Below are 48,078 nucleotides of genomic sequence, written 5' to 3'. Positions count from 1 at the left end.
TGTTTCCGAGGAGGGGAAGCAGGCGACGTCCGACGTGCCGCCAGTTACCTCGGCAATCGAGTTCGTTCACGGAGCGCGTGACCTGTGGCCCGCTCGTTCCAACGCACCCGCTCGCTCCCGTAGACACACTCGTGCTCTCCAGAGTGACCAAGGATCAGGCCACATCTCCACCTATCGAAGGTGCTCGGGCAGATCGTCGACATCGTGCAGCAGCATAGACACCACCACCGGCGCCCTCGTCTCACTGAACGATCGGCTATCGGCACAAGGGTCAGCGCTAGTTTCGTGGTGTGAGTTTCAGTGCTGCACAAGCGTCGTCGTTCTTTCGTGAGATCGGCAGCAACGGCCCGGTGTGGACGGTCGAAGACGACAGCGGTGTGCCGGCACCGAAGGCAGCCGATGGTCGCCGGGCAATGCCGTTCTGGTCTCAACGGTCGCGAGCGCAGCACGTCATCGCACAGGTTCCGGCGTACAGGGGATTTCGACCCCTGGAGATCTCGCGCGCTGATTTCGAGAGCAGATGGCTTCCTGGAATCGAGCGCGACGGACTGATCGCAGGTCTGAACTGGTCGGGACCTCGTGCGACGGGCTACGACTTGACGCCAGAAGAGCTCCGAGCCCGAATGACCGCCTAGCGATCTTCTACCGGGCGACTGTCAACCTGATCGCTGCCCATGCAGCTCGACCGAGTGCGCGATCGGCATGCTCGGACCCACCACGCTGCATCGATTGCCCTCCGGTAAGGACCGTTTCACCAGGCAGGATCGTTCGGTGTCCCGCATCCGCCCTGGTGACGACGGTGGTCTCGAGGCCCGCACGCCGCCGCCGAGCACTGATGCGGTGCGCACTTTCGCTGCTCGGCCAGACCTGATCGTCCCCGCCGGCCACCAGGACGAGTTGTTGGATCTGCTCCACAGGGATGCCAGCTGCTTCGACCCGCGCTGGTGACTGCGCGTAGGACTGCTCGTAGAGCGGCCGGAACCTGGGCGGCGTCTCACGCACGTAGCCACCCCACGCAAGCGGCACGAATGGCACCGGGCTGCCCGCCAGCGTCCAGTGGGAGCGCTCCGTCCTCGCATCGTCGGTCCACGACCAGACAACATCTGAAGGCGCGAACGCGATCACCCCAGCCACCGACGGAAGGTGCGCAGCGATCAGCAGCGCCGCCTCGGCTCCCAGCGAGGTACCAACCACCCACACCCGGTCGCTCACAGACTCCAGCGCGGCGATCCGGTCGAAGAAGCACTCCAACGGGACCTCCCACGGGCCCGCATGCTGACCAGGACCGCCGAACCACCGAATGGACTCCGCGATGAAGCCGTGCTCAGCAAACACCCGCGCACGATCGACATCGACCCGGCCACTAGAACCCGCGATCACCAGCACCGCGTCGCCCGACGCATCGTCCGGGACGAACCGCACGCCCTCAGGCGCCGTGATCGGGATCTGCTGCACCGTTCCATATTGGCCGAGACCTTGGTTCACTAGCCTCGAGACGTGCCCCTGTTCATTCGGTATCAAAGCGCAGCCCCGAACCCACGTGGCACGTTCCCCGGAGTGTTTGCGCTTGCCAACGGCCTCCGGCGCAACGGCATGCTCGACCCTGCTGACGCTCATTTGCTGCTGCATGCGAACGAGCAGGCCACAGCTCAGTATCGGGATCCATGGGACTGCTGCAGGTTGGGTTGACTCGTTGGTTTAGGCCGCGAGTGCTGCCTGTGGGTTGATGATTGCTTCGTACTCGATGGGCGTCAACTTCCCGAGACCGCGCTGTCGGCGCTTTCGGTGGTAGGTGCCCTCGATCCAGTGCACGATCGCGAGCCGCAGTTGCTCACGAGAAGTCCATCGGTGCCGGTTGAGGACGTTCTTCTGCAGCAGCGCGAAGAACGACTCCATTGCCGCGTTGTCCGCGCACGCCCCGACCCTGCCCATCGACCCCAGCAGTCCGGCATCCGACAGCGCTCGAACGAACTTCTTGGACCGGAACTGGCTGCCGCGATCCGAATGAACCACGGTGTGGAGCGGGTCGCGGCGAGAGATTGCCATCTGCAGTGCCGCGACGGCGAGCGAGGATCGCATCCGAGAGTCGATGGAGTAGCCCACGATCCGGCGGGAGCACGCGTCCTTCACGGCGCAGAGGTAGAGCTTGCCCTCGCCCGTGTTGTGCTCGGTGATGTCGGTCAACCACAGCTTGTCCAGATCCGGAGCGGTGAACGCCCTCCACACCCGATCGTCATGCACTGGTGGTCCGGCCTTCCGGGTCAGGCCCCGTTTCTTCGCGTACAGTGACCAGAGCCGCTGCTGCGAGCACAACCGCCAGACACGCCGCTCCGAGACGAGCAGGCCGGCTGCGTGGAGGTCATCGGCGATGAACCGGTACCCGAACGTCGGGTCGTCGCGGTGCGCGTCGACGGCGGCATTGGTCAGGTGCGCGTTCTCCCAATCGCGGCGGCTCACCGGGTTCCTCCGCCATGCATAGAACGCCTGCTTCGTGAAGCCCAACACCCGGCAGGTCACCGCGACCGGGATCCGGTCGGCGGCGAGTTCAAGGACCAGCGGGTACATCATTTTGGGAGATGGGCTTGGGAGAGATACGCGGCAGCACGGCGGAGGATCTCGTTCTCCTGCTCGAGTAGCCGGTTCCGTTTCCGCAGTTCTCGCAGCTCCACGTTCTCCACAGTCGTGACGCCCGGCTTGACGCCATCGTCGACGTCGGCGCGGCGGAGCCAGTTCGTCACCGTTCCCTCAGATATCCCGAAGTCCTTCGCCACTTGATGCAGCGGGATCTCGCCCCGGCGGGCAACCGCGACCACATCGCGTCGGAACTCCTCCGGATAGGGCTTGGCCATGATCGACATCCTTCCACCGAGGACCAAGTCCTCAGAGGTCAGGAGTCAACCCAACCTGCAGCAGTCCCGTGTTCGCCGGCGTGGGCGTGATCGTCGCGTGGGCGACGGGGTTCATCACCCTCTAGTCGCTCGCTGAGCGATCGGCTGTAGGCGATCGAGACGACACGGTGGTCTGTGCCTCTGGTCTCCGGGCACGACCTAGGGTGAATGGATGTCTTGGGTCTCTGAGGATTCCGGTTCCCTGGCGGTGACTGAGTCCGGCGGGACGCCCGGGCGTCGGACGTTGCTGTCCGTCTTGCCGTTGACGACGGCGTGGGTGGGAGCCGCAGCTGTTGTTGCCGTCCCGATCGCAGGCGTTGTCGTCGGTTCCGTTGTCGAGCGTTCGCCCAGTGGGTTGTCCTTCATCCTGATCATGGTCCCGGTGCTCGTAGGAGCGGCGGCGGCGACATTCGTGTTCGGGCTCGCTGCTGGAGCGTTGGCGGGTCTACCGGATTGGTTCCTGCGTCGACGTCCACTCGGCACGGTCGGCGTCGTCGCGGCCGTTGTAATCCTGACTGTGCTCGTGGCGGGCGCATCGGGCGCCGCGTTTCTGGTGGCGCCGTACTTGGTCCCATGGCCGGTACTGACGCAGGTTTGCGTTGTGGCAGCCGCGACAGCGATCGCGACGCTGGTGGTTGTCGCATTGCACCGCCGACGCGAACGTCGACGACACCAGTAGACGAGCGGCCTCGCTGCTGCCCCTGGTGGGCGGAACGGCGTCCGGAGGCGGATCGGCTACCGGATTTCTCCTTCCGCCCCTGAATTGAAAGTTTGCCCTATCCACTTCTGCGGGCGGGGGCAAGACCTTGCCCCGGGTGGATCCGCGAGTGCCCGGCGCTCCGCAGTTCATGCGGTGCGTGCTGCCCCGGCGGTCGAGCGTCAGCGGAACCGGTTCACGAGCGCGGCGACGATCGGGACACGTGTCAGCAACACGATGATCGCGTAGCCGATGACTCCACCGAGGGTGTTCCAGATGAAGTCGTTGACGTCAGCGACGTGACCACCGGAGAACAGCTTCTGCGCGGCGAGTTGCAGGAGCTCGATCGTCAGGCTGACGGCCGCGGAGGTGAGCAGCGCCTTCCACCACCGCGGACGCCGCATGAGGAGCTGCAGGAGGACGCCCAGAGGCACGAACACCGCCACGTTGGTGAGCGCGTCCGCGAGCTCGTAGTCGTGGAACGGGATCAGCGCCAGCGCCGGTGCCCACGGCTCGTCGCTCGAGGTCGGGTAAAGGAAGATTGGGAAGACCGTGTTCGCGAGGATCCCCGCGGCATAGACGGCGATCGCGGCGGCGACGGCAACACGCGGCCACGTGAAGCGCCGTCCCCTGAGCAGGAGCGCCAGCTGGACGACGAACACGACGACACCGAAGGGAACGGCAACCGGCAGGACGGGGACTTCGCCGAACGGGTTGGAAGACATCCGGAGAAGCCTAGTGACGCTGAGCTGCTGCGGAGGACCAACGAGCGTCGACCGCCGCAGGTGCTCGCGTTCCGCGATCCGTCAGGACGCACGCGACCGCACGGCGGACGCGTGATCGGGGCTCTGCAGCGCAACCCCTGACGGACGGGAGGCCCGGTGCCAGCTGGCACCGTCCCTCCCGGCACGGCCGTCACCCCGCTGGCGCGGTGCGCCGGTACCGGCGGGTGGGGCCCACCTCCCGGCACGGCCGTCACCCCGTTGGCGCGGTGCGCCGGTACCGGCGGGTGGGGCCCACCTCCCGGCACGGCCGTCACCCCGCTGGCGCGGTGCGCCGGTACCGGCGGGTGGGGCCCACCTCCCTCCCTTTCGCTTCTGGTTCCGTCAAGTACTGCACTCGATGAGTTGTTCATGTTGCAGGTGGAATCGACGTCCGCATCGCTGTGCGACGCGCTCACTGTGGGTGACGATCACGAACTTGGTTCCCGCTTGCTGCAGCCGGTCGAAGAGGGCGAGCACGTCGTCTTCGGTCGTCTCGTCCAGTGCGCCGGTGGGCTCGTCGGCGAGGACGACGGCTGGGCGCTTTGCGATGGCTCGAGCGATCGCGACGCGCTGCGCTTCTCCTCCCGAGAGTCGCCGTTGGCGCTTGACGGCAAGGTGACTGATGCCGACCGCCTCGAGGGCGTCATGTGCTCGGGCGGCCGAGCCGGCACGAGCAGGAACGCCGAGCCGGACGTTGTCGAGCACGCTGCGGTCGCCGAGCAGGTTGTGATCCTGGGTGACGATGCCGATGTGTCGGAGTCGGTGCGCCGCCATCCTGCGTGCGGTCCGCTCGAGCACGTGCCCGTCGTGCTCGTAGGTCCCGCCGAAGTCGGTGTCGAGGCCGGCGAGGATCCGGAGCAGCGTGCTCTTGCCGGATCCGCTCCGCCCGGTGATGGCTACTGACCGATCGTCGTCGCGAAGGTCGAAATCGAGTCGGTCGAACAGTGTTCGGGTCGATCCGTCGGGCTCGGTGATCGTCTTCGAGACGTCGCGCAGCGCGATCATCGTGGGGTACCTCTTCGGCGTTGGGTGGTCAGTTCGATGCGGACGGCTCCTCGGCTGACCGCGCCGTCCACCACGCACCAGAGCAGGAGGATGGTGCCGGCGCCGAATCGAGCCGTCGCGCTGTCGTTGGGGAGCACCGCGCTGGTCGCGAGGAACAGCCCGAACGCGGCGGCGTACTCGGTGAGGCGGCTTGCGCGGAACAGTCGGTTCGTGTGGTTCGGACTGTTTCCGAGGAGATGGTGCACCCGCGCGACTGGCGCTCGACGGTGATGGAGAAGTCGGTTGAGGAACGCCGTGATGATGCCCACTCCCGCGGTGAGCGAGACGAGCAGCGCGGTGACGAGCACCAGGTTGTCCTGGATGAGCTGGCGGACGAGAGAGAGCTGCACGAGGTAGGTCGGTACTCCGAGCAACGTGTACGACCTGAAGCCGGTGTCGTTTCCGATCTCGTCGAGTCGTGCGACCACTCCACCGAAATCGAGGCCGCGATCGACGGCGAGGTCGGCGTTGAGTACCTGGAACACCAGGCGTCCGAACAGCTCGGGATCCAACCGGTCGAGTGCCGCTCGGTCGAGTCCGGCGAGTGCCGGAGGGTAGGGGACGATGACCGTGTCATCGAGGTAGTGGTTGGCCTCACCGCGGAAGTACATGACGCTGTCCGGTTCGAGGAAACCGACGACTTCGAGTTCCTGCTCCTGCAGGATGACCGCTCCGGTGAGGTGTTGTCCGAGTTCGTACACGCCGCGGTACTCGTTGCCGAGTAGGACCGGGATCCGGCCGGAACCCCAATCGACGGTGGCCCACTCGATCGGCTCGCCGTCCTGCACGGAGAGTCCCGCGAACTCGTACGCGGTCTCGTTGAGCTGGATGGACTTGATGTCCTGCACGCTCCGTCCGGACTCGTCCTGGTACTTCCCGTTGAGCGTGTACTCGGTGCCGTAACCAACGTCGAAGCGGTCGTCGCCGCGGAAGTCCTGGACGGTGACGGGTTGGTCGTACGAGGAGATGAAGTCGAACCCGGGCTCGTCGTCGATGCGGTCGACGAACGAGGCGACTCCATCGAGCGCGTGCTGGTCTCGTCGGATCGCTTCGAACGCGTCCGGGTCGAGATCGTCGATCACCGTGTAGAGGTCGACGTCGGCATCAGCGGACAAGCCCTGGGCCACGGCCTGCGACGTGGACTGGGTGAACGACGCCACGTTGTACCAGCAGAGTGCGAGCAGCACGAGCAGGACGATCTTGGCGATGAGGATCGTCCAGTTGGACCGGAGGTCGTTCAGCAGTTCCATCGCCGGCTTCCCTGCCAGAAGGAGACGACGGAGACGGCGAGCGTGAGCGTTCCGACCGCGACGACGGCGACGGCGACGTCGAGGTCGAGGAAGGTCGTGTGCCGCGCGGCTGCCGCGCCCACGAATGCGGTTGCACAGGCGGCGGCGCTGACAACGCTGATTCTGGTGGTCGCGCTGCACAGGGTCGTCAGCGGTCGGATCCCAGTGGTGAAGTGGACGGCGGCGGTGCGGAGTTCCCATCGTCCAGCCTGCAGGCCAGCGACCACGGCGATGAGGGTGACGACGAGCGCGCCGAGCGTGACCAGAACCGGCGACACGGCGTTGACGTTCGTCCTGCGGTTCGTGCCGTCGTCGATGATCTCGACGCTTCGGCCAGGGAACTGTGCGATGTAGCGGCGGACACTGTTCGGGCCGTCCAGGAGCAGCCGCTGTGGTGATGCCGAGAACTGCGACGGATCGGCGAGGACCACGTCATCGGACAGCAGACTGTCTGCCCGGACGCCGAGGCGTCCCACCACGGTGTACGTCGTGCCGTCGACGACGAGGTTGTCGCCGCAGACGGCGACGGAAGCGCCGACGAGAGCTTCGCCGCGACGCCCGGTCAGCGCGTGCCCGTCGTGCAGCGGAACGTCTGTCCACCGTCCCGACAGGATCGCAACGGCGCGGACGTCATCCTCGAGATCCACGAACACCTTCGTTCCCGGTTCGAACGTGCCCCGGGCGCGCCTGAGTTCGTCGAGTGTCGCGGTCACCCACGCGCTCTGGCCGGTGCGGAGATCGTTGCCCTCCGCGGCGATGACACGTCGACGAGCGTCGAACACTCCGATCAGCACTGTCAGGAGCATGGCCAGCAGGAGCAGGCCGGCTGTCGCCGTGAGCTGTCGCTTCGTCACGTCTTCTCCTCACGCCGCAGTGGGTGCGAGCGACTTGCTCGCACCCACTGCGATGTGTCACTTGCCGTAGTAGGTCTTCGCGGAGCCGACACCGCTGCCGGGCTGGTTCGGCCGGTACGGCTTCCACGCGGTCACTGCTTCAGTGCCGGACTTGCCCCACTTCCGGCCAGAGTCAGCGATGATGCGGCTGCCGTGCTCGAGCGGGATACGCAGGGATCGCGCCGAGGAACACCGTCCCGCCGACGGCCACTGCGGCGAAGCCGGCAGCAATCCGCCGAGCCTGCTGACCGATTCTGTTCATCACATGCTCCTATCCTGAACCCCGAAATCCATACGTTCAGTGGTTAACATGCCAGGAGCAGAACGTTTTGTCCACGGGTGCCGCCTCGGTCGAGGGGGTATCCCTCCGTGCCTAGCCCGCGCCGAGCAACCAACCGTTGTCCGCCGCGATCCGCAGCGCCTCGGTCGCGTTGCGCGCCGCGGTCTTCCCGATGGCGGACGACAGGTGGTTCCGCACGGTGCCCTCGGACAGGTGCAGTGTGCCGGCGACCCCGGCCACGGTCGGCGACGTCCGGAAGGCGATGAGCACGTCGGTCTCCCGCGGGCTGAGCGGGGACGGCCCCGCGGCGAGGGACTCGGCGGCGAGCACGGGGTCGACGACGCGGAAGCCCCCGGCCACCCGGCGGACGGCGTCGGCGAGCTGTTCAGCCGGGGTGTCCTTCACGACGAACCCGGCGGCCCCGGCCTCGAGCGCTCGCCGGAGGTACCCGGGGCGCCCGAACGTCGTGACGATGAGGGACCGGCACGCCGGCAGCTCACGGGCCAGCGTCGCCGCCGCCGTCAGGCCGTCCGCGCCCGGCATCTCGACGTCGAGCAGGGCCACCGTGGCGCCGGACGCCCGTGCGGCGTCGAGCACCTCGTCGCCGCGAGCGACCTGGGCGACGACCTCGATGTCCCGTTCGAGCGAGAGCAGCGAGGCGAGTGCGCCACGGACGAGCGCCTGGTCGTCGGCGACGAGCACCCGGATCGGATCGGTCATCGTGGACTCCTCTCGACTCGGAGCAGGAACCCACCGAGGTCGCTCGTGCCGGTGGTGAGGGCCGCCCCGACGGCGTCCGCGCGTTCCCGGAGACCGCGGAGTCCGTTCCCACCGAGCACGGCCGCGGTCGACGGGGGAGCGAGCACCCCGGTGCCGTCGTCCTCGACGGTCAGCGCCGTCCGGGTCAGCGTCACCCGGACCCGGCTCGCGGCAGCGTGCCGGAGGACGTTCGTGACACCCTCGCGCAGGACCCAGGCGAACAGGCTGCGAACGTCGTCCCCGGCAGCCTCACCGTCCTCGGGGAGCGCTGCCGTGATCGAGGCAGCGGCCAGCGCGGCGCGGGCGGAGACCAGTTCGGCGTCGAGGTCGGCCTCGCGGTAGCCGCTGACCGCGCGTCGGAGTCCCTGCAGCGCTTCGCGGGAGAGTCGTTCGACGTCCTGCATCTCGGTCTTCGCGCGTGCCGGGTCGACGTCCACCAGCCGGACGGCGAGCTCGGACTTCATCGCGACGACGGTCAGGGAGTGGCCGAGCACGTCGTGCAGGTCGCGGGAGAACCGCGCGCGTTCCTCGACGACCGCGAGGCGGGTGATCTCGTCCTGCGCGACCCCGAGCCGTTGCTCCGCCTCGCGTTGCCGGCCGAAGAACAGCATCGACGCCCCGACGGACACGGTGATGACCGGTGCGAACAGGATGCCGCTGTTCACCGCGGTGTCCCACCCCGTGCTCGCCGCGACGAGGAACTGTGCGCCGACGATGCCGAGCACCACCACCGCGGCCACCCAGAACCGCTCGGCGACGAATCCGGAGAGCGCAGCGACGAGCAGCCAGGTCCAGACCGCGAGGGGTCCGACCACGAAGAGCAGGAGCCCGGCGAGCAGTGCGACTCCGGCGAGCACGAGCACCCGGCCGCGCAGGCTCCGCCGCCACATCAGCTCCGGCGCGAACAGGTACGCCGCGTAGACGACGGCGAGGGCGATGGAGGAGACGACGTGTGCGCGCAGGCTCCGGCCGTCGGTCCACACGGCGATGATCTCGAGCACCTGCCAGAGGAGCGCGAAGACCGCGCCGGCGTACCAGCGGCGGCGTCCGACGCGGATGTCGTCGTCGCTCGCGCCCGGTGGGACGGCCCACGGGAACGAACGGGGTGACGGCCTGGAGGCGTGTGGTGCGTTCTCCGCGCCACGCGCCTCGGCCGTTCTGGTCGCCTCGGACATCGGTGCCAGCGTAGGTCCGTCGGTCACTGTCGTGCGGCGTCGCGTCGGTACCGCCACACGATCACTGCGGCCAGGACGATCGCCCAGCCCGCCAGGACGATGGCCGGCTCGGTCATGCCCGCGGACCCGGTCGCGCCGGCACCCATCTGTCCGATCCGGTTGAGCCAGTAGGAGGGCAGCAGATGTGCGACGGTGCCCATCCAGTCGGGCATCACGCTCAGCGGGACCCACAGCCCGCCGAGGATCGCCAGGCCCATGAACACCACCATGAAGAGCGGCTGCGCGAAGGACGGCTTCGCGAACTGCCCGATCAGGATCGCGATGAGCGCGAACGGGATCACTCCGCACCAGATGCCGAACCCGGCGGCGAACCAGTGCAGCGGGTCGAGCGAGGCGTGCAGGCCGACGGTCGCGACGAGCACCGTGATGACGATGGACACCGCGGCGAAGGCCATCGCGGCGATCGCCTTCGACACCATGAACCCCCACCCGGACAACGGCGTCACGCGGAGCTGCCGGTTCCAGCCGATCGACCGCTCGTTGACGATGGCGAACGCCTGGCTGAGCGCGGCCGTCATCGCGCCGTACGAGGCCATCTGCAGCGTCGTGACGACGAGGTACGGCAGACGCGTCGTCGGGTCGGTCTGGGATCCGAAGGCCGAACCGAACACGAGCAGCATGATCACCGGGACGGCGAAGGTGAACACCATCGCGCGGACGTTGCGGAGCTGCCGCTTCGTCTCGACGTACAGGTAGCGGATCGGCAGCCGGCCGGACGCGGTCACGGTGGTCATGTGAGGACTCCTTCGGGAGCGGTGTCGGTGGGGGCGGAGGCGGGGTCGGCGGTGAGCGCGAGGAAGGCGTCGTCCATGGTCGAGGCGACCACCTGGATGTCGTGCGCCTGCGGGAACGCGGTGAGGAGTGCCCTGAGGGTGTCGTCGCTGCGGTCGGAACGGAGCGTGACGGAGTCGCGCCGAGCCTCCAGGGAGACCACTCCCGGCAGACCGCGCAGCGCGACGTGCGCGTCGGCACCCAACCCGGAGAACCGGACCGCACGCGTGGCCGTGATCGCCTTGATCTCGGCAGGTGTGCCGTCGGCCACGACCCGGCCGGCGCGCATGATGACGATGCGGTCGGCGAAGGCGTCGGCCTCGTCGAGGTAGTGGGTCGCGAAGACGACCGTGCGCCCCGCGTCGGTGAACTCGCGCATCGACGACCAGAACGTGTGCCGGGCCTCGACGTCCATCGCCGCGGTCGGTTCGTCGAGGACCAGCAGGTCCGGGTCCGAGACCACGGCGACCGCGAACCGGGCCCGCTGCAGCTGCCCGCCGGACAGCTTGTTCACCCGGCGTCCGGCGATCTCGGTGCAGCGCGCACGGCGGAGGGCCTCGTCGACCGGCATCGGCCGGCGGTGCGCGGCGGCGACGAGGGCGACCGCCTCCCGGACCGTCATGTCCGGCAGGAGTGCGCCGCCCTGCAGCATCGCGCCGACACGGCCGGCGACCACCGCGGCGCGGGGCTCCTCGCCGAAGAGCAGGGCCTCGCCGGTCGTCGGCGTGGACAGCCCGAGCGCGAGGTCGACCGTCGTGGTCTTGCCCGCGCCGTTCGGGCCGAGGAGGGCGACGACCTCGCCCGGACGGATCGTCAGGTCGACGCCGTCGACCGCGGCCACGGCGCCGAAGCGCTTGCGGAGGTCGCGGAGCTGGATGACCGGTGTGTCGTTCATACAGCCCACCCTCGTGCACCTCGGCGTGGCACGCCTCGGCCGGACGTCACGATCCCGGCATGACATCTGTCACCCCGCGCACCGCGCACCGCGCTCACACGGCGCGGAGTGCCCGCACGGTCGACTCGAGGTGGCGCCGGCGACCTTCGGGAGCGCGCTCGTCCAGCCGCTCGGCCAGGCGGAGTGCGGCGGAGACCACGATCGGCTGGTCGGCACCGTACGTCCTGACGCCGTCGAACACCGAGTCGACGAGTGTCTCCGCGGTGGGCCAGTGCGGGATGACCCGGACCCGACCGTCGTCGTCGAGGTACCCGGTGATCGCCGACCGACCGCGCCACACGGGGACGAGTGGCGTCGCGGCGAGGTCGAGTGCGCTGACCGCGGTGTAGGGGTCGTTGGAGCCGCTGGCGAGTCCGCGGACGGCGATCTCGACCAGCTGCTGCAGTGCGAAGCCGACGTCCTGGTACGGGGTCCGTGAGGAACCGAGGGTCACGAGCGTCAGGAGTCGGCGCCCAGCGCTGTCGAGATCGATCTCCGCGTCCATCGCGACGCCGACCCGGAGCAGGACGTCGCCCTCGATGACGTGGTCACCCGGCATCGCGACGGCCTCGATCACGCAGTCGTGTCCCGTTGCCCAGCCCACCAGCCGCTCCCACTGCACGGACTGCACGTAGCCGTCACCGGCTGCGGTGACGTCTGCCCAGCGAGCCGCACCCGCGTGCACCGGACCGACGGTGATCCCGTCGCCGTCCCCGTTGCGGAAGACCTGGCCCACCGCTGCGGCGAGGTCGGTCTGCACCTGCTTCTGCAGCGCGGTGATCTGCACGCTCGACGCGATGTGGTGGATGAAGAAGACCAGGACGGCGACGTCGAGGATGCCGAGGAGCACCGCGACGTGGACGGCGATGACCGGCACGAACGCGGTGCCGTCGTCGACGTCTGTGTGCACGGAGCGGAGCACGACGATCGAGTAGAGGAACGTCGACGTGAACGCGGCGAGGACGAACTGGTTGGCGCGGTCCGCCATGAAGTTGCGGACCAGACGGGGGCCGTACGTCGACGAGGTGGTGGCGAGGACGGAGATCGTGATGGAGAACGACGTGCCCGCCACCGTCAACATCGACGTGCCGATCGTGGTCAGGATGGATCGCCCGCCGCTCGCACTGAGGGCGTCGAGGAACCCGATCCGGGTGGCGCTGTGCACCAGGGCGTGGTCCAGCGTGACCAGGAGCTCCGCAACGACCATCGCGGCGATCCCGAGGAGGGCGGGAAGGAACCAGAACGACTCTCGGACACGGAGGGCGAGGGTGTGCATGATCCATCATCTCCCGCACAGAGCGGTGCCGGACGGTGGCTCAGCGGTCCGGTGTCGGGGAGCCGAGTGTGATCCGTCCGGCGGTGACGGCCAGCGCGACTTCGGCGAGGGGGAGGCCGTTGGCCCGTGCGTGGTCCCGGAGCAAGGCGAACGCGGCGTCGGCGTCGACTCGGTTCCGGCTCGCGATCCAGCCCTTGGCCTGCTCGACGGCCACACGGCTGTCGAGTGCGGCCTGGAGCTGCGCCTGCGTGGTGGCGGCATCGTCGAGCGTGCGCTGCCGGGTGATGGTGATCGTCGCGATGTCGGCCAACGCCCGTGCCGCTGCCACGTCGTCGAGGTCGAACGGGCCGGCGGCGCACCGGAACAGGTTGAGGGACCCGATGACGGACCGTTGTACCCGCAGCGGGATCGAGTGGACCGCGGAGTACCCGACGTCCACGGCGGCCCGAGCGAAGTGTGGCCATCTGGCCTCTGACAGCTCGATGTCGGGGACCGAGACGGCCGTGCCCGTGCGTGCTGCTTCGATGCAAGGGCCCTCGCCGGTCTCGAGTTGCAGGAGTTCGAGGAGGCCGCTGTGGTGACCAGCCGAGGCCGCGATCCGCAAGCGCGACGACGGATCGAACACCAACAGTCCGGCCGCATCGGCATCGAACAACGCCACCGACTCGTCAACGAGCACCTGCACGCCGGCCTCGTGATCCGGCGCGGTGGTGACGTTGCCGACGAGCGTGACGATGGCACGCAACAATCGACCTTCACGGTTCACGGCCATGTGGCGCACTCCTGAATCGATGATCCGAAGTGGCCAGTCGTGCCCTGCTCCAGCAGTCGACGACCGCTTGGCCCTCACTGTACGCGCTTGATCCGACCGGGCGTGGAGAGCCTTCCGCTCCGGTGCAGCCGGCGTCGAGAACGCTCCGGTAGCGTGCCACCACATGCACTCCGCGCAAGCCCCACTCCCGCGCCTGATCGTCGCGCTCGTGGCACTGGTCGCACTGTTGTTCGCAGTCGTCGCCGCTGCTGTGATCGCCCTCCAGACCTACGTCGGCCACACCGGACGGCTCGGCGACTGCATGCGCATCGGACTCTGCACGGGGACACCCTTGGCGACCGTCGAGAGCAGGACCGGCGTCACTCTGCCGGAGGGATCGACCCTGATCGAGTCCAAGGCTTCCCGCGACCGCGACTTCATGTCGGCACTGGTGCGCCTTCCCGACGGCACCGAGCCGCCGACCCTTCGGGAGAGCGACCCCGCTGAGCTCACCCAGCGTGCGTCCGCGGCGCTCACGAGCCAGGGGGCCGACACCCCCGGCGGGCAGATCAGCGGCAACGTCGCGCTGTTCACCGGAACCTCGAGCGGTCACACGATCGTCTACCTCAGGTACGACGCGCACGACTGAGCTGCGCCGTGCTCGGATGCACTACTGTCGTCCGCAGAGGGAAAAAATCCCGCGCTGCTCCGGCAGACGGGACCGCACACGCGTCTCACAGGAGTCGTCACTTCTTCATCGAAGGAGTGTGCCCGTGTCCGACACCATCGTCCGCCCGCCGTTCGACCCCGAACTCGCGACCTTTCTGACGGCGCTCGAGGCCCGCGGTCCGTTCACCCTCACCGCGGAGAGGCTGCCCCGTATGCGGCAGCTCGACGTGCCCGAGGACGTCCTCGACGAACGCCTGCGTTCCCGCGGATACCAACGGCGGAACGTCACCGTGCCGGGGCACCTCGGTGACCCCATCGACCTCGCGATCATCGACCGTGTCGAGCGCACCGGTGCGACCGGTGCGACTGCGGCCGTCTACTCGATCCACGGCGGGGGCATGATGTTCGGCCACCACCTCGGGAACCTCGACTCGTTCGACGACTGGCTGCTCGACCACGACGTGGTCCTGGTCAGCGTCGACTACCGCCTCGCACCCGAGTACCCCGATCCGTACCCGGTGGAGGACTGCTACGCCGGTCTCGTCTGGGTGGCGGCGCACGCGGACGAGCTCGGCATCGACCCGGCACGGATCGTCATCGCGGGGCAGAGCGCCGGCGGCGGACTCGCCGTGGGGACCGCCCTGCTCGCCCGTGACCGGCAGGGTCCCGACCTGATGGCAGAGATCCTCGTCTCACCCATGCTCGACGACCGTGACGACACCGTCTCGACCCGGCAGATCGACGGCGTCGGGGTCGCCGACCGCCAGATGAACCGCTTCGCGTGGGATGCGTACCTCGGATCACGCCGCGCCACCCCTGACGTCTCGGAGTACGCCGCTCCGGCTCGTGCTGCAGACCTGTCGGCGCTGCCGCGCACCTACATCGACTGCGGCAGTGCTGAGGTGTTCCGCGACGAGGACGTCGCCTTCGCGAGCCGCCTCTGGGCAGCGGGGGTCGACGCGGAGCTCCACGTCTGGCCGGGCGCCTTCCACGGGTTCACGAGCATGGTGCCCGACGCCGCCATCTCGAGGACCGCGACCGCGGCCCTCGCGGACTGGACCCGACGACTGCTCGGCGATCCTTCCCGGGACGACGGAGGCCGACACCCCCGGATGGGCCTCGATGGTGTCAGCGGCTGACGGTGACGCGTTCGACGGAGGTTCCGCCACCACCGTCGGCCTCGATGGACGCGGCATCGCGGAGCGGGAGGCCGTCGTCGGTGATGATCGTCGACAACTCGTCGAGTCCGAGGACCCGGTACCGGCCGAACGTGCCGTACTTCGAGCTCGTCGCGACGAGCATGGTGGAACCGGCCGCGCGGGCCGCTGCCTTCTTCGGCTCGACTTTGGACTCGGACGGGATGGTGATCCCGCGACGGAGGTCCCACGAGCTGGTGCTCAGGAACGCGATGTCGATCGAGAGCTCTGCGAGCACGATCGAGGGAAGCCGTCCGACGGTGGACTGGTTCTGCTTGTCGAGGCGTCCGCCGACGACGATGACCTCGATCGTGGGGTGGTCGAGGTATGACGACGCGATGACGAGGTCGTTCGTCACGATGGTCAGGTCGTGCAGGTGGTCGAGGTAGGGCCGCATCGCCTGGATGGTCGTCCCGGCGTCGAGGTAGACCGTCATGGACTCGTGGACGAGCTGCGCGGCCCTGGCAGCGATCGCGTCCTTCTCGCGGACCTCGGTCGTGGACTTCTCGATCCGTGGCGGCTCGCTCGCGACCCGTGCGACGCTCTTCGCGCCGCCCTGGGTCGCGATGACCCGGCCCTGTTCCTCGAGTTCGGCGATGTCCCGCCGGATGGTCATGTGGCTGACCCCGAGGAGACCGGCGAGCTGGCGGTAGCTCAGGACGGAGTCCTGCCGCAGGTGGCGCACGATCAGGTCGCGCCGCTGCTCGGGGATGAGCGGCGGTTCGGACGTCTGCGGCTCGCTCACACGGTCACTGTAGCGATCGTCGGGTCCACGGCGTGCCGTACCGGTCGGCGAGCTCGATCGCGTCGTCCTCGGACAACAGTCGTCGGTCGTGTCCCGCGGTCAGGACACTGATGCGGCAAGCCTCTTCGAGCTCGATGGCTGCTTCGAGGGCGTCGGCCGTGTCCGTCCCGCTGACGACCTGGCCGTGGTTGGCGAGCAGGACGGCCCTGGAGGGTGTCGGCTCGTCGCGGATGAGCGCGCCGATCTCCGGGTGGCCGGGAGCCCGGTAGGGGATGAGTGGCGTCTGCCCCACACGCATGACGAAGTACGGGGTGATCGGTGGGATCGCGCTCGTCGCGGACCACGGCGCGAGGCAGGACGCGGCGACGGAGAACGGCGAGTGCACGTGGACGCACGCGCCGTGCGCGGGGTTCCGGGCGTACATGGCGAGGTGCATGGCGACCTCCTTCGACGGCCGCGGCCCGCGCACATGGGTGCCGTCGAGGGTGAGCTCGGCGATGTCGTCGGGGCGGAGGTCGCTCAGGTCGGTGCCCGTACCGGTCATCGCGACCCGTCCGTCGCGGAGGACGCTGATGTTGCCGGTGCTGCCGGGGCTCAGGCCGGCCGCGGCGAGGCGCTTACCGGTGTCGGCCAGGGCAACGGTGACGTCAGCGAGCCAGGGGTCGGTGGTGTTCACGCGAGGGCCTCCCATCCGGTGGTGAACATGTCCGGCGACCCGAAGTTCCCGGACTTCAGTGCGATGGCGATGCGGCGTCCCGATGCGGTGACCCCTTCTGCCCAGCACACACCGGGGGCGATCGGTGCACCGATCACGAGCCGCTGGATCCCGAGCCGCGAGACCACCGCGCCGGACGTCTCCCCGCCGGCGACGATGCACTGTGCGAAGCCGTCGGCGATCGCACGGTCGACGATCTCGGAGAGTGCGTGCTCGATCCGGGTCGAGCTGTCGGCGTCCGCGGAGACGTCGGACGGAACGCCGACGCTGTAGACGACGGGTGCGCTGTCCGCGGGTTGCGCTCGGAGCCAGGCCCCGGCCTCCTGGATGACCGCTGGTGCATCGACGGCGAGCCGGGCGACGTCGAGCTGGTGCGTGGGGGAGTCGGCCGCGACGGCGGAAGCGATCTGCTCGCGGGTGCGCGCCGACGCGCTGCCGCAGACGACGAGGCGGCGGCCGACGGGCGCCGCGAAGGCGGCGGTGGCGTCCGCGCTGCCCGGTGCGGCGCCGAGGGCGAGCCCGGAGCCGCCGGACCGGAGGACGTCTCCCTCGGTCGCCGCGGCGATCGTGACGAGGTCGTCGTCGTCGACCGCGTCGACGACGACGTACGGATCTGCTGACGCGTCGAGTGCTGTCCGGACTGCCTCCGGCCCGGCCTGCACCGTCGCGAGACGGACCTCGCCGACGGTGTGCCGGGTCTGTGGGCGGAGGATGTCGGCCACGCGTGACTTCGTCATCGGGGTGAGCGGGTGGTGCCGCATCGAGGAGTGCTCGAGCAGGTCGGACCAGACGAAGAGGTGTCCCTGGAAGGTGGTGCGGCCGTTGTCGGGGAACGCGGGGACGACGACGCAGTGTGCAGCACCGGTCCGTTCGACGAGTGCGTCGAGGATCGGTCCGATGTTGCCGCGGTCGGTCGAGTCGAACGTGGAACAGTACTTGAGGAAGAACTTCGTGTGGCCGGCTGCCGCGAGACGGTCGTGCGCGGCGAGCGATTCGGCGACGGCGACGTCGATCGGCGCCGTCCGGGTCTTCAGCGCCACGACGGAGACGTCCGTTCCGGGGTCTGCTCGCGCGTCGGGTGCGGTGAGGACCTCGGTCCGGTAGCCCCGGGCGGCGTACGCGGTCGCGATGTCGGTCGCTCCGGTGAAGTCGTCGGCGATGACGCCCATCGTGGCCATGTCGTTCCCTCCTGACGATGCCCGCCGCTCTCCGGCGCGCGTCCTCCAATGAGAATACACGTGAATCCGTGTGAAAGAAGTTGAACAACTGTGACAAGCGGTGTTACGGTGGCGATCGCCCGGTGGTCACCTGACCCGGTCATCGGGCACCTGATCAACGAGGAGACGAGGAACGATGGCGATCCAGCAGCCCAGTGGCACGCAGATCCGAGTCGCGCTGACCGGCGCGCGCGGGGGCTACGGACGGACCCTCCTGGCGCAGCTGCGGAACGTGGCGGACATGACGCCGACGGTCCTCGTCGACCCGGACGGGGCAGGGGTCGAGTCGATGCTCGCCGACCTCGGCATCAGCGACGCCACCGTCGTGCCGGACCTGGCGGGGATCGACTGGAGCGCGATCGACGTGCTCGTCGAGGCCACCGGCCGTGTCGCAGCCGGCGTCACCTACGCCGAAGCCGCCATCGCGCACGGCGTGCACGTCGTCATGGTGAGCAAGGAAGTCGAGACCGTCGCCGGCGTCACGCTCGCCGCCACGGCCGCCGCGGCCGGCGTCCGCTACCTGCCCGGCGACGGGGACCAGCCGGCCAACCTCATCCGCCTCGTCACCTGGATCGAACGGGTCGGGCTCGACATCGTCGCGCTCGGCAAGTCGGGGGAGTACGACCTCGTGTTCGACCCGGCCGCCGGCACCGTGACCCAGGTCGATGAGACCATCCCCGCGCCGGGCATGGCCGACCTGCTCGCCCTCGGGGACGACCTGCACGCCACACTCGCCGCGCGCGCCGACCTGGTCGCTCCGCTCAAGCGCCGTGCTGCGGCCGACCACTGCGAGATGACGGTCGTCGCTCAGTACACCGGGTACACCGCCGACCGCGAGGACCTGCACTACCCCGTCGTCCGCACCGCCGAGCTCGCCGACGTGTACGCGGCCCGTGCCGACGGCGGGATCATCGACCGTCCGGGCAGCCTCGACGTCTTCTCGATGCTCCGCCTGCCCGACGAGGCGAGCTTCGGCGGAGGTGTCTTCGTCGTCGTCCGCACCGGCGACCCGGAGACCTGGAGCCTGCTCGCCGGCAAGGGGCACGTCGTGAGCCGGGACGGCCGCTACGCCTGCGTGTTCTGGCCGTACCACCTGATGGGCGTCGAGACGCCGCTCACCATCGCAGCCGCAGCCTCGGGCACCGCGACCATCCCGGTGCCGCGCCAGAGTTCCGTGCTGGCCGGGCGGACCGCCGAGCCACTGACGGCCGGCGCGGCCTTCCAGGTGGCTGGGCACCACCACGAGGTCGCGGGCATCGACCCCGTCCTGCTGTCCGATGACGACGCGCCTGCGGGGACCGCGCCGTTCTACCTGCTCGGCGGTGCGCGGCTCGTCCGCGACGTGCCCGCCGGTCACCTGCTGACGTTCGACGACCTCACCGGGGTCGACGAGATCGGGCAGCGCATGTTCGAGGTAGCCCGTACGGCAGGTTCGCGAGCTGCGCTGTGAGCGCACCGGAACTCCACCTCGTCTTCGCTGCCGTCGCGATCGTCCTGCTCGTCATCGGCATCGCGAAGTTCAAGCTCAACCCGTTCCTCGCGCTCCTCATCGGTGCGCTGCTGCTCGGGTTCGCGAGCGGACTCGGCGTCGAGAATACCGTCGGCACGTTCGAGCAGGGATTCGGCGACACGCTCTCCGACACCGCTCCGGTGATCGGACTCGGGTCGCTCCTCGGCGCGATCCTCACCAGCACGGGTGGGGCGAACCGGATCGCGGACGCCTTCATCGGCAACCGCAAGGTCGCGCTCATCCCGATCTCGATCGCCGTCGCTGCGCTCGTCATCGGCCTGCCGAACATCTTCGACGTCAGCTTCGTCATGCTCGTGCCGCTTGCCTACGCCCTCGCGCGCCGTTCCGGCACACACCTGTTGTTCGTGGGAATGCCCCTCGCCGCCGGCCTGTACACCGCACACGGCCTGCTCCCACCGCACCCCTCGCCGACCGCCGCGGTCGCCGCCTACGACGCGAGCTTCGGACTGACCCTGGCGCTCGGCCTGGTCGTCGCGATCCCGACGGTCATCCTCTGCGGGCCGGTGCTCACCCGGGTCGCCTCGCGCTGGTTCGGACCGGCACCCGACCTCGATGCCGGTCCCGCTGCCGGGGCGCGTGAACTGACGGAACTGCGCCCGCCGCTGTGGCTCGCCCTCGGCGTCGTGCTCCTCCCGCCGCTGCTGCTCGTGATCGGCGCGTTCGGCGTCGACGCCACGGCCGACGGCACCGTCCTGCACACCGTGTTGACGTACTGCGACGACCCGGTCGTCGCGCTGCTCCTGGCCGTGGTCGTCGCGATGATCGGCCTCGGCCGGACTTCCGGATCGTCGATCGCGACGATGGGGAGCGTCGCCGGTTCGGGACTCAAGACAGTCGGACCGGTGCTGCTCATCATCGGAGCCGGCGGTGGACTCGCAGCGATGCTCGCCGAGACGGGCGTGAGCAAGGTCATCGTCGAGTACGCGCAGGGATGGCACGTGCCGGCACTCATCCTGGCCTGGGTGATCGCTGCCCTGCTGCGCATCGCGCTCGGGTCGGCGACCGTGGCCACCGTGACGGCAGCCGGGATCATCGCTCCGCTCGCTGCGGCCGACCCGTCGATCTCGCCTGAGCTGCTCGTGCTCGCCACGGCGTCGGGCTCGGTGATGCTCTCGCATGTCAACGACTCCGGGTTCTGGCTGTTCAAGGAGTACTTCCAGCTGTCCGTCAAGCAGACGTTCCGCACGTGGACGCTCATGCTCTCCCTCCAGTCGGTGATCGGCCTGGTCGGCGTGCTGCTGCTCTCCCTCGTCGTCTGACCCGACGCAGCCTGCGCTGCACCCGCTGCACCCGCTGCGGCGCTCGCCGCACCCACCCCGTGCAAAGGAGCATCATGACCGCGTCCACCCGCCTCGAGCCGGACAGCGACCCCAGTGTCGCCCGCCCGACCAGGATCCGCTGGGCGATCGTCATCCTGCTGTTCGTCTTCTACACGATCAACAGCGTCGACCGCAGCGCGCTCAGCGTGGCCCTGCCCTTCATCGGGGACGACTTCCACATCTCCGGCACCGTGCAGGGGATCATCCTCAGCGCGTTCTTCTGGTCGTACTGCCTGCTCCAGATCCCCGGCGGTCTGACGGTCGACAAGTTCGGGCCGCGCACCGTCATCGGCATCGCGTCCGTCATCTGGGGCTCGTTCATGGCCCTCGCCGGATTTGCCGCGAACGCCGTGATGCTCGTGCTCTCCCGCATCGGCCTCGGCGCGTTCGAGGCGCCGTTCATGCCGGCGGCGTCGTCGCTCGTGTCGAAGTGGATGCCGCCGCGCAAGCGAGCAAGCGGCGTCACGTTGATCGATTCCGGTGCTCCGCTCGGCGCCGCGGTCGGCGGGTTGGTCGTGGCATGGCTGATCGGTACGACCGGTTCGTGGCGCGTCTCGTTCGTCATCATCGGCGTGTGCACGGTGCTGTTCGGCCTCGGCGCGTGGTTGTACCTGCGGAACCGCCCCTCCGAGCACCGATCGGTGAACGCCGCCGAGGTCGCCCTCATCGAACAGGCCGAGGACGAGCAGTCCGACCGCCCCGGGGTCAGCCGCGCGAACGTCATCGCGATGGTGGTCGGACGTCTGGCGTGGGCGATGGTGTTCTGGGGCCTGGTCACGTGGGGGCCGAGCTACCTCTCCGCCGCCCGTGGACTCGACCTCTCCGCGCTCGGGTTCGCGACGTTCCTGATCTTCTCCTGCGGCGCGGTGGGCGAGATCCTGAGCGGCTTCCTCGCTGACCGTCTCCAGCGCCGGTTCCGCCGGAACGTGGCGTTCAAGATGCTGTTCGGCGGGTCGGGCGCACTCAGCCTGGTGGCGCTCGTCGCCCTGCCGTTCGTCACCGACACCGCCGTCGCGGTCGCGCTGCTGTGCATCGGGGTGTTCTTCAACCTGTTCGGCGGGCTCTACTGGACCATCCCGTCGATGCTCGCGAAGCCGAGCAACGTCGGCATCGTCGGCGGCGTGATGAACTTCGCCGGCACCGCCGCCGGCATCGTCGTCCCGATCGCGGCCGGGGTGCTCCTCGACCTCACCGGCGGGTACACGGCGGTCCTCGTGTTCCTCGCGATCGCGGCAGCCGTGTACCTGGTCGGTTCGCTCTCGATCAACTTCGCCGGCACCACACGGACGGAGCCCGCTCGTGCCTGAGGCCGGCTACCGCGGGCCGGTCATCGACGCGCACCACCACCTGTGGCAGCTCGCCGACGACCGGTACCCATGGCTGCGGCCCGGCGTCCTCGTCCCGCACCGCTACGGCGACTACTCGGCGATCAAGCACGACTACACCGCCGCTGACCTGCTCCGCGACACCGCTGGTCAGGGGGTCGTCGCGACCGTCTCGATGGAGGCCGAGTGGGACCCGGCCGACCCCGTCGGTGAGACCCGGTCCCTGGCGCGGGTCGCCGCGACCACCGGCGTGCCCGGCGCGATGGCCGCGCAGGCGCGGCTGGACGCCGACGACGTCGCCGAGGTGCTCGCCGCACAGGCATCGCACCCGTCCGTCCGCAGCATCCGGCACAAGCCTGGAGGCCCGGCTCGGCTCGAGCAGGTCGGGTCCGGTCGGACGCGCATCAGCGACCAGACCTGGCGCGACGGCTACGCGCTGCTCGCCGACCACGGACTCCACTTCGAACTGCAGACCCCGTGGTGGAACCTCCACGAAGCGGCTGAGCTGGCCGTCGACCACCCCGAGACGCTGATCGTCGTGAACCACGCCGGCGTGCTCCTCGACCACGGCGCACGGACCATGCGCGGGTGGCGTGCAGCACTCGCCGAGCTCGCGGACCTGCCGAACGTCGTCGTGAAGGCATCCGGGCTGTGCACCGAGGCCGACGGCTGGGACCAGTTCGTGAACCGCGAAGTCGTCCTGACACTCGTCGGCCTCTACGGCGCCGACCGGGTGATGTTCGGCAGCAACTTCCCCGTGGACGGCATGTTCACCACCTACGCGGCGATGCTCGACGGCTTCCGGGACATCCTCGCCGACCTCCCGGCGGCCGAGCAGCGCGCCGTGTTCCACGACACCGCTGCCCGTGTCTACCGACCTGCCCGCATCCACCAGCCCGCCAGCGCTTCGTAGGGAGCACCGACCATGACCATCGCGAACGGCCACCGTCCGAGGATCCTCGACGCCCACCACCACTTCTGGGACCTGCAGAGCGAGGGGCACTGGCCCTGAATCCAGACGGATGTCAACCCCGACTTCTTCCTCGGCGACTACGCCGCGATGCGCCACACCTTCATGCCCGAGGACTACCTCCACGCGACCGCGGGATGGGACGTCATCGGCACGGTGCACTGCGAGGCCGAACGCTCCCGCACCGAGCAGGTCGAGGAATCGGCATGGCTCACCGCGCTCCACGACACGGACCCGCGGTTCCCGATGGCGGCCGTCGGACACGTGTTCTTCACCCAGCCCGACCTCGACGACGTGCTCGCCGGGCACGCGGAACACGCCATCGTCCGCGGCGTCCGGTCGAAGCCCGTGACCTCCGCGCACCCGGGGCCGACCGTGCGCGGGGTCTCCGGGTCCATGCAGGACCCGGCCTGGATCGCCGGTCTGCACCGACTGGCGGCGTACGACTTCAGCTGGGACCTCCGCGTGCCGTACCACCACCTCGCGGAAGCGGCCGACGTCGTCCAGGACATCCCGGACACCACCGTCGTGATCAACCACTGCGGCCTGCCCCTGGACCGCAGCGACGACGGACTCGCGATCTGGCGCCACGGCATGGAACGACTCGCCGCCCTGCCGAACACGGTCGTCAAGGTCTCCGAGCTCGGCTTGCCCGGGAACCGCTGGGACCGTCCGAGCAACGAAGCGGTGGTCCGCGAGACCCTCGCGGTCTTCGGTCACGACCGGTCGATGTTCGCCTCGAACCTGCCCGTCGCGACGCTCACGGCACCCGATTTCGACGAGGTGATGGACACGATCCTCTCCGGTGCAGCCGGGTCCACCCACGACCAGCTCGACGCCCTGTTCCACGGCACCGCCGCTCGCGTCTACCGCATCCCGCTCGCCGACACCGTCGGCTGACCCGACACCGAACGAAGGAACCCGATGACCACCGTCAACGACGACGCACTCTTCCGGAAGGTGTCGACCCGCGTGCTCCCGCTCGCGATGATCGGCTTCTTCCTGTCCTACCTCGACCGCGTGAACATCGGTTTCGCGCAGGAACAACTGAGCACCGACCTCGGCTTCTCCTACGCCGTCTACGGACTCGGCGCCGGCCTGTTCTTCGTCGGGTACTTCATCTTCGAGATCCCGTCCAACCTGATCCTCGCCAAGGTCGGTGCGCGGAAGTGGATCGCCCGGATCATGATCACGTGGGGCCTCATCTCCGGGTGCATGTTCCTCGTCGACTCCGAGACCACGTTCTACGTGCTGCGGTTCCTGCTCGGTGTCGCCGAGGCCGGCTTCATCCCCGGCGTGCTCTTCTACATGTCCCAGTGGTTCCCCGCCAGCCGTCGCGGCCGAGCATGGGGCATCTTCTACATCGCCCTCGCCGCCTCGGGGGTCGTGGGCGGGCCGGTGTCCGGCTTCATCCTCGAGGGCATGCGCGACGTCGCGGGGCTCGACGGATGGCAGTGGCTCTTCATCATCGAGGCGATCCCGACGGTCGTGTTGGGCTTCGTGATCCTCCGGTACCTGCAGGAGGACCACCGCACCGTGCGCTGGTTGACCGAATCCGAACGCAGCCGGCTGGGCGCGCTCCTCGACGCCGAAGCCCCACCCGCCGGACACACGAAGCTCCGGGAGGTCTTCCGGAGCCCGATGATCTGGATGCTCACCGGCATCTACTTCTCGTACAACTTCGCGCTCTACGGGATCAGCTTCTGGCTGCCGAACCTCATCCGTGACCTCGGGGTCGACGGCGACGTCACGGTCGGCCTCGTGTCGGCACTCCCGAGCCTCGCCGCGATCGTGTCCATGGTGATCTTCGGCCGCAGCTCCGACCGGCACGGCGAACGGAAGAAGCACATCGCAGCGGCCTTCGCGCTCAGCGCCGTCGGGTTCGTCATCTGCATCCTCGCCGGCGACCAGGCGGTGCTCGGGATCATCGGACTGATGCTCGCCAACGCCGGTGCCCTCTCGATCCCCGCCGTGTTCTGGAGCTTCCAGACGTCGATGCTCAGCGGCACCGCGCTCGCCGGTGGCATCGCGCTCATCAACTCCACGGGGAACCTGGCGGGGTTCGCGGCGCCGTACGCCATCGGCGCGGCGAAGGACGCCACGGACTCGGCGACGATCGCGCTGTGGATCACCGCGGGGTTCATGGTGCTCGGCGGTGTCCTGACGCTGACGGTGCGGACCGCGCGTGCGCATGCCGCAGCGCCTGGCCGGGTCGAGGCCCCCGACCTCGCCTCGTAGCGAGCTGCGTCACGGCGCGAGGAGCCACTGGCTCAGCGGGTGGACGAGGTACCGCAGCGAGGCTGCCTCCCACGCGGCGCCGATCACGAGGAGGGCGAGGGCGGGGACTGCGAGGGTGCCGAGCTGCTGGAGTCCACGTCGGTACCCGTCCCGATGACGCTCCGCCCCGGCAGCCCCGGGGCGGAGCCAGTACTTGCCGAGCAGGAACGAGCCCAGCAGCAGCAGGACGTACGCCTGCAGCTCGATGAGGAGCGTGACGGAGTGCGGGATCAGCGCCACCCAGCCTTCCCCGGTCGATGGCACGAGGGTGATCCCGGTCTGCACCGCCCAAGCGCCGAAGATCGCGAGCCCCGCGAACGGGACGACCAGTGACGGCAGGACGATCGTGAGCAGGCTGAGCCGGAGGACGTTGACGGCGAGGATCGTCAGCGCGAAGAGCGCCGGCGAGCTCACGAGTCGGGTGACGAGTCCGGCGGTGCCGTCGGCTTCCATCGCGGACATCCGGGCGTCGGTGAGTCCGGGGAACACGAGGCCGATCGCGAAGCCGAGCACGACCAGCCCGTACGCCGAGACGTTCAGGACGAGGTACGCGCGGGACTCCCGTCGGATGATCTGGCCCGAGCGTCGCACCGCGCTGCGGCCGACTGGCGGCGTCACGAGGCTGCTCCGCCGTCGAGCAGCCAGTGGTAGCGCAGCCGCGTCGCGCGCTCGACCGCTCCCAGGGCTGCCGCGAAGCCGAGCGCGACGTTGGCCCACGGGGTCAGGTGCACAGGCGACTCGAACGTGCCGACCGTGTCCGCGATCGGCGGGATCTCCGAGATCGGCTCGAGCACCTGCAGGACGTTGAGACCGACACCGACGAGCAGCACGACGACGGACACGGCTCCGATGATCCTGCTCGCCGCAGGGTGGTGCTGCGCGAACCGCAGACGGCGCCCTTCGGCCGAGCGAGGGTCGGGAGCGAGTTGCCGCTGGGTCCCGTCCTCGGCGACGAAGTGGCAGCGGCGCAGCCCCGACTCGCTGACACGGACCTCGATGTGCCCGCCGGCGACCGGGAATCGTGCAGGGACCCGCGAGACGAGGGTGAGAGCGCCGTCGACGTAGAGGCGAGCACGTACGACACCGTCGGCCGCATCTCCGCCGTGGCGGATGTCGATCGTGTGGTGGGCCGGTACGCCGTTGCGCGTCAGGGTGATCGACATCAGTGACCGCCGTGTCATCTGCCACCAGTGGAAGGGCTTCAGGCTCGTTCCGTCGCCGGGTTTCGCCCGGCTGGTCCACCGTCGCGCTCTCCGGTTCGCATCCATCGACTCGTCCTCTCTAGTACAGTGTGACAACACATCGAGAAGCTAGCACACCGTGCTAGTCCTGTGGAGAGGATGGTGCAGCGTGGTCGACTCAACCGCTCCGGACACCCGGTCGAAGATCCTGATCGCTGCGGCGACGATGATCGGAGAGGACCCGACGGCTCGCCTGAGCGTGCGTGGGGTGGCTGCCCGCGCCGGCGTCAGCACGGGGTCGCTCCGGCACTTCTTCCCGACGCAGCGGGAGCTCATCGACACGGTCGTCGAAGGTCTCCAGACCCTCGACCTCCCGGAAGACCCGATCGCGGACCACTCCAAGGAGCCCGCCGAGCGACTCGAGGGGTGCCTGCACCTGCTCCTCGCGAGCATCGGGAGCGGTGCGTCCGCTCGGCAGAACTGGGCGGCGCTGCACGATGCCTACGTCGCCGTGCCGGTCGCCGGTGATGCCGAGCACACGTTCCTCGCGATGGAACGGCTCGCCGTCGATCGGGTCGAGCGGTGGCTGTCGGTGCTGCGGCAGGAGGGGGTCCTGCAGGACGGCGACGCTGAGGAACACGCGCGGTTCCTGCTCACGGTCGTGAACGGCCTCGCACTCGAGCGCGCCCTTCCCGGTGCGCCTGCTCGGGCCGCCTTCGAGCGGGCGTCCATGCGGTTGGCGGTCGCTGCCGTACTGCGCTGAGGGCCAGCCGCTCCTGCCCACCGACCGGGCTCCCGGGCGTCGAGTCGGGGCCACGACAACGGGCTCGTCCTCGGCGATCAGGATCGCGAATGTCGGATCATCATGGCGCCGGCCTCATTCGGCGCTGCGCAGGTCCTGCACGTCGCCGTCCGAGCACTTCGAGACACCGGTGATGCTGTACCGCAGCGGGTACGCGTTGAAGCCGATGGAGGTGACGGGCCCGTCCGCGCCCCGGATGCCGGTGAGCGGGTCCGAGCCGCCGCTCTCGAACCGCTCCGTCGTGATCCCCTTGGACTTCCAGAGCTCCTCGACCGTCCGGATGTCGGCAGCCGGATCGGTGCCGTTGGTGCCGCTCCGCTCCAGGATGTACACGAAACGGGCACCATCGCCGCCGCCCGACCGGGTGCAGACCTCGGCGGCCGGGCCGCGGTACACGGTCCACTCGCCGCCGACCGCGTCGGTGGATTCCTTGACGGCGTCGACGATCGACTTCTTCGCTTCGGACGGATCCACTGTCATGCCTCCGGGGGTGTTGCTGCAGCCGGCCACGGTCAGTGCCGCCGTCAGGATGAGGGTGACGCCGACGCTGGTGCGGGCGGCGCCACGGATTCGTTGGTTCACGTTCACAGTGTCCACTGCGGGTTCTCCAGGAGCGACTTCTGGAAGTCGGTCATCCCCTTCGGCTGGGGATCGGGCATGGGCTTGGGGTGCCCGGCGCCCCACGTCGAATCGAGCGACCTACGCGCAGCGCGCACCACGGAACCCAGCCGCCCCTGTTCACCAACCGGACTCCCACGCATGGCAGGGTGGTCCGGGGCACCGTCGCCCGCAGCCCACCCAGCCGCGAGCGGAGCACGATGCCACCACAGGACCTGATGGTCGTCACGGACCTCGACGGGACGTTCCTCGACCACCACGACTACTCGTTCGACGCTGCCCTTCCGATGCTCGAGCGCCTACGCGCCGACGGCGTGCCGGTGGTGTTCTGCAGCAGCAAGACCCCGGCCGAGATCACCGCCCTGCAGCGGCGGACCGGTCTCGATGGCCAGGCGTTCGTCGCGGAGAACGGCGCGATCGTCGTCGGACCGGACGGCAACGTGACCACCGGCGCCGGGGCCGGCCCCGCGGATGCCGACCTCGCGCGTCTCCGCACGGCCCTCGACCACACCCGATCGGACCTGGACCTCCACTTCGCGACCTTCGGCGGCGAGACCGACGAGGTCGTCGCCGCCTGGACCGGACTCGACCTCGAAGCAGCCGGTGATGCCCGACAACGCGAAGCCTCCGAGGTCCTGCTCTGGCACGCCGAGGACGACGACCGCGCCGACGCGTTCCGCGCGGCGCTCGCCGCGGCCGGCCTCGACCTCGTGCGCGGCGGCCGCTTCTGGCACGTCCTGCCCGCCGGGCGCGACAAGGGCACCGCGGTCCGCCTGCTCGTCGCCGACCACGAGCGCCGCACCGGCACCGTCCCGCGCACCATCGGGCTCGGCGACGGCCCGAACGACACCGCGCTGCTCGACGCCGTCGACCTGGCGGTCGTCGTCCGCGGCCACGGCCCGGCGCCGGGCCCGTTCGCCGACGACCGACCCGAGCGCGTCCACCGCACAACCGCCCCCGGCCCGCAGGGCTGGGCCGAGGGCGTCTCCCGATTCACCACCCCGTCCCTCAGGAGCCACCGATGAGCGACTTCCACCAGAACGGCGTCATCACGACGTTCCACGACCTCGGCCGCCGCAGCACCGCGAGCATCGAGGACGACCTGCGGGGCTTCGCCGAGAAGCGGCCGATGAGCCTGATCCTGCCGGCGCTGTACTCGGAGCTCGAACGCCCGGCGCTCTCACGGATCGTCGACGAGCTCGCCGAGGCCGACTGGCTCAGCGAGATCGTCATCGGGCTGGACCGCGCCGACCGCTCGCAGTTCGAACACGCGCGGGAGTTCTTCGCGCGGTTGCCGCAGCGGCACCGCATCCTGTGGAACGACGGGCCGCGGCTGCGGGAACTCGACGCCGAGCTGGAGCGCGAGGGGCTGGCTCCCGGCGAGCCGGGCAAGGGCCGGAACGTCTGGTACTGCACGGGCTACGCGCTCGCATCGGAGCGGGCCGAGTGCATCGCGCTGCACGACTGCGACATCACCACGTACGAGCGGGGCATGCTCGCGCGGCTGTTCTACCCGGTCGCGAACCCGGCGTTCGACTACGAGTTCTCGAAGGGCTTCTACGCCCGCGTCGCCGACGGCCGGATCAACGGTCGCGTCGGACGCTTGCTCGTCGGCCCGCTGCTCCGGTCGCTCCGTCAGGTCTACGGGGAGTCCGAGTACCTCGAGTACCTCAGCAGCTTCCGGTACCCGCTGTCCGGCGAGTTCGCGATGCGCGCGCACGTGCTGAACGGGCTGAAGATCCCGGGGGACTGGGGCCTCGAGATCGGCATGCTGTCCGAGGTGTACCGCGACTACGCCACGCGGCAGGTGTGCCAGGTGGAGATCGCCGATGCCTACGACCACAAGCACCAGCCCCTCGCCGAGGCCGACGGCACCGGCGGGCTCGCCCGCATGGGCAACGACATCGTGCAGTCGCTGCTGCGGAAGCTCGCGACGATGGGCGTCCCGCTCACCTCGGACTCGTTCCGGGTGCTCAAGGCGACGTACTACCGGAACGCCCTCGACATCGTCGAGGTCTACCGGCACGAAGCGGAGATGAGCGGGCTCGGCTTCGACCAGCACGCCGAAGAAGCCGCGGTCGAGCTCTTCACCAAGGCGATCCTCGACGCCGGCGGCGCCTTCAGCGCACGCCCCGACGACAAGCCGTTCATCCCGAGCTGGAGCCGGGTGCGCTCGGCGGTGCCGGATGTGCTCGAGCGGTTGCAGGATGCGGTGGAGGCGGACCAGCAGGACTGATCACGCGCCCTGAGCGCGACTCCAAGGCGGACGGGAGGCACGGCGCGAGCTGGCACCGTGCCTCCCGTCCGGTGGTCTGGCGCCGTTCTCAGGCCGCCGGTCGCGGCGCCCAGCCGAGTTGCGGACCCAGGTGCTCGGCGATGTCCGTGGTGATCTGCGCGTAGTCGTCCGGTTCGAACGAGAACGGCAGCGCGAAGGCGACCTCGGTGACCGCTTGGTAGCCGGCGTCGGCGCGCAGCCGGTCCGCGATCTCGGCCGAGGTCCCGACGAGGTCGGCGGCGAAGAGCATCCCCGCGGGCCCCATCGGCACGCCGACGCGGCCCGAGCGGCTCTCGACGTAGGCGCGGTAGCGGGCCTCCTGCTCGCGTGTCGCCGTGTCGGTCGGGATGACGACCAGTCCCTGGGAGACCCGAGCGGTGCTGGGATCGGGGTGGACGTCGAGGTAGGCGTCGATCTGCGCGCGCTGGTTGGCGGCGAAGTCCGTGCCGACCTCGCTGCGCGTGACGCTCGAGGTGAGCAGGTGGAAGCCGTTCTCGCCGGCCCAGACCGCCGACTTCGTGCTGCCGGTGCCGTACCAGATGCGGTCGGCGAGGCCGGTGCTGTGGGGTTGGACGGTGCTCGCGAACTCCTCGATCCCTCGGCGTTCGACGGTGCCGGTCGCGGTGCCGGTTCCGGTCACCGCTTCTCCGCGCACGAGGGCACGGAAGCGCAGGAGTCGGTCGTTGCCGAGGTCCTCGTGCTCGGCGGTGTCGGGGAAGATCGCGTCCTTGTAGAGGTCGAAGTTCATCGGGGTGCCGACCGAGAGACCGGGGTTCAGCCGCCCGCCCAACAGCACGTCGACGGTGCCGAGGTCCTCGGCGAGCCGGAAGGGGTTCTCGGCGCCGATCGGCGTGACGGCGGTGCCGAGCTCGATCCGCGAGGTCCGCTGCGACGCCGCGGCCAGCACCGCGACGGGGGAGGAGATGCCGTGCTGCAGGTGCCGGTGGCGCAGCCACGCGCTGTCGAAGCCGAGCGCCTCCGCGCGCTCGATGACCCGGAGCGTGTCCTCGTGGCCCTCGGACGGTCGGGCGGGGTCGAACGACCCGATCGTTAGGAAGCCGAGCCGTTCCAGGGGAGTTCCGTCGAGGGGCATGTCTCGATCGTGCCAGACCACCGGGTGGCGCGGGGGTCCGGCTGGCAGGGTGGATCGGTGCACATCACTCTGGACTCCGCGACCGACGTCGTCACCGACATCCGCTTCCCCGAGGGCAACCGCTGGCACGACGGGCGGCTCTGGTACTCGGACATGCACACCGGCGAGGTCTTCTCGATGGACCCGACCTCGACCGCGGCTCCGCGCCTGGAGGCCACGGTGGAGGGCCAGTCGTCCGGACTTGGATGGCTCGCCGACGGGCGACTCGTCGTCAGCTCGATGGAGTCCCGCACGGTCGTCGCCGTCGACGACCGTGGAGAGGCGTCGGTGTTCGCCGACCTGTCCGGCGAGGAGTCGTCGCTCCTGAACGACCTGGTCGTCGACGAGGCGACCGGCCGGACCTACATCGGGGCCTTCGGCTACGACCTGTACGGCGGCGAGGAGCTCCGCCCCGGCCCGCTGTACGTGATCGAGCAGGACGGCTCGTTCCGCCTCGCCGCCGAGGGGCTGGTGTTCCCGAACAGCGCGAACGTCCTGCCCGGCACCCGCACCCTCGTGGTGAGCGAGACGTGGGGCGGCCGGCTCACCGCGTTCGACATCGAGCCCGACGGGTCGCTGACCGGCCGACGCGAGTGGGCAGCGCTTCCCGGTGGCGTCACGCCGGACGGCAGCACGGTCGACCGCGACGGCGCCGTCTGGGTCTGCTCCGTCGACACGGGGGAGTTCCTCCGGGTCCTCGAGGGCGGCGAGATCACGGACCGGATCGATGCGCCGGGGCTGTGCGCGATCGACTGCGCGCTCGGCGGCGAGGACGGCCGCACGCTGTACCTGGCGACGGCGGACAGCTACGACCCGGCGACGACGGCGCAGACGCGTGCGGGGCGGATCAGTGCGGTGCGGGTGGCCGTGCCGGGTTGGTGAGCGCGCCGAGGTTCCAAGATTCGGGCATCTCACGCGCCGCGGAGCCTGCCCGTCGAACCTCGGCGACGTGCACGCGGCATGTCATGGAACCTCGGGGAGGTGCCCCGGGCGTGGCTGGCGTGAACGTGCGGCGCGGCCGGCCGACCACGTCGTCACGAGGGCCGCGATCCCCATCGCGATGCCGACCACGCCGGAGCCGAGGCACAGTGGCATCACGAGCCCGAGGCCGATGTTGGCACCCCCACCCTCCGGTCCGTAGTAGACGTCGGCCATCAGCGCGCCGACCCCGAGGAACCCGACGGCCAGCAGCGGCGTGCTGATCAGGTGGAACGTGCGCGCGGTGGTCATGATCGGGCCCTTCGTCGATGTGGTCGACGAATCCTCGCACGACGCCGCATCGACGTATTCCTGTCCCGGCATCCGACGGTCGCCGAGCGGGCATCGCAGCGCTCCGATGCCACGATGGTCCGGTGACCATGCCCCCCGAGCCCGCACTCGTCCCCGAACTCCTCGTCGCCGACCTGGACCGGAGCCTCGCGTTCTGGTGCGGTCTGTGCGGCTTCGAGACCCGCTACGCGCGGCCCGAGGAGCGCTTCGCGTACATCGCCCTCGGCACCGCACACCTGATGCTCGAACAGGCCGGCGTCGGTCGGAACTGGATCACCGGCCCGCTCGATCGCCCGCTCGGCCGAGGCGTGAACTTCCAGATCACCGTGCCCGACAGCCGCGCACTGGCCGCGACCCTGCTCCGTGCCGGCACCGAACTCTTCATGCAGCCCGAGACGAAGTGGTACGACGTCGGGAACGAGCAGGCCGGCGTGGACCAGTTCCTCGTGCAGGACCCGGACGGCTACCTGGTGCGCTTCCAGTCCTCGGCGGGACGACGCCCAGTCGCCGACTGAACTCGTACAATCGGCCGTGCCTTCCATCCAGATCGAGAGCCCTCGCAGCGACGACGTCCTCAGCCTGCTCAGCCAAGGAGACGCCTTCGCCCTGGCCCTGTACCCGGCCGAGAACTACTACGGCCTCGACGTCGACGCCCTGGAAGCCGACGGGGTCTCGCTGTTCGTCGCTCGCGAGGGTGACGTGGCCGTCGGTACGGCGGCGCTGGTTGATCGGCGCGACGGATCCGGTGAGGTCAAGCGGATGTTCGTCACCGACGAGGCTCGAGGGCTCGGGGTCGGTCGAGCCCTGCTCCAGGCACTCGAGGCGCACGCGCACGACTTGGGCATCGAGACGCTGCAACTGGAGACGGGCTTGCCACAGGTCGCGGCGATCGCCCTGTACGAGAAGCTCGGGTACCGCCAGGTCCCGCGATTCCCGCCGTACACCGACGACCCGACGAGCTACTGCATGGAGAAGCGCCTCTGAGCCCTTCGTGTTCGGGCCGGCGCGACGCCCTGGTCGCGACCGCTGACGGACGGGAGGCCCGTGGCGGCCCCGCCACGCCTCCCTCGCAAGCTCGGTCGGCGCGGCCCACGTGCCGCTGGCGCGTCACCGCTGAGCGGTCCGCGCCACTCCGTCATCCGTCCGTCGGGCGCGATGCGCTCTCCGCAGCTGGCGCATCATCGAGGCTCGCGTCGACCGCCGGGTCGGGTGACACCGTCTGCGTCCGGATCGGGAAGTCGTCGAGGGCGGTGGCGGCCGGGTGTGCCGCTGACCCACCGCGCACGCGCTTCTTGACGGCTGCCCACGGCCGACCGAAGGCCGATCGCGGCGCGCGCTCTGACGGCCCCTCGACCTCGAGGCCGTAGTACGCGCCGACGTGTTCGAGCAGGACCTCGCGTTCGGCCTTGTCGTACGCCCGCCGCTCGCGGGTGAAGGCGATGATCGTCGACCAGCAGGTGAGTAGCAGCACGACGCTGAAGGGCAACGCCGTGGTGATCGCCGCCGTCTTGAGAGCGTTCAGCCCGCCGCTCAGCAGCAGGGCAACGGCGAGCAGTGCCGAGACGGTGGCGAAGAAGACGCGCAGCCAGTTCTTCGGCTCGATGTCGCCGCCGGACGCGATCATCGCCATCACGAGCGACCCGGAGTCCGACGAGGTCACGAAGAACACGCCGATGAGCAGGATCGCGCCGAAGGTCAGCACCGCTCCGGCGGGCAGGTCGCCGAGCAGGGCGAACAGCGAGCCTTCGAGGTCGACCGAGCCGTCCGAGCCGACCAGGCCACCGGAGCCGTCGGTCTCGCGGTGGATGGCGGCGCCGCCGAGCACGGCGAACCAGAGGAACGTGAGCGCGGTCGGGACGAGGAGGACGCCGAACACGAACTGGCGGACCGTTCGGCCCTTCGAGATGCGCGCGATGAAGACGCCGACGAACGGCGCCCACGACATCCACCAGCCCCAGTAGAAGGTGGTCCACGCGCCCTGCCAGGCGACGCCCTCGGCGCCCTGCTGTGCGGTGACGTTGAACGACAGGCCGACGATGTTCTGCAGGTACGCGCCGATGGACTGCACGAAGTCGCGGAGCAGGAACTGGGTCGGCCCGACGATGAGCACGAACAGCAGCAGTGCGGCGGCGAGCAGCAGGTTGAAGTTCGACAGGATCTTCATGCCCTTGGTGACACCGGTCACGAGCGACACGATGGTGACCGCGGTGATCACGGCGATGATGGCGATCTGGCTGACGATGCTGCTGTCGGCGATGCCAGCGCTCTCGAGCCCGGCGCCGATCTGGATGACCCCGAGGCCGAGCGAGGTCGCGACACCGAACAGGGTGCCGACGAGCGCGATGACGTCGATGAGGTTGCCCCACCCGCCGCGCACCCGGTTGCCGAGCAGCGGCTCGAGCGCCCACCGGATCGACACCGGACGGCCGCGGCGGTGGATGGCGTAGGCCAGGGCGAGGCCGAGCACGACGTAGATCGCCCACGCGTGGAGTCCCCAGTGCAGGAACGTCTGGGTGAGGGCCTGCTGCGCGAGCTCGTTCTCGGTGCCGGTGACGCCGGGGCGCGGTGAGGCGAAGTGGCTGAGCGGTTCCGAGACGCCATAGAACACGAGGCCGATGCCCATGCCAGCGGCGAAGAGCAGCGCGAACCACGACCCGGTCGAGAACTCGGGCTCGTCCTGGTCCTTGCCGAGCTTGATGTCGCCGAACTTGCTGAAGCCGACGAACAGCGAGAAGCCGACGAAGAACGCGGCGACGAGGACGTAGTACCAGCTGAAGTTCTTGACGATGCCGTCCTGCAGGCCGACGAACATCGCCTCGGCGCTCGACGGGGAGATCAGGGTGAACGCCACGAAACCGAGCACGAGGACGGCGGCGGGCCAGAACACCCACCGCCGCACCTTCGACGTCGTCTCGACGGGGCCGGGCGGGGGAGCGGAGGTGGTGCTTGCCATGCTCTCCATGGTGCCTGGCGGCGGCTCTGGGCGTTCGCTCAGGCGTGTCGGGGGCGGTACGCTCAGCGCGCTGGAACGTTCCAGAAGGCGTTCCGGACCACCTCGAAGGAGAGATCATGGCCCACCCCGACGGCGCTCACTACCGCGACCTCGACCCGACCGCCCTGCGCGATGCCCTCGCGGCCGAGGAGCAGCGCCTGACGTTCCCGTCCTTCGACCTCGACGACTCGTGGCGCCTCGGCTCCTGGCTCCGGCAGGCGGCGATCGACCGCGGCCACGCCATCGGGTTCGCCGTCGTGTTCGGCGAGCAGCGTGTCTTCCACGCCGCGACCGAGGGCGCCGCTGCGTTGAACGACGCCTGGCTCGAGCGGAAGTTCCGCGTCGTGCGGCACTTCGGCCAGTCGTCGCTGCGCGTCCGCGCGACCTACCTGGCCGCCGGCGGGAGCTTCGAGCAGGACGGCGCCCTCGACACGAACGAGTACGCGGCGGCCGGCGGTGCGTTCCCGCTCCTGCTGCAGGGCCGCCTGATCGGTGCGGTCGGGGTCAGTGGCCTCGAGATGCACGACGACCACGCGCTCGTGGTCGAGGGGCTCGAAGCGATCCGGGCCGACGCCTCGTGACCGCCGACGTCCGCATCGCGATCATCGGCGCCGGCAAGATGGCGGCCGTGCACGCCGCCAACGTGGCCCGCACCGACGGTGCCGTCCTGTCCGCGGTCGCCGGTGGGTCCGGAGCACCGGCGCTCGCCGCTCGCCACGGAGCCGCCGCCCTCGAGGTCGACGCCGCGTTCGCCGACCCGGCGATCGACGCCGTCGTCATCGCGTCGCCGAACCCGCTGCACGCCGCGCACATCACGCAGGCGGTCGCCGGTGGCAAGGCTGTCCTGGTCGAGAAGCCCGTCGACCTCGACATCGCCCGGGTCGACGCCTGCATCGCGGCCGTCGGTGCCGCCGCAGACCGGGTCGTCGTGGCCTTCAACCGTCGGTTCGACCCGTCGTTCGCGGCCCTGCACGACCGGTTGGTGGCCGGTGAGATCGGCCCCCTCGAGCAGCTCGTCATCGTCAGCCGTGACCATGCACCGCCGCCCATCGCCTACGTACCGGGGTCGGGTGGACTGTTCCGCGACATGACCATCCACGACCTCGACATGGCCCGGTGGCTCGGCGGCGAGGTCACCTCGGTGCACGCCGTCGGCCAGGTGAGCGACCCCGAGGTCGCCGCACTCGACGACGTCTCGGGTGCGATGGTCACCCTGACCACGGCCGGCGGGGCACTCGTCACGATCGTCGACGCGCGGAGCAACGCCTCCGGGTACGACCAGCGGCTCGAGGCGTCCGGGCCGGCGGGCACGCTCGCGGTCGGCAACCGGACCGCGACCTCGGTCAGCGCGTCGACCGCCGTCGGCGTCGGTGCGGGCGACCTCGCCATCAGCCACTACGGCGACCGGTACCGCGAGGCCTACGCGGCCGAGATCGCCCACCTCGTCGCGGTGACGCGCGGCGACGAGCGCCCGCGCGCGACGCTCGAGGACGGCCGGCGGGCCCTCCTGCTCGCCGACGCCGCGACGGAGTCGCACCGCTCCGGAGCGCGGATCGCGACCTGACGGCGCGGGCCACTGCCCTGGTCGGGCGCGTGCGGCGGACGGGAGGCACGGGGCGGGCGCGACCCGCGCCTCCCGTCCGCCCGTGGGGACGCACACCCCCTTCAGGTGCCATCACAACGCCCGCTGGACAGGGCAGGCTGATTGTCAGGTGGAATCGCACCTTCAGGCCCTAGGGTCGCACCAAGCGCAATCGCGTGAACTCTCTCGAACCGGCCGAAGGGCCGGTCCGCACCGGAAGGTCGGTCCACTTGACCACCACTCCGCTCGCTCCGGGCTACACCCGCACTCGACCTGGAACAGGAAGCCCCAAGGGCACCTCGACCTACTCAGCCCTGCTCGCGCAGGTGAAGGAGAACGGACTCCTCCGCCGCCGCACCGGGTTCTACTGGTCGCTGTTCGGCACACTCATCGTCACCTTCGCCCTCGCGTGGGTCGCGTTCGCATTCCTCGGCGACACCTGGTTCCAGCTCATCGTGGCCGGCGCGCTCGGCGTGATCTTCACGCAGTTCGCGTTCCTGTCGCACGAAGCCGCGCACCGCCAGGTCTTCGCCTCGCAGAAGTGGAACGACCACGCCGGCCGCTGGCTCGGCACGTTCCTGGTCGGCCTCAGCTACTCGTGGTGGATGAACAAGCACACCCGCCACCACGGCAACCCGAACACCATCGGCAAGGACCCCGACATCGCACCCGACGGCATCCGGTTCCTGCCGGAGGACGCCGCCGCGGTCAAGGGTCCGCTCATGACGACGTTCATGCGGTTCCAGGGCTGGCTGTTCTTCCCCCTGCTGACGCTCGAGGGCCTGAACCTGCACCGGTACGCGGTGCAGAGCATCGTCACCGGCAACGGCACCAAGGCCGACGTCAAGCACCGCTGGCTCGAGGCCGCGCTGCTCGTCGCCCGCTTCGGCATCTACCTGACGGTCGTGTTCTGGTTCCTGCCGTTCGGCATGGCCTGCGCGTTCCTCGGTGTGCAGCTCGCCGTGTTCGGCGTGATGATGGGCGCCTCGTTCGCCCCGAACCACAAGGGCATGCCGACCATCGCGCACGACGCCAAGGTCGACTTCTTCTCGCGCCAGGTCCGCACGTCGCGCAACATCCGCGGCGGCTGGTGGGTCTCGTTCCTGATGGGCGGCCTGAACTACCAGGTCGAGCACCACCTGTTCCCGTCGATGCCCCGTCCGGCGCTCAAGCAGGCCCGCCTGCTCGTCCGCGACCACTGCGACACGCTCGAGGTGCCCTACACCGAGACCACCCTGCTGCGCTCCTACGGCATCGTCGTCCGGTACCTGAACCGGGTCGGGCTCGCTGCTCGTGACCCGTTCGCCTGCCCGATGGTCGCGCAACTGCGCATCCACTGACGCCGTGCTGTCGACCATGCCGACCGGCACCGTGAAGTGGTTCGACCACGCCAAGGGGTACGGCTTCATCCACCCCGACGACGGGTCCGAGGACCTGTTCGCCCACTTCTCCAGCATCATCGCGACGACCGGCTACCGGTCGCTCGAGGAGAACGACCACGTGCAGTACGACGTGGGCCCCGGCAAGAAGGGCCCGCAGGCGGACAACATCTCGATCATCCGCTGACGCGGACGACGGACGGGAGGCACGGTGCCAGTTGGCACCGTGCCTCCCGTCGTTTCTTTCCCATGTCCACTGCGCTGGTATGCGGAATCGGGCGTACCTGGTCGAAAGAATCGACCAGGTACGCCCGATTCGGGCAGGTACGCCGCCCGCCGTGCCGGCGCCGGCGCGAGCCGCCGCGCTACTTGATGCCGGTCGAGGCGATGCCCTGCACGAACTGGCGCTGGAACGCCAGGAACACCACGAGCAGCGGCAGCACGGTCACGGTCGCGATGGCCATCACGGCACCCCACGGCGAACTGAACGCCGGGTTGTTCGTCAGCGTCGACAGGGCCACCGGCACGGTCAGGTTCTCGTTGCCCTGCAGCACGACGAGCGGCCAGAGGAAGTCGTTCCACCGCGTCATGAAGCCGAGGATCACGAGCACCCCGACCAGGGGGCCGCACGAGGGCAGCACCACCCGGAAGAACGTCTGGAACTCGCCGGCGCCGTCGAGCCGAGCGGCTTCCATCAGGGCGTCCGGCACCCCGAGCATGAACTGCCGGGCGATGAAGATCCCGACGACGTCGAACACGGTCGGCAGGATCACCGCCCAGGGGGAGTCGACCAGGCCGATCTTCGCGACGACCAGGAAGCTCGGCACCAGGGTGACCTGGATCGGGATCATGATCGTGACGAGGAACGCCGAGTACAGCAGCCCCCGGCCCGCGAACCGGAACTTGGCGAGGGCGTACCCGGCCATCAGCGACACGACGACGCTCACCGCGGTGCCGACGCTGGTGATGAGCGCCGAGTTGCCGAGCCACCGCCAGACCGGCTGCGTGCTGAACACCTGCGTGTAGTTCTCGAACGTCGGCCGGGTCGGGAACAGCGAGAACGTGCCGCTCTGCGACTGCCCGCCGGGGGTGAGCGCGGAGACGACCATCCAGTACAGCGGGAACACCATCAGGATGGCCAGGGCGGTGAGCCCGGCGACGAGCACCCACCGACCGGGCCGGCGCCGGGAGCGGGCTCCAGCCGGACGGCGGCGGGCACCGCGGACATCGAGTACGGCCATCAGAGCATCTCCTCCGCCTTGCGGTTGGCGCGCTGCCGGAGCAGCGTGAACACGAGCAGGATCGCGACGAGCACCAGTCCGAGCGCCGCGGCGTAGCCCATCCGGGCATCGATGAACGCGGACCGGAACACGTACTGGATCAGCACGGTCGTCGAGAAGCCGGGGCCACCGCCGGTCATCACGTAGATGACGTCGAAGGCCTGCAACGAGAACACGACGTTCAGGATGAGCAGGATCGACGTCGTCGGGCGGAGCAGCGGCCACGTGATGGTCCGGAACCGCACCCAGCGCGAGGCGCCGTCGATCGCGGCGGCCTCCTTGAGCTCTGCGGGTACGGACTGCAGCGCGCCGAGGTAGATCACCATGCAGAAGCCGATCCGGGTCCAGACCACGACGACCACCAGGGTCGCCATCGCCCACCCCGGAGCGGTCAGCCAGGGCACGCGCCCCATGCCGAGCGCTTCGAGCAGGTTGTTCACGACGCCGTAGTCGCCGTTGAAGATCCACGACATGATGACGCCCACCACGACGCCGGCCGCGACCATCGGCACGAAGAACAGGGCGCGGAACACCGAGCGCCCGGGCAGCGGCCGGTTCAGGGCGACGGCCAGCGCGAGCCCGATCGCCATCGAGGTCGGCACGGTGCCGAGCGTGAACACGAGCGTGTTCCGCAGCGCCGTGCCGATGAGCGGGTCGGAGCCCATGTCGACGAAGTTCTTCCCGCCGACCCAGGTGCCGTCGCCGAGCGATGTGCTGGAGTCCTGGAAGCTCAGCGCGATCGCCGTGATGATCGGGATGAGCGAGAAGCCGAGGAACAGCAGCGCCGCGGGGCCGATGAACACGTACGGGACGAAGCGGCCCCGGTTCCGGCGGGCACCGCCGCCCGCGGGGAGTCCGCCGGTCGGTGGGGCGGTGGACGCCGTCGTGCGGACCGGCGCGGTCTCAGTTCGCAGTGACACTGCGCATCGCCTCCATCATCTGGTTCGAGGCCTCTTTCGGGCTCAGTTGCCCGAGCAGGCAGAGGTCGAGGTAGTCGGCGAACACCGCGTTGAGCGAGCTGAAGTACTCGCCGCTCTCGGCCTTCACCATCGAGAGCGGGATCGTCGTCCCCTGGTCGATGAACCGCTGCATCGTGTCGGTGTTCGCGGCGTACCCGATGTCCTTCGCGTCGAGGGACTTCCGGGCGGGCAGCCAGTTGCCGTCGTGGCAGAACTGCTGCATCTTCGACCGTGACGTGATCATCGCCACGAGCTCGGCCGCGAGCTCCGGGTGCTTGCTCGACTTCGTGACGGCCAGGGCGTTGCCGCCCAGGTCGCTCGCCTCGCCGACGTTGCGGATCATCGGGGCCGTGCCCCAGTTGTCGGGCATGTCGGTGTCGAGCTGCGCGATGGACTCCGGGTTGTTGAGCATCATGCCGATCTGCCCGGTCAGGAACAGGTTCCGCGAGACGTCACCGCCGCCGCTCTTGCTGAGGTTGCCCGTGGTCGCGAGTCCGTCGGCGTACCACTTCCGGCCGAAGGCCAGGGCGTCGATCGCCTCCGGGGTGTCCATCGACGGGGTGGCACCGTCCTCGCCGAGGAACGCGCCGCCGTTCTGGTGGACCAGCGGCAGCCACCGGTACGCCGTCTCGGGCGACGACCACCCGTACCCGAACGCGTACTTGCCGGTGACCTGCTTGACCTCCTTCGCGACGTCGAGGAACTCGTCCCACGTCCACGCGTCGGCCAGGGCCTGCGGCGGCGTGACGCCGATCTGCTCCATGACGTCGCGGTTGTAGTAGGTGATGAAGTTGTCGGTGTGCTGGAAGACGCCGTACACGCCGTCGTCCCGCGCGCCGATCGCCCAGAACGGGTCGCTGTAGTCCTGCCGGTAGTCCGCCGGGACGGACCCCGAGATGTCGACCAGGCTGCCGTTGGCGGCGTACCGGCCGATCTGCTGCGGGGTGATCCGGATGACGTCCGGCGCCAGGTCGGCGGCGAGCCGGGTGATGAACCACTGGTGGAACTGCCCGGTGGTCACCTCGACGGCGACGCTCGTACCGGGGTGCGCTGCGACGAACTCGTCGGCGATCGCCTGGTAGCTCGTGATGTCCGTCGGGATGTTCCAGGTGGACAGGCGGATGTGCTTCGTCCCGCCGCGGCCGGTCGTGCCGCCGCCGGCGCACGCTGCCAGCGCGCCGGTCAGCGAGATGCCGGCGAGGGCGAGGAACCCCCGTCTGGCGAGCTGGGGGGATGGTCGGGTCGGCATGGTCCTCTCCTTTGAGGTCGTGGTGCCGTTCAGGTCGGCCGGGAGGCGCGGGGTGCGCACACGGGGCGCCGCGCGTCCGACGTGGGGTCGCGTCCTGGACCCGACCCCACGTCGGGCGCGACGGTTCAGACGAGCGCGGGGCGGGCCTCCCGGTCGGCTACCGGTGCCGCGGTGACCGCGTCCGCCGGACGCAACGACTCGGGGAGCAGCGCCGCGTGGGCGTGCAGGAGCTCGTCGGTCATCTCGGCGATGCGGTCGAGCGTCAGGTGCGCCGCCGTCAGCGGGTCGAGCGCCACCGCGTGGTGGACGTGCTCGACGTTGCCCGTCAGCGCAGCACGCACCGCCAGGGTCTGCACGTTCGTGTTCGTGCGGTTGATCGCGGCGAGCTGCGGCGGGAGCTCACCGAACGACGTCGGCTGCACCCCCTTGCCGTCGACCAGGCACGCGACCTCGACGCAGGCGTCGGACGGCAGGTTCTGGATGACGCCCGTGGCGTTCGGCACGTTGCCGTAGACGACCGCCGGCACACCCGTCACGATCGCGTTCACGATGCTCGCGCCGTACTCGACGCTCGGCGTCAGGTCGGCCTTGAGCTTCTCGAGCTGGGTGTCCACGTCGCCCTGCTCGTCGTGCGCCAGGCAGATCTCGTAGTAGTCCCAGCGCTCCGGGATGTACTCGAGCACCGTCTCCGGGTCTTTGCGGAAGTACGGCACGTACTCGCTGGCGTGGTGGCTCGACTCGGTCTCGAAGTACCCGAACGAGCGCATCAGCTGGGTGCGGACCTGCTCGTTGCCGCCCTCGTAGTTGCTCGCCGCGGCAGCCGCTTCGCTGTGGTCGCCGTCGTCGTCGTGCAGGTCGGACGCCGCGACGCCCCGCTGGTGCTTCGCCGTCATCACCTCGCGCAGACGCGGGTACAGGTCCTCGCCGTTGCGGCGCGTGAACTCGAGGATCCACGCCTGGTGGTTGATGCCGGCGCTGACGAACTCGACCTCGTCGTACGGCACGCCGAGCGTGCGCGCCAGCATGCGGGTCGTGCCCTGCACGCTGTGGCAGAGCCCCACCGTCCGGAGCCCCTTCGCGTTGAGGAACGCCGTGGCCATCGCCATCGGGTTCGCGTAGTTGATGAACTGGGCGTCCGGGCAGAGCTCGAGGGCGTCGCGGGCGATGTCCTCGTACGCGCGGACCGACCGCAGGAAGCGGAAGACGCCGCCCGGGCCGACGGTGTCGCCGACCGCCTGGTCGATGCCGTACTTGCGCGGGATCTCGACGTCCCACTTGTAGGACTCGACGCCGCCCACCTGGAACGTGATGATGACGACGTCCGCACCATCCAGGGCCGCGCGCCGGTCCGTGGTCTCGAGGACCTCGACACCGAGGCCGTGGTGGGCGACGAGCTCGCGGGCGGCCGTCGCGGTGCGGGCGACCCGGCCCGCGTCGAGGTCCATGAGGTGCAACGTCGCGTCCTGCAGGGCGGGGAAGGAGACGAGGTCGCCGATGAGGCGGAAGGGGAAGACGAAGCCGCCGGCGCCGATGATGGTGATCTTAGTCATGTGTCGACGGTAGGAAGCGCGGGGGTGTGCGGTCCTCCGGCTTCGGACGGTGGGGTTCCAGGATCCTCGGATCGGTCCGTGGCCGGTGTGCGAGTGTTGTCCGGTGCGCTACCGACTAATGAACGAGTACAGCGTCGACTGGCCGCTCTGGGACGAGGACGGCCTGTGCCCCGAGGGGAGACCGGCGTTGTCGGAGACGGTCCGCGACGAAGTACTGCGGTGGGCAGCCGAGTTCAACGAGGACTACTCGGTGGAAGCGGGATGGCCGACCGAGGCCGCGGCGCGCTCGTCCGAGCGCCAGGCGCGGCGACTCTTCCGGCTCGTCGATCGCGAACTGCCGCCGGGCGACGAGCTGGTGCTGGGGTACTGGGAGACGAACAGACGGAAGGGGCTCTGACGTGGTCTCGACGTCGTGCTCGACATCGAGCTCGACGTCGGGACGATGGAAGTGGCGTACTGGAGCCACCGCGTCCCGGCCCCGCTCATGGCGTGGAGCTCGTAGGGTTCGGTGATGCACTGGCAGCAGTCGCTCCTGGAGAGGCTCCGCACGGACCCGGCGGTCGGCGCGGTCCGTCCGTACGGCTCCGTCCTCACGCCCGACCAGCTGGATCCGTGGAGCGACCTCGACGTCGAGCTCGATCTCGTTGCGGACGTCGAGGCGGGGACACTCCTCGGAGGTGAGCCGTGGGCGTGGCAGAGCACCCTCGACGACGGGGTGCAGCACGTTCGCATCGTGCTCGCGGACGGTCGCCGCGTGGACCTCGCGACGCGAGGTGCGACTCTGGAGCTTCCGCCGGAGCCTCCGGACAACAGTCAGCGGTTCGATCTCGCGCTGGCTGCCACACGATTCGGGCGCGGAGCTGACGCCATCGGGCTGCACCTCGTGCTCGGGGTGGTCCGCGAGGCGCTCGTGCACAGCATGGTCCTCGCCGACCAGCGGGAGGGGACGGTGCACCACCGGTTCGGCTCCGGCACGGACCTCGCCGCGGCCGAGAGCCAGACGGCACTGTCCGGAGCGCTGAGCCCGTCCTTGGCGTTGCGCGTCGCCTCTGTCTACGCGGAGAGCCGTGCGGCCGTCGACGAGGACTACCACCCCGACTGGAGCGGTCTGGTCGCCGTCGTCGCTGCGCGTCCCTAGGTTCCCGAGGTCTCGGCGACCACGAGTCGCGCAGCGGCTCGACTGGCGTCGCGACGGTCGTCGTACGCTGGCGGTCGTGGACGAGTGGTGGGACGTGGTCGATGCGAGCGGTGGAGCGACGGGCGCGACGTTCCGGCGAGGCGACAGCGGCTGGCCCGCCGGGTCCTTCCACCTCGTGGTCACGATCTGCGTCCACCGCGCCGACGGGACCGTCCTCGTCACGCAACGAGCTCCGACGAAGGAGTTCGCGCACGGGTGGGAGTTTCCCGGTGGCAGCGCGCTCGCCGGCGAGTCGGGGACAGCGGCGGCCTGCCGTGAACTGCGCGAGGAGACCGCCCTCGAGGTCGCGCCCGACGCGCTGCAGTGGGTCGGTCGCTTCACCGAGGACTCTGCGCTGGTGGATCTCTTCACCGTCCGGGAACCTGCCCGCTCGACCGTGCGGCCAGCTCCGGCCGAGGTGATGGCCTGGAAGTGGCTCCCCGCGTCCGAGGTGGTCGAACTCCGTCAGAGCGGCGTGATGGCGGATCCCTGGGGACCGCGGTTGGACGCGATGTGGCCAGCGGCGATGGCCACGATCCGGTCCGGGGGAGAGCCTCCCGCGGTGCAGCTGGAAGCACACCGCGACTCCTGGGAGACGGACTACCAGCGTGAGGCGTCGCGGCTCGTCGCCGCGCTCGGAGACCGCGTGCTCGCGGTCGAACACATCGGCAGCACGGCCATCCCGGGCCTCGAAGCGAAGCCGGTCATCGACATCGCGGTCCGGGTCGCAGTCGACACGGATCCGTTGGCGCTCGGCCCGTTGCTCGCGGCGACGGGCTACACGCAGCACCGTTCCGGTCCGAAGAACCACGGGGTGTACACCCGAGAGCGAGACGGGGCGAGGACCCACATCCTCCACGCCTTCGCCTCGGACCAGTGGGACGAGTGCAACCAACGGCTCTTCCGGGACAAACTGCTCAGCGACCCGACCGCCGTTGCGCGGTACCGGGAGGTCAAGACCCGAGCAGCGCGATCCTCGGACGGTCGTGCCTACACGGCCGCGAAGAGCCAGGTGGTACAACAGCTCCTCGATGAGGAACGTGCCGCTCGAGGTCTCGCGTCCGTGACGGCGTGGGACAAGTAGGCGTCGGCGCCTGTGGCAAGTCGTGAGGAGTACGACGTGCTCTGGGAACGTGCCCGTCAGCGGCTGCGTGTCGGTGACCTGCAGCTCGACCGGGAACCGGTGGACGGTGATCCGCGCTGGGGTCTGAGCCTGGTGCTGCTCCCTCCGAGGCCACTCGCTCAGCGGATCGCTGGCGTGGCGGATGAACTGGCCGCCGCGTACGACGGCACGCAACACGTGTACGGAGTCGAGGACGTGCACCTCACGATCACGAGCCTCGAACCGTACCGCGATCGGATCGATCGTGCGACGCTCGAGCACTACATCGACGTCGTCGAGGATTCGCGCGGCGCGCTCGACCACCGAGTCCGGCTCGACGGCCTTGGAGGATCGGCGGCCGGCGTTTTCGTGCAGGGGTTCGACGACGACACCCTGCGGCCGATCCGTGTCCGGATGCGTGAGGCTGCCTCGGCGCTCCACGGCGGTGCCGCGCCTCCGATGGCCTTCATCAGGAACACGGCCCACCTCTCGATCAGTGTGCACCGCGAGGCCTCACGCGAGGCAGCGGTCGTGCGTCACGTGGACCGATCGCGCCACCAGGAGCTCGGAGAGATGCACGGGGCACGAGTCGCGCTCGTCCGGTACCGACCGTGCGTCGGCTCCATGGGCATCGAAGTACTCCACACCGTCGGGTGAGTACCAGGACAGGCTGCTGCGCCAAGGCCGTAGGGTGGCGCTCGTGACGGCCACAGGGAGACGGAAGCGATCGGTCGTGGTGATGGTCGTGGTGACGCTTGCGCTCGTCACGTTGCTCGCCGGAGTTCGCCTCGTGTCCCTGTTCGCATTCGCGACCGAGGGGGATGTGCCACCCGCTTCCTCGGTCTCGCTGCCCGCGGGCAGCGAGCTGATCGCGGAAGAGAAGGACTGCGCTTCTGGTGGGTGCTGGGCCGTGCTCTCGGTCCGACCGCCCGAGGGAGTACGCCCGCAGGATCTCGCGGCCAGCTTGGGGATGACTCCCCAAGCTCGTCAGCGCGGGACTCTGTGGGACCCGCGCACCGTCAACCTGAGTTCGGAAGCGGAGGGGGAACTCCTGGTCATCAGGGCCGACTACTGGTCTCGTCAGGCGACCCCCTGACGGAGGTCCTGTGTGGGGAAAGGCTCACTGACGTAGGCTCAGCAACGTGCTCGACGTGGAGACGATGGAAGCGGCGTACTGGAGCCACCGCGGCCCGGCCCCGCTCATGGCATCGTCCCACCGGCACGACGACCTCGAGATGAACCTGGTGCTCGACGGGCACCTGGACTACCGGTTCGGCGGGGCGCCGGTCAGTGTGCACGCGGGCGAGATCGCACTGTTCTGGGGCTGGACCCCGCACCAGCTCGTGGGTGACGGCACCGGCACGGGCGAGTTCCGCTGGGTGCACATCCCGCTGGCCGAGGTGCTGGCGTGGGGACTGCCCGACCACGACCTCGGAGCGATGCTCCTGAACCGCCCGGTCGTCGTGCCGACCGCAGCTGCCGGGCGTGACGTCGAGTCGATGCTCGGGTCGTGGCAGCGGGACTTCGAGGACGACGGTGCGGAGATCATCGCCAACCTCGAGGCGCAGGCGCTCGTGCGTCGCCTGCTCCGGCACCACCGCGACGCCGTTGACCTGCGGCCTGGCGGCGGGCACGGCACCGCGGATGCCATGCACCGGGTGATCGACATGGTGCGGTTCGTGGTCGACCGGTTCCGCGAACCGATCGAGGTCGCTGACGTCGCTGCGGCCGCACACCTGCACCCGCACTACGCGATGTCAGTGTTCCGACAGGACGTCGGCACGACGATCGTCGAGTACCTGACACGGTGCAGGGTGGCCGAGGCGCAGCGGTTGCTCGCGACGACGTCCATGACGACGTCGGAGATCGCGCACGCCGCAGGGTTCGGGTCGCAGTCGAGTTTCTACGTGCACTTCACCCGTGCGTGCGGGACTGCGCCGGGAGCGTACCGGGCACGGGCTCGCTGACCCGGTGTCCCCACGCACG

General features: G+C 69.6%; 52 protein-coding genes. 26 read left to right on the top strand and 26 right to left on the bottom strand.

Going from position 1 to position 48,078, the window contains the following annotated elements:
- The first annotated feature begins 290 nt into the window (after nt 1–290).
- Nucleotides 291–635, top strand: coding sequence for a DUF2750 domain-containing protein (locus tag EDF48_RS18250; protein ID WP_131881816.1), 345 nt, complete (start codon nt 291–293; stop codon nt 633–635).
- Between the two features lie 7 nt (nt 636–642).
- On the opposite strand, the gene EDF48_RS18245 is transcribed toward EDF48_RS18250, so the two are convergent.
- Complete coding sequence (locus tag EDF48_RS18245) at nt 643–1,455, bottom strand: acyl-CoA thioester hydrolase/BAAT C-terminal domain-containing protein (protein WP_165932467.1); 813 nt, start codon at nt 1,453–1,455, stop codon at nt 643–645.
- Nucleotides 1,456–1,698: 243 nt separating this feature from the next.
- Nucleotides 1,699–2,849, bottom strand: a protein-coding gene (locus tag EDF48_RS18240; protein ID WP_243698149.1) for an IS3 family transposase whose coding sequence is annotated in 2 segments (ribosomal slippage) — nt 1,699–2,582 and nt 2,582–2,849 — 1,152 coding nt in all. Because the reading frame shifts where the segments join, the coding sequence is not laid out codon by codon here.
- A 211-nt stretch (nt 2,850–3,060) separates the two neighbouring features.
- Between EDF48_RS18240 and EDF48_RS18235 the strand changes: the two genes are divergently transcribed.
- Complete coding sequence (locus tag EDF48_RS18235; protein WP_131881812.1) at nt 3,061–3,567, top strand: hypothetical protein; 507 nt, start codon at nt 3,061–3,063, stop codon at nt 3,565–3,567.
- A 200-nt stretch (nt 3,568–3,767) separates the two neighbouring features.
- Here EDF48_RS18235 and EDF48_RS18230 read toward each other — a convergent pair whose 3' ends face one another.
- The 11 genes from EDF48_RS18230 to EDF48_RS18180 all read right to left on the bottom strand — a co-directional run bounded on the left by EDF48_RS18230 (nt 3,768) and on the right by EDF48_RS18180 (nt 13,602).
- Entirely contained in the window at nt 3,768–4,310 is a 543-nt protein-coding gene (locus EDF48_RS18230) for a VanZ family protein (RefSeq protein WP_131881810.1), read from the bottom strand.
- A 381-nt stretch (nt 4,311–4,691) separates the two neighbouring features.
- Nucleotides 4,692–5,354 carry an ATP-binding cassette domain-containing protein gene (locus EDF48_RS18225; RefSeq protein ID WP_131881807.1) on the bottom strand — a complete coding sequence of 221 codons (663 nt, stop codon included), beginning with the start codon at nt 5,352–5,354 and terminating at the stop codon, nt 4,692–4,694.
- Nucleotides 5,351–6,643, bottom strand: coding sequence for a hypothetical protein (locus EDF48_RS18220; protein WP_131881805.1), 1,293 nt, complete (start codon nt 6,641–6,643; stop codon nt 5,351–5,353). Before EDF48_RS18220 ends, EDF48_RS18225 begins: the two co-directional genes overlap by 4 nt.
- Nucleotides 6,631–7,536 (bottom strand): hypothetical protein, encoded by a 906-nt coding sequence (locus EDF48_RS18215; protein WP_131881803.1) that lies wholly within the window; start codon nt 7,534–7,536, stop codon nt 6,631–6,633. Before EDF48_RS18215 ends, EDF48_RS18220 begins: the two co-directional genes overlap by 13 nt.
- A 57-nt stretch (nt 7,537–7,593) precedes the next feature.
- Nucleotides 7,594–7,806, bottom strand: a complete 213-nt coding sequence (locus EDF48_RS18210) for a hypothetical protein (protein ID WP_131881801.1) — start codon at nt 7,804–7,806, stop codon at nt 7,594–7,596.
- A 142-nt stretch (nt 7,807–7,948) separates the two neighbouring features.
- A complete protein-coding gene (locus EDF48_RS18205) occupies nt 7,949–8,575 on the bottom strand; it encodes a response regulator transcription factor (RefSeq protein ID WP_123673513.1) in 627 nt (208 codons plus the stop codon).
- Entirely contained in the window at nt 8,572–9,789 is a 1,218-nt protein-coding gene (locus EDF48_RS18200) for a sensor histidine kinase (protein ID WP_131881799.1), read from the bottom strand. The genes EDF48_RS18205 and EDF48_RS18200 overlap by 4 nt, the downstream gene beginning before the upstream one ends.
- Nucleotides 9,790–9,812: 23 nt before the next feature.
- Complete coding sequence (locus tag EDF48_RS18195; protein WP_207895548.1) at nt 9,813–10,583, bottom strand: ABC transporter permease; 771 nt, start codon at nt 10,581–10,583, stop codon at nt 9,813–9,815.
- Nucleotides 10,580–11,515, bottom strand: coding sequence for an ABC transporter ATP-binding protein (locus EDF48_RS18190; RefSeq protein ID WP_131881797.1), 936 nt, complete (start codon nt 11,513–11,515; stop codon nt 10,580–10,582). Before EDF48_RS18190 ends, EDF48_RS18195 begins: the two co-directional genes overlap by 4 nt.
- A 94-nt stretch (nt 11,516–11,609) precedes the next feature.
- Nucleotides 11,610–12,830, bottom strand: a complete 1,221-nt coding sequence (locus EDF48_RS18185) for a DUF2254 domain-containing protein (protein ID WP_131881795.1) — start codon at nt 12,828–12,830, stop codon at nt 11,610–11,612.
- A gap of 40 nt (nt 12,831–12,870) precedes the next feature.
- Nucleotides 12,871–13,602 carry a GAF and ANTAR domain-containing protein gene (locus EDF48_RS18180; RefSeq protein ID WP_131881793.1) on the bottom strand — a complete coding sequence of 244 codons (732 nt, stop codon included), beginning with the start codon at nt 13,600–13,602 and terminating at the stop codon, nt 12,871–12,873.
- 163 nt (nt 13,603–13,765) lie between these two features.
- Here EDF48_RS18180 and EDF48_RS18175 point away from each other — a divergent pair, with 163 nt between their 5' ends.
- Both EDF48_RS18175 and EDF48_RS18170 read left to right on the top strand, forming a co-directional pair.
- Complete coding sequence (locus tag EDF48_RS18175; protein WP_131881791.1) at nt 13,766–14,230, top strand: hypothetical protein; 465 nt, start codon at nt 13,766–13,768, stop codon at nt 14,228–14,230.
- Between the two features lie 124 nt (nt 14,231–14,354).
- Nucleotides 14,355–15,389 (top strand): alpha/beta hydrolase, encoded by a 1,035-nt coding sequence (locus EDF48_RS18170; protein WP_131881789.1) that lies wholly within the window; start codon nt 14,355–14,357, stop codon nt 15,387–15,389.
- On the opposite strand, the gene EDF48_RS18165 is transcribed toward EDF48_RS18170, so the two are convergent.
- The 3 genes from EDF48_RS18165 to otnK are packed head-to-tail and all read right to left on the bottom strand — an operon-like array spanning nt 15,379 to nt 18,084.
- Complete coding sequence (locus EDF48_RS18165; protein WP_131881787.1) at nt 15,379–16,191, bottom strand: DeoR/GlpR family DNA-binding transcription regulator; 813 nt, start codon at nt 16,189–16,191, stop codon at nt 15,379–15,381. The genes EDF48_RS18170 and EDF48_RS18165 overlap by 11 nt on opposite strands.
- A 4-nt stretch (nt 16,192–16,195) precedes the next feature.
- Nucleotides 16,196–16,867 (bottom strand): class II aldolase/adducin family protein, encoded by a 672-nt coding sequence (locus tag EDF48_RS18160; RefSeq protein ID WP_243698148.1) that lies wholly within the window; start codon nt 16,865–16,867, stop codon nt 16,196–16,198.
- Nucleotides 16,864–18,084 carry a 3-oxo-tetronate kinase gene (gene otnK, locus EDF48_RS18155; RefSeq protein WP_131881783.1) on the bottom strand — a complete coding sequence of 407 codons (1,221 nt, stop codon included), beginning with the start codon at nt 18,082–18,084 and terminating at the stop codon, nt 16,864–16,866. Before otnK ends, EDF48_RS18160 begins: the two co-directional genes overlap by 4 nt.
- Before the next feature lie 175 nt (nt 18,085–18,259).
- Here otnK and EDF48_RS18150 point away from each other — a divergent pair, with 175 nt between their 5' ends.
- From EDF48_RS18150 to EDF48_RS18125, 6 genes are all read left to right on the top strand, one after another.
- On the top strand, nt 18,260–19,573 hold the full coding sequence (locus EDF48_RS18150; protein ID WP_131881781.1) for a homoserine dehydrogenase: 1,314 nt from the start codon (nt 18,260–18,262) through the stop codon (nt 19,571–19,573).
- Entirely contained in the window at nt 19,570–20,913 is a 1,344-nt protein-coding gene (locus tag EDF48_RS18145; protein WP_131881779.1) for a gluconate:H+ symporter, read from the top strand. The genes EDF48_RS18150 and EDF48_RS18145 overlap by 4 nt, the downstream gene beginning before the upstream one ends.
- A gap of 74 nt (nt 20,914–20,987) precedes the next feature.
- The gene (locus EDF48_RS18140; RefSeq protein WP_131881777.1) at nt 20,988–22,280 is read left to right on the top strand and encodes an MFS transporter; all 1,293 of its coding nucleotides are present in this window, start codon (nt 20,988–20,990) and stop codon (nt 22,278–22,280) included.
- On the top strand, nt 22,273–23,211 hold the full coding sequence (locus tag EDF48_RS18135; RefSeq protein ID WP_131881775.1) for an amidohydrolase family protein: 939 nt from the start codon (nt 22,273–22,275) through the stop codon (nt 23,209–23,211). The genes EDF48_RS18140 and EDF48_RS18135 overlap by 8 nt, the downstream gene beginning before the upstream one ends.
- 147 nt (nt 23,212–23,358) lie before the next feature.
- Nucleotides 23,359–24,168, top strand: coding sequence for an amidohydrolase family protein (locus EDF48_RS18130; RefSeq protein ID WP_131881773.1), 810 nt, complete (start codon nt 23,359–23,361; stop codon nt 24,166–24,168).
- A 24-nt stretch (nt 24,169–24,192) separates the two neighbouring features.
- Complete coding sequence (locus EDF48_RS18125; protein ID WP_131881771.1) at nt 24,193–25,506, top strand: MFS transporter; 1,314 nt, start codon at nt 24,193–24,195, stop codon at nt 25,504–25,506.
- Between the two features lie 9 nt (nt 25,507–25,515).
- Here EDF48_RS18125 and EDF48_RS18120 read toward each other — a convergent pair whose 3' ends face one another.
- Both EDF48_RS18120 and EDF48_RS18115 read right to left on the bottom strand, forming a co-directional pair.
- Nucleotides 25,516–26,163, bottom strand: coding sequence for a hypothetical protein (locus EDF48_RS18120; RefSeq protein ID WP_207913298.1), 648 nt, complete (start codon nt 26,161–26,163; stop codon nt 25,516–25,518).
- Entirely contained in the window at nt 26,160–26,708 is a 549-nt protein-coding gene (locus tag EDF48_RS18115; protein ID WP_243698147.1) for a hypothetical protein, read from the bottom strand. The genes EDF48_RS18120 and EDF48_RS18115 overlap by 4 nt, the downstream gene beginning before the upstream one ends.
- Nucleotides 26,709–26,895: 187 nt before the next feature.
- On the opposite strand from EDF48_RS18115, the gene EDF48_RS18110 reads away from it, so the two are divergent.
- Nucleotides 26,896–27,489 (top strand): TetR/AcrR family transcriptional regulator, encoded by a 594-nt coding sequence (locus EDF48_RS18110; protein WP_243698146.1) that lies wholly within the window; start codon nt 26,896–26,898, stop codon nt 27,487–27,489.
- A gap of 114 nt (nt 27,490–27,603) precedes the next feature.
- Here EDF48_RS18110 and EDF48_RS18105 read toward each other — a convergent pair whose 3' ends face one another.
- Nucleotides 27,604–28,110 (bottom strand): hypothetical protein, encoded by a 507-nt coding sequence (locus EDF48_RS18105; RefSeq protein WP_131881767.1) that lies wholly within the window; start codon nt 28,108–28,110, stop codon nt 27,604–27,606.
- 236 nt (nt 28,111–28,346) lie between these two features.
- Between EDF48_RS18105 and EDF48_RS18100 the strand changes: the two genes are divergently transcribed.
- Together EDF48_RS18100 and EDF48_RS18095 are read left to right on the top strand one after the other, a co-directional pair.
- Nucleotides 28,347–29,171, top strand: coding sequence for an HAD-IIB family hydrolase (locus EDF48_RS18100; RefSeq protein ID WP_131881765.1), 825 nt, complete (start codon nt 28,347–28,349; stop codon nt 29,169–29,171).
- Nucleotides 29,168–30,382, top strand: a complete 1,215-nt coding sequence (locus EDF48_RS18095) for a glycosyl transferase (protein WP_123338439.1) — start codon at nt 29,168–29,170, stop codon at nt 30,380–30,382. The genes EDF48_RS18100 and EDF48_RS18095 overlap by 4 nt, the downstream gene beginning before the upstream one ends.
- Nucleotides 30,383–30,470: 88 nt before the next feature.
- Here EDF48_RS18095 and EDF48_RS18090 read toward each other — a convergent pair whose 3' ends face one another.
- Nucleotides 30,471–31,514 (bottom strand): LLM class flavin-dependent oxidoreductase, encoded by a 1,044-nt coding sequence (locus tag EDF48_RS18090; RefSeq protein WP_131881763.1) that lies wholly within the window; start codon nt 31,512–31,514, stop codon nt 30,471–30,473.
- Between the two features lie 57 nt (nt 31,515–31,571).
- On the opposite strand from EDF48_RS18090, the gene EDF48_RS18085 reads away from it, so the two are divergent.
- Complete coding sequence (locus tag EDF48_RS18085) at nt 31,572–32,435, top strand: SMP-30/gluconolactonase/LRE family protein (protein ID WP_165932466.1); 864 nt, start codon at nt 31,572–31,574, stop codon at nt 32,433–32,435.
- An 81-nt stretch (nt 32,436–32,516) separates the two neighbouring features.
- Here EDF48_RS18085 and EDF48_RS18080 read toward each other — a convergent pair whose 3' ends face one another.
- Nucleotides 32,517–32,783, bottom strand: a complete 267-nt coding sequence (locus EDF48_RS18080) for a hypothetical protein (RefSeq protein ID WP_131881759.1) — start codon at nt 32,781–32,783, stop codon at nt 32,517–32,519.
- A 128-nt stretch (nt 32,784–32,911) separates the two neighbouring features.
- Here EDF48_RS18080 and EDF48_RS18075 point away from each other — a divergent pair, with 128 nt between their 5' ends.
- Nucleotides 32,912–33,337, top strand: a complete 426-nt coding sequence (locus EDF48_RS18075) for a VOC family protein (RefSeq protein ID WP_131881824.1) — start codon at nt 32,912–32,914, stop codon at nt 33,335–33,337.
- Nucleotides 33,338–33,353: 16 nt separating this feature from the next.
- On the top strand, nt 33,354–33,806 hold the full coding sequence (locus EDF48_RS18070; RefSeq protein WP_131881757.1) for a GNAT family N-acetyltransferase: 453 nt from the start codon (nt 33,354–33,356) through the stop codon (nt 33,804–33,806).
- 151 nt (nt 33,807–33,957) lie between these two features.
- Here EDF48_RS18070 and EDF48_RS18065 read toward each other — a convergent pair whose 3' ends face one another.
- Nucleotides 33,958–35,775, bottom strand: coding sequence for a BCCT family transporter (locus EDF48_RS18065; protein ID WP_243698145.1), 1,818 nt, complete (start codon nt 35,773–35,775; stop codon nt 33,958–33,960).
- A gap of 116 nt (nt 35,776–35,891) precedes the next feature.
- Here EDF48_RS18065 and EDF48_RS18060 point away from each other — a divergent pair, with 116 nt between their 5' ends.
- From EDF48_RS18060 to EDF48_RS18045, 4 genes are all read left to right on the top strand, one after another.
- Entirely contained in the window at nt 35,892–36,395 is a 504-nt protein-coding gene (locus EDF48_RS18060) for a heme-binding protein (protein WP_123293870.1), read from the top strand.
- A complete protein-coding gene (locus EDF48_RS18055; RefSeq protein ID WP_243698144.1) occupies nt 36,392–37,378 on the top strand; it encodes a Gfo/Idh/MocA family oxidoreductase in 987 nt (328 codons plus the stop codon). Before EDF48_RS18060 ends, EDF48_RS18055 begins: the two co-directional genes overlap by 4 nt.
- Nucleotides 37,379–37,626: 248 nt before the next feature.
- A complete protein-coding gene (locus EDF48_RS18050; RefSeq protein ID WP_131881755.1) occupies nt 37,627–38,736 on the top strand; it encodes an acyl-CoA desaturase in 1,110 nt (369 codons plus the stop codon).
- A 16-nt stretch (nt 38,737–38,752) separates the two neighbouring features.
- Nucleotides 38,753–38,962: a cold-shock protein gene (locus EDF48_RS18045; RefSeq protein ID WP_111086735.1), complete on the top strand. Its 210-nt coding sequence runs from the start codon at nt 38,753–38,755 to the stop codon at nt 38,960–38,962.
- A 178-nt stretch (nt 38,963–39,140) separates the two neighbouring features.
- Here EDF48_RS18045 and EDF48_RS18040 read toward each other — a convergent pair whose 3' ends face one another.
- The 4 genes from EDF48_RS18040 to melA form a co-directional block, all read right to left on the bottom strand.
- Entirely contained in the window at nt 39,141–40,016 is an 876-nt protein-coding gene (locus EDF48_RS18040; RefSeq protein WP_243698143.1) for a carbohydrate ABC transporter permease, read from the bottom strand.
- A complete protein-coding gene (locus tag EDF48_RS18035) occupies nt 40,016–40,975 on the bottom strand; it encodes a sugar ABC transporter permease (protein WP_123939455.1) in 960 nt (319 codons plus the stop codon). Before EDF48_RS18035 ends, EDF48_RS18040 begins: the two co-directional genes overlap by 1 nt.
- Nucleotides 40,959–42,263, bottom strand: coding sequence for a sugar ABC transporter substrate-binding protein (locus EDF48_RS18030; RefSeq protein ID WP_243698142.1), 1,305 nt, complete (start codon nt 42,261–42,263; stop codon nt 40,959–40,961). Before EDF48_RS18030 ends, EDF48_RS18035 begins: the two co-directional genes overlap by 17 nt.
- Nucleotides 42,264–42,388: 125 nt before the next feature.
- A complete protein-coding gene (gene melA, locus EDF48_RS18025) occupies nt 42,389–43,813 on the bottom strand; it encodes an alpha-galactosidase (RefSeq protein ID WP_123939456.1) in 1,425 nt (474 codons plus the stop codon).
- 118 nt (nt 43,814–43,931) lie between these two features.
- Between melA and EDF48_RS18020 the strand changes: the two genes are divergently transcribed.
- From EDF48_RS18020 to EDF48_RS17995, 6 genes are all read left to right on the top strand, one after another.
- Entirely contained in the window at nt 43,932–44,210 is a 279-nt protein-coding gene (locus EDF48_RS18020) for a hypothetical protein (protein ID WP_131881753.1), read from the top strand.
- A 114-nt stretch (nt 44,211–44,324) separates the two neighbouring features.
- Nucleotides 44,325–44,951, top strand: a complete 627-nt coding sequence (locus EDF48_RS18015; protein ID WP_131847674.1) for a hypothetical protein — start codon at nt 44,325–44,327, stop codon at nt 44,949–44,951.
- Between the two features lie 76 nt (nt 44,952–45,027).
- On the top strand, nt 45,028–46,074 hold the full coding sequence (locus EDF48_RS18010) for a GrpB family protein (RefSeq protein WP_131847676.1): 1,047 nt from the start codon (nt 45,028–45,030) through the stop codon (nt 46,072–46,074).
- A gap of 12 nt (nt 46,075–46,086) precedes the next feature.
- Nucleotides 46,087–46,749 (top strand): hypothetical protein, encoded by a 663-nt coding sequence (locus tag EDF48_RS18005; protein ID WP_165932465.1) that lies wholly within the window; start codon nt 46,087–46,089, stop codon nt 46,747–46,749.
- Nucleotides 46,750–46,792: 43 nt separating this feature from the next.
- The gene (locus EDF48_RS18000; protein ID WP_131847680.1) at nt 46,793–47,188 is read left to right on the top strand and encodes a hypothetical protein; all 396 of its coding nucleotides are present in this window, start codon (nt 46,793–46,795) and stop codon (nt 47,186–47,188) included.
- A gap of 46 nt (nt 47,189–47,234) precedes the next feature.
- Nucleotides 47,235–48,059 carry a helix-turn-helix domain-containing protein gene (locus EDF48_RS17995; RefSeq protein ID WP_123338428.1) on the top strand — a complete coding sequence of 275 codons (825 nt, stop codon included), beginning with the start codon at nt 47,235–47,237 and terminating at the stop codon, nt 48,057–48,059.
- The last annotated feature ends 19 nt before the right edge of the window (nt 48,060–48,078 follow it).

It is taken from the genome of Curtobacterium sp. PhB191 (assembly GCF_004346515.1).
In the GTDB taxonomy this organism is placed as follows: Bacteria; Actinomycetota; Actinomycetes; order Actinomycetales; family Microbacteriaceae; genus Curtobacterium.
This window is presented reverse-complemented; position numbering and strand designations above follow the sequence as displayed.

What these genes read in the sequence shown, in the direction of transcription:
- EDF48_RS18235 (WP_131881812.1), top strand. Translation starts at nt 3,061, where the DNA reads ATGTCTTGGGTCTCTGAGGATTCCGGTTCCCTGGCGGTGACTGAGTCC.
- EDF48_RS18230 (WP_131881810.1), bottom strand. Translation starts at nt 4,310, where the DNA reads ATGTCTTCCAACCCGTTCGGCGAAGTCCCCGTCCTGCCGGTTGCCGTT.
- EDF48_RS18225 (WP_131881807.1), bottom strand. Translation starts at nt 5,354, where the DNA reads ATGATCGCGCTGCGCGACGTCTCGAAGACGATCACCGAGCCCGACGGA.
- EDF48_RS18220 (WP_131881805.1), bottom strand. Translation starts at nt 6,643, where the DNA reads ATGGAACTGCTGAACGACCTCCGGTCCAACTGGACGATCCTCATCGCC.
- EDF48_RS18205 (WP_123673513.1), bottom strand. Translation starts at nt 8,575, where the DNA reads ATGACCGATCCGATCCGGGTGCTCGTCGCCGACGACCAGGCGCTCGTC.
- EDF48_RS18200 (WP_131881799.1), bottom strand. Translation starts at nt 9,789, where the DNA reads ATGTCCGAGGCGACCAGAACGGCCGAGGCGCGTGGCGCGGAGAACGCA.
- EDF48_RS18195 (WP_207895548.1), bottom strand. Translation starts at nt 10,583, where the DNA reads ATGACCACCGTGACCGCGTCCGGCCGGCTGCCGATCCGCTACCTGTAC.
- EDF48_RS18190 (WP_131881797.1), bottom strand. Translation starts at nt 11,515, where the DNA reads ATGAACGACACACCGGTCATCCAGCTCCGCGACCTCCGCAAGCGCTTC.
- EDF48_RS18185 (WP_131881795.1), bottom strand. Translation starts at nt 12,830, where the DNA reads ATGCACACCCTCGCCCTCCGTGTCCGAGAGTCGTTCTGGTTCCTTCCC.
- EDF48_RS18180 (WP_131881793.1), bottom strand. Translation starts at nt 13,602, where the DNA reads ATGGCCGTGAACCGTGAAGGTCGATTGTTGCGTGCCATCGTCACGCTC.
- EDF48_RS18175 (WP_131881791.1), top strand. Translation starts at nt 13,766, where the DNA reads ATGCACTCCGCGCAAGCCCCACTCCCGCGCCTGATCGTCGCGCTCGTG.
- otnK (WP_131881783.1), bottom strand. Translation starts at nt 18,084, where the DNA reads ATGGCCACGATGGGCGTCATCGCCGACGACTTCACCGGAGCGACCGAC.
- EDF48_RS18150 (WP_131881781.1), top strand. Translation starts at nt 18,260, where the DNA reads ATGGCGATCCAGCAGCCCAGTGGCACGCAGATCCGAGTCGCGCTGACC.
- EDF48_RS18140 (WP_131881777.1), top strand. Translation starts at nt 20,988, where the DNA reads ATGACCGCGTCCACCCGCCTCGAGCCGGACAGCGACCCCAGTGTCGCC.
- EDF48_RS18130 (WP_131881773.1), top strand. Translation starts at nt 23,359, where the DNA reads ATGCGCCACACCTTCATGCCCGAGGACTACCTCCACGCGACCGCGGGA.
- EDF48_RS18125 (WP_131881771.1), top strand. Translation starts at nt 24,193, where the DNA reads ATGACCACCGTCAACGACGACGCACTCTTCCGGAAGGTGTCGACCCGC.
- EDF48_RS18115 (WP_243698147.1), bottom strand. Translation starts at nt 26,708, where the DNA reads ATGTCGATCACCCTGACGCGCAACGGCGTACCGGCCCACCACACGATC.
- EDF48_RS18100 (WP_131881765.1), top strand. Translation starts at nt 28,347, where the DNA reads ATGCCACCACAGGACCTGATGGTCGTCACGGACCTCGACGGGACGTTC.
- EDF48_RS18095 (WP_123338439.1), top strand. Translation starts at nt 29,168, where the DNA reads ATGAGCGACTTCCACCAGAACGGCGTCATCACGACGTTCCACGACCTC.
- EDF48_RS18090 (WP_131881763.1), bottom strand. Translation starts at nt 31,514, where the DNA reads ATGCCCCTCGACGGAACTCCCCTGGAACGGCTCGGCTTCCTAACGATC.
- EDF48_RS18080 (WP_131881759.1), bottom strand. Translation starts at nt 32,783, where the DNA reads ATGACCACCGCGCGCACGTTCCACCTGATCAGCACGCCGCTGCTGGCC.
- EDF48_RS18075 (WP_131881824.1), top strand. Translation starts at nt 32,912, where the DNA reads ATGCCCCCCGAGCCCGCACTCGTCCCCGAACTCCTCGTCGCCGACCTG.
- EDF48_RS18065 (WP_243698145.1), bottom strand. Translation starts at nt 35,775, where the DNA reads ATGGCAAGCACCACCTCCGCTCCCCCGCCCGGCCCCGTCGAGACGACG.
- EDF48_RS18060 (WP_123293870.1), top strand. Translation starts at nt 35,892, where the DNA reads ATGGCCCACCCCGACGGCGCTCACTACCGCGACCTCGACCCGACCGCC.
- EDF48_RS18045 (WP_111086735.1), top strand. Translation starts at nt 38,753, where the DNA reads ATGCCGACCGGCACCGTGAAGTGGTTCGACCACGCCAAGGGGTACGGC.
- EDF48_RS18040 (WP_243698143.1), bottom strand. Translation starts at nt 40,016, where the DNA reads ATGGCCGTACTCGATGTCCGCGGTGCCCGCCGCCGTCCGGCTGGAGCC.
- EDF48_RS18030 (WP_243698142.1), bottom strand. Translation starts at nt 42,263, where the DNA reads ATGCCGACCCGACCATCCCCCCAGCTCGCCAGACGGGGGTTCCTCGCC.
- melA (WP_123939456.1), bottom strand. Translation starts at nt 43,813, where the DNA reads ATGACTAAGATCACCATCATCGGCGCCGGCGGCTTCGTCTTCCCCTTC.
- EDF48_RS18020 (WP_131881753.1), top strand. Translation starts at nt 43,932, where the DNA reads ATGAACGAGTACAGCGTCGACTGGCCGCTCTGGGACGAGGACGGCCTG.
- EDF48_RS18015 (WP_131847674.1), top strand. Translation starts at nt 44,325, where the DNA reads ATGCACTGGCAGCAGTCGCTCCTGGAGAGGCTCCGCACGGACCCGGCG.